At 65.2% G+C, this 53,241-nt stretch carries 61 protein-coding genes, 1 tRNA gene and 1 pseudogene; 33 read left to right on the top strand and 30 right to left on the bottom strand.

Annotated features, from left to right (window positions below):
* Positions 1 to 71 precede the first annotated feature (71 nt).
* From IF803_RS32335 to IF803_RS32320, 4 genes are all read right to left on the bottom strand, one after another.
* Positions 72 to 554, bottom strand: a complete 483-nt coding sequence (locus IF803_RS32335) for a DUF992 domain-containing protein (protein WP_028336066.1) — start codon at positions 552 to 554, stop codon at positions 72 to 74.
* Between the two features lie 256 nt (positions 555 to 810).
* Entirely contained in the window at positions 811 to 1,332 is a 522-nt protein-coding gene (locus tag IF803_RS32330; protein WP_028340562.1) for a DUF992 domain-containing protein, read from the bottom strand.
* Positions 1,333 to 1,576: 244 nt separating this feature from the next.
* Positions 1,577 to 2,779, bottom strand: a complete 1,203-nt coding sequence (locus tag IF803_RS32325) for a pyridoxal phosphate-dependent aminotransferase (protein WP_411783489.1) — start codon at positions 2,777 to 2,779, stop codon at positions 1,577 to 1,579.
* A gap of 303 nt (positions 2,780 to 3,082) precedes the next feature.
* Positions 3,083 to 3,292 carry a hypothetical protein gene (locus tag IF803_RS32320; RefSeq protein ID WP_461194867.1) on the bottom strand — a complete coding sequence of 70 codons (210 nt, stop codon included), beginning with the start codon at positions 3,290 to 3,292 and terminating at the stop codon, positions 3,083 to 3,085.
* Between the two features lie 113 nt (positions 3,293 to 3,405).
* Here IF803_RS32320 and IF803_RS32315 point away from each other — a divergent pair, with 113 nt between their 5' ends.
* From IF803_RS32315 to IF803_RS32305, 3 genes are all read left to right on the top strand, one after another.
* Positions 3,406 to 4,059 (top strand): glutathione S-transferase family protein, encoded by a 654-nt coding sequence (locus IF803_RS32315; protein WP_028336064.1) that lies wholly within the window; start codon positions 3,406 to 3,408, stop codon positions 4,057 to 4,059.
* Positions 4,060 to 4,238: 179 nt separating this feature from the next.
* Positions 4,239 to 4,415 (top strand): hypothetical protein, encoded by a 177-nt coding sequence (locus IF803_RS32310; RefSeq protein WP_168859259.1) that lies wholly within the window; start codon positions 4,239 to 4,241, stop codon positions 4,413 to 4,415.
* A gap of 61 nt (positions 4,416 to 4,476) precedes the next feature.
* Positions 4,477 to 4,632, top strand: a complete 156-nt coding sequence (locus IF803_RS32305) for a hypothetical protein (RefSeq protein ID WP_162832398.1) — start codon at positions 4,477 to 4,479, stop codon at positions 4,630 to 4,632.
* A gap of 23 nt (positions 4,633 to 4,655) precedes the next feature.
* On the opposite strand, the gene IF803_RS32300 is transcribed toward IF803_RS32305, so the two are convergent.
* On the bottom strand, positions 4,656 to 5,009 hold the full coding sequence (locus IF803_RS32300; protein ID WP_028336063.1) for a DMT family protein: 354 nt from the start codon (positions 5,007 to 5,009) through the stop codon (positions 4,656 to 4,658).
* Between the two features lie 212 nt (positions 5,010 to 5,221).
* On the opposite strand from IF803_RS32300, the gene IF803_RS32295 reads away from it, so the two are divergent.
* The 3 genes from IF803_RS32295 to IF803_RS32285 all read left to right on the top strand — a co-directional run bounded on the left by IF803_RS32295 (position 5,222) and on the right by IF803_RS32285 (position 7,814).
* Entirely contained in the window at positions 5,222 to 6,037 is an 816-nt protein-coding gene (locus tag IF803_RS32295) for a PAS domain-containing protein (RefSeq protein ID WP_461194865.1), read from the top strand.
* A gap of 103 nt (positions 6,038 to 6,140) precedes the next feature.
* The gene (locus IF803_RS32290; RefSeq protein WP_026193354.1) at positions 6,141 to 6,602 is read left to right on the top strand and encodes a GNAT family N-acetyltransferase; all 462 of its coding nucleotides are present in this window, start codon (positions 6,141 to 6,143) and stop codon (positions 6,600 to 6,602) included.
* 270 nt (positions 6,603 to 6,872) lie between these two features.
* On the top strand, positions 6,873 to 7,814 hold the full coding sequence (locus tag IF803_RS32285; protein ID WP_461194864.1) for an aldo/keto reductase: 942 nt from the start codon (positions 6,873 to 6,875) through the stop codon (positions 7,812 to 7,814).
* A 166-nt stretch (positions 7,815 to 7,980) separates the two neighbouring features.
* On the opposite strand, the gene IF803_RS32280 is transcribed toward IF803_RS32285, so the two are convergent.
* Both IF803_RS32280 and IF803_RS32275 read right to left on the bottom strand, forming a co-directional pair.
* On the bottom strand, positions 7,981 to 9,210 hold the full coding sequence (locus IF803_RS32280) for a DUF1501 domain-containing protein (RefSeq protein WP_461194863.1): 1,230 nt from the start codon (positions 9,208 to 9,210) through the stop codon (positions 7,981 to 7,983).
* Positions 9,207 to 10,784: a DUF1800 domain-containing protein gene (locus IF803_RS32275; protein WP_461194861.1), complete on the bottom strand. Its 1,578-nt coding sequence runs from the start codon at positions 10,782 to 10,784 to the stop codon at positions 9,207 to 9,209. Before IF803_RS32275 ends, IF803_RS32280 begins: the two co-directional genes overlap by 4 nt.
* A 351-nt stretch (positions 10,785 to 11,135) precedes the next feature.
* Here IF803_RS32275 and IF803_RS32270 point away from each other — a divergent pair, with 351 nt between their 5' ends.
* Entirely contained in the window at positions 11,136 to 11,810 is a 675-nt protein-coding gene (locus IF803_RS32270; RefSeq protein ID WP_461194860.1) for an HAD family hydrolase, read from the top strand.
* 156 nt (positions 11,811 to 11,966) lie between these two features.
* Here IF803_RS32270 and IF803_RS32265 read toward each other — a convergent pair whose 3' ends face one another.
* A complete protein-coding gene (locus IF803_RS32265; protein ID WP_461194868.1) occupies positions 11,967 to 12,962 on the bottom strand; it encodes a SphA family protein in 996 nt (331 codons plus the stop codon).
* 562 nt (positions 12,963 to 13,524) lie between these two features.
* Between IF803_RS32265 and IF803_RS32260 the strand changes: the two are divergent.
* Both IF803_RS32260 and IF803_RS32255 read left to right on the top strand, forming a co-directional pair.
* A pseudogene (locus IF803_RS32260) lies at positions 13,525 to 13,892 on the top strand (formylglycine-generating enzyme family protein); the annotation flags it as partial.
* Positions 13,889 to 15,604: an arylsulfatase gene (locus IF803_RS32255; RefSeq protein ID WP_461194859.1), complete on the top strand. Its 1,716-nt coding sequence runs from the start codon at positions 13,889 to 13,891 to the stop codon at positions 15,602 to 15,604. The pseudogene IF803_RS32260 and the gene IF803_RS32255, both read left to right, overlap by 4 nt.
* Positions 15,605 to 15,672: 68 nt before the next feature.
* Here IF803_RS32255 and IF803_RS32250 read toward each other — a convergent pair whose 3' ends face one another.
* Positions 15,673 to 16,302 (bottom strand): TetR/AcrR family transcriptional regulator, encoded by a 630-nt coding sequence (locus IF803_RS32250; RefSeq protein ID WP_461194858.1) that lies wholly within the window; start codon positions 16,300 to 16,302, stop codon positions 15,673 to 15,675.
* Positions 16,303 to 16,395: 93 nt separating this feature from the next.
* On the opposite strand from IF803_RS32250, the gene IF803_RS32245 reads away from it, so the two are divergent.
* Entirely contained in the window at positions 16,396 to 17,187 is a 792-nt protein-coding gene (locus IF803_RS32245; protein WP_461194856.1) for a crotonase/enoyl-CoA hydratase family protein, read from the top strand.
* Positions 17,188 to 17,328: 141 nt separating this feature from the next.
* Here IF803_RS32245 and IF803_RS32240 read toward each other — a convergent pair whose 3' ends face one another.
* On the bottom strand, positions 17,329 to 18,036 hold the full coding sequence (locus IF803_RS32240) for a glutathione binding-like protein (protein ID WP_461194855.1): 708 nt from the start codon (positions 18,034 to 18,036) through the stop codon (positions 17,329 to 17,331).
* On the opposite strand from IF803_RS32240, the gene IF803_RS32235 reads away from it, so the two are divergent.
* Genes IF803_RS32235 through IF803_RS32225 form a run of 3 tightly spaced genes read left to right on the top strand, consistent with a single transcriptional unit; the run spans position 18,035 to position 20,021 of the window.
* A complete protein-coding gene (locus IF803_RS32235) occupies positions 18,035 to 18,214 on the top strand; it encodes a hypothetical protein (protein WP_304497175.1) in 180 nt (59 codons plus the stop codon). The two genes, IF803_RS32240 and IF803_RS32235, sit on opposite strands and share 2 nt — an antisense overlap.
* Positions 18,215 to 18,261: 47 nt before the next feature.
* Entirely contained in the window at positions 18,262 to 19,377 is a 1,116-nt protein-coding gene (locus tag IF803_RS32230; RefSeq protein WP_461194854.1) for an MBL fold metallo-hydrolase, read from the top strand.
* Positions 19,374 to 20,021 (top strand): SCO family protein, encoded by a 648-nt coding sequence (locus IF803_RS32225; RefSeq protein ID WP_461194853.1) that lies wholly within the window; start codon positions 19,374 to 19,376, stop codon positions 20,019 to 20,021. The genes IF803_RS32230 and IF803_RS32225 overlap by 4 nt, the downstream gene beginning before the upstream one ends.
* Before the next feature lie 82 nt (positions 20,022 to 20,103).
* On the opposite strand, the gene IF803_RS32220 is transcribed toward IF803_RS32225, so the two are convergent.
* Positions 20,104 to 20,337 carry a hypothetical protein gene (locus IF803_RS32220; protein ID WP_304497178.1) on the bottom strand — a complete coding sequence of 78 codons (234 nt, stop codon included), beginning with the start codon at positions 20,335 to 20,337 and terminating at the stop codon, positions 20,104 to 20,106.
* A gap of 145 nt (positions 20,338 to 20,482) precedes the next feature.
* Between IF803_RS32220 and IF803_RS32215 the strand changes: the two genes are divergently transcribed.
* From IF803_RS32215 to IF803_RS32190, 6 genes are all read left to right on the top strand, one after another.
* A complete protein-coding gene (locus IF803_RS32215; RefSeq protein WP_018273588.1) occupies positions 20,483 to 21,385 on the top strand; it encodes a LysR substrate-binding domain-containing protein in 903 nt (300 codons plus the stop codon).
* The gene (locus IF803_RS32210) at positions 21,378 to 22,598 is read left to right on the top strand and encodes an NAD(P)-binding domain-containing protein (protein ID WP_461194852.1); all 1,221 of its coding nucleotides are present in this window, start codon (positions 21,378 to 21,380) and stop codon (positions 22,596 to 22,598) included. The genes IF803_RS32215 and IF803_RS32210 overlap by 8 nt, the downstream gene beginning before the upstream one ends.
* 314 nt (positions 22,599 to 22,912) lie before the next feature.
* Positions 22,913 to 23,149 (top strand): hypothetical protein, encoded by a 237-nt coding sequence (locus IF803_RS32205; RefSeq protein ID WP_461194851.1) that lies wholly within the window; start codon positions 22,913 to 22,915, stop codon positions 23,147 to 23,149.
* Positions 23,146 to 23,352: a hypothetical protein gene (locus IF803_RS32200; RefSeq protein ID WP_461194849.1), complete on the top strand. Its 207-nt coding sequence runs from the start codon at positions 23,146 to 23,148 to the stop codon at positions 23,350 to 23,352. Before IF803_RS32205 ends, IF803_RS32200 begins: the two co-directional genes overlap by 4 nt.
* Positions 23,353 to 23,465: 113 nt before the next feature.
* Positions 23,466 to 26,378 carry an excinuclease ABC subunit UvrB gene (gene uvrB / locus IF803_RS32195; protein ID WP_461194848.1) on the top strand — a complete coding sequence of 971 codons (2,913 nt, stop codon included), beginning with the start codon at positions 23,466 to 23,468 and terminating at the stop codon, positions 26,376 to 26,378.
* 3 nt (positions 26,379 to 26,381) lie between these two features.
* Positions 26,382 to 26,798 (top strand): pyridoxamine 5'-phosphate oxidase family protein, encoded by a 417-nt coding sequence (locus IF803_RS32190; protein ID WP_461194847.1) that lies wholly within the window; start codon positions 26,382 to 26,384, stop codon positions 26,796 to 26,798.
* Between the two features lie 24 nt (positions 26,799 to 26,822).
* On the opposite strand, the gene IF803_RS32185 is transcribed toward IF803_RS32190, so the two are convergent.
* The 4 genes from IF803_RS32185 to IF803_RS32170 form a co-directional block, all read right to left on the bottom strand.
* On the bottom strand, positions 26,823 to 27,323 hold the full coding sequence (locus IF803_RS32185; RefSeq protein WP_028340584.1) for a GNAT family N-acetyltransferase: 501 nt from the start codon (positions 27,321 to 27,323) through the stop codon (positions 26,823 to 26,825).
* Positions 27,324 to 27,812: 489 nt separating this feature from the next.
* Positions 27,813 to 28,007 carry a hypothetical protein gene (locus tag IF803_RS32180; RefSeq protein WP_038387371.1) on the bottom strand — a complete coding sequence of 65 codons (195 nt, stop codon included), beginning with the start codon at positions 28,005 to 28,007 and terminating at the stop codon, positions 27,813 to 27,815.
* A gap of 82 nt (positions 28,008 to 28,089) precedes the next feature.
* Entirely contained in the window at positions 28,090 to 28,329 is a 240-nt protein-coding gene (locus IF803_RS32175; RefSeq protein WP_028340585.1) for a hypothetical protein, read from the bottom strand.
* A gap of 416 nt (positions 28,330 to 28,745) precedes the next feature.
* The gene (locus IF803_RS32170; protein WP_461194846.1) at positions 28,746 to 29,864 is read right to left on the bottom strand and encodes an alpha/beta fold hydrolase; all 1,119 of its coding nucleotides are present in this window, start codon (positions 29,862 to 29,864) and stop codon (positions 28,746 to 28,748) included.
* 305 nt (positions 29,865 to 30,169) lie between these two features.
* On the opposite strand from IF803_RS32170, the gene IF803_RS32165 reads away from it, so the two are divergent.
* From IF803_RS32165 to IF803_RS32155, 3 genes are all read left to right on the top strand, one after another.
* Positions 30,170 to 30,640 carry a nuclear transport factor 2 family protein gene (locus IF803_RS32165; RefSeq protein ID WP_461194845.1) on the top strand — a complete coding sequence of 157 codons (471 nt, stop codon included), beginning with the start codon at positions 30,170 to 30,172 and terminating at the stop codon, positions 30,638 to 30,640.
* Between the two features lie 60 nt (positions 30,641 to 30,700).
* Positions 30,701 to 30,961, top strand: a complete 261-nt coding sequence (locus tag IF803_RS32160; RefSeq protein ID WP_016841374.1) for a hypothetical protein — start codon at positions 30,701 to 30,703, stop codon at positions 30,959 to 30,961.
* 295 nt (positions 30,962 to 31,256) lie between these two features.
* Entirely contained in the window at positions 31,257 to 31,691 is a 435-nt protein-coding gene (locus tag IF803_RS32155) for a nuclear transport factor 2 family protein (RefSeq protein WP_026193357.1), read from the top strand.
* Between the two features lie 13 nt (positions 31,692 to 31,704).
* On the opposite strand, the gene IF803_RS32150 is transcribed toward IF803_RS32155, so the two are convergent.
* Positions 31,705 to 31,929 (bottom strand): hypothetical protein, encoded by a 225-nt coding sequence (locus tag IF803_RS32150; protein ID WP_461194844.1) that lies wholly within the window; start codon positions 31,927 to 31,929, stop codon positions 31,705 to 31,707.
* Here IF803_RS32150 and IF803_RS32145 point away from each other — a divergent pair.
* From IF803_RS32145 to IF803_RS32135, 3 genes are all read left to right on the top strand, one after another.
* Positions 31,919 to 32,860 (top strand): hypothetical protein, encoded by a 942-nt coding sequence (locus tag IF803_RS32145; RefSeq protein WP_461194842.1) that lies wholly within the window; start codon positions 31,919 to 31,921, stop codon positions 32,858 to 32,860. The two genes, IF803_RS32150 and IF803_RS32145, sit on opposite strands and share 11 nt — an antisense overlap.
* A 155-nt stretch (positions 32,861 to 33,015) precedes the next feature.
* Positions 33,016 to 33,438: a hypothetical protein gene (locus IF803_RS32140; RefSeq protein WP_016841371.1), complete on the top strand. Its 423-nt coding sequence runs from the start codon at positions 33,016 to 33,018 to the stop codon at positions 33,436 to 33,438.
* A gap of 230 nt (positions 33,439 to 33,668) precedes the next feature.
* On the top strand, positions 33,669 to 33,809 hold the full coding sequence (locus tag IF803_RS32135) for a hypothetical protein (RefSeq protein ID WP_162832442.1): 141 nt from the start codon (positions 33,669 to 33,671) through the stop codon (positions 33,807 to 33,809).
* A gap of 161 nt (positions 33,810 to 33,970) precedes the next feature.
* On the opposite strand, the gene IF803_RS32130 is transcribed toward IF803_RS32135, so the two are convergent.
* The 3 genes from IF803_RS32130 to IF803_RS32120 all read right to left on the bottom strand — a co-directional run bounded on the left by IF803_RS32130 (position 33,971) and on the right by IF803_RS32120 (position 35,236).
* On the bottom strand, positions 33,971 to 34,114 hold the full coding sequence (locus IF803_RS32130) for a hypothetical protein (RefSeq protein WP_016841369.1): 144 nt from the start codon (positions 34,112 to 34,114) through the stop codon (positions 33,971 to 33,973).
* 172 nt (positions 34,115 to 34,286) lie between these two features.
* Positions 34,287 to 34,769 (bottom strand): MaoC family dehydratase, encoded by a 483-nt coding sequence (locus IF803_RS32125; protein ID WP_461194840.1) that lies wholly within the window; start codon positions 34,767 to 34,769, stop codon positions 34,287 to 34,289.
* 8 nt (positions 34,770 to 34,777) lie between these two features.
* On the bottom strand, positions 34,778 to 35,236 hold the full coding sequence (locus tag IF803_RS32120) for a MaoC family dehydratase (protein WP_411782709.1): 459 nt from the start codon (positions 35,234 to 35,236) through the stop codon (positions 34,778 to 34,780).
* A gap of 321 nt (positions 35,237 to 35,557) precedes the next feature.
* Here IF803_RS32120 and IF803_RS32115 point away from each other — a divergent pair, with 321 nt between their 5' ends.
* Together IF803_RS32115 and IF803_RS32110 are read left to right on the top strand one after the other, a co-directional pair.
* Complete coding sequence (locus IF803_RS32115) at positions 35,558 to 35,854, top strand: DUF4282 domain-containing protein (RefSeq protein WP_028340592.1); 297 nt, start codon at positions 35,558 to 35,560, stop codon at positions 35,852 to 35,854.
* A gap of 152 nt (positions 35,855 to 36,006) precedes the next feature.
* Entirely contained in the window at positions 36,007 to 36,153 is a 147-nt protein-coding gene (locus IF803_RS32110) for a hypothetical protein (protein ID WP_461194838.1), read from the top strand.
* A gap of 163 nt (positions 36,154 to 36,316) precedes the next feature.
* On the opposite strand, the gene IF803_RS32105 is transcribed toward IF803_RS32110, so the two are convergent.
* Positions 36,317 to 36,997, bottom strand: coding sequence for a ParA family protein (locus tag IF803_RS32105; RefSeq protein WP_028336032.1), 681 nt, complete (start codon positions 36,995 to 36,997; stop codon positions 36,317 to 36,319).
* Between the two features lie 34 nt (positions 36,998 to 37,031).
* Between IF803_RS32105 and IF803_RS32100 the strand changes: the two genes are divergently transcribed.
* The gene (locus IF803_RS32100; protein WP_256521274.1) at positions 37,032 to 37,166 is read left to right on the top strand and encodes a hypothetical protein; all 135 of its coding nucleotides are present in this window, start codon (positions 37,032 to 37,034) and stop codon (positions 37,164 to 37,166) included.
* Positions 37,167 to 37,179: 13 nt separating this feature from the next.
* Here IF803_RS32100 and IF803_RS32095 read toward each other — a convergent pair whose 3' ends face one another.
* The 5 genes from IF803_RS32095 to IF803_RS32075 all read right to left on the bottom strand — a co-directional run bounded on the left by IF803_RS32095 (position 37,180) and on the right by IF803_RS32075 (position 39,579).
* Positions 37,180 to 37,512 (bottom strand): hypothetical protein, encoded by a 333-nt coding sequence (locus tag IF803_RS32095; protein WP_461194836.1) that lies wholly within the window; start codon positions 37,510 to 37,512, stop codon positions 37,180 to 37,182.
* 208 nt (positions 37,513 to 37,720) lie between these two features.
* Positions 37,721 to 38,041, bottom strand: a complete 321-nt coding sequence (locus tag IF803_RS32090; RefSeq protein ID WP_461194835.1) for a hypothetical protein — start codon at positions 38,039 to 38,041, stop codon at positions 37,721 to 37,723.
* Between the two features lie 165 nt (positions 38,042 to 38,206).
* Positions 38,207 to 38,283 (bottom strand) — tRNA-His (locus IF803_RS32085).
* A 190-nt stretch (positions 38,284 to 38,473) separates the two neighbouring features.
* Positions 38,474 to 38,908, bottom strand: a complete 435-nt coding sequence (locus tag IF803_RS32080; protein ID WP_461194834.1) for a phasin — start codon at positions 38,906 to 38,908, stop codon at positions 38,474 to 38,476.
* Between the two features lie 272 nt (positions 38,909 to 39,180).
* Positions 39,181 to 39,579: a phasin family protein gene (locus IF803_RS32075; protein WP_038387364.1), complete on the bottom strand. Its 399-nt coding sequence runs from the start codon at positions 39,577 to 39,579 to the stop codon at positions 39,181 to 39,183.
* Positions 39,580 to 39,934: 355 nt separating this feature from the next.
* On the opposite strand from IF803_RS32075, the gene IF803_RS32070 reads away from it, so the two are divergent.
* Both IF803_RS32070 and IF803_RS32065 read left to right on the top strand, forming a co-directional pair.
* Positions 39,935 to 43,675 (top strand): histidine kinase dimerization/phospho-acceptor domain-containing protein, encoded by a 3,741-nt coding sequence (locus IF803_RS32070; RefSeq protein WP_461194832.1) that lies wholly within the window; start codon positions 39,935 to 39,937, stop codon positions 43,673 to 43,675.
* 683 nt (positions 43,676 to 44,358) lie between these two features.
* Complete coding sequence (locus IF803_RS32065) at positions 44,359 to 45,186, top strand: metallophosphoesterase family protein (protein WP_461194831.1); 828 nt, start codon at positions 44,359 to 44,361, stop codon at positions 45,184 to 45,186.
* On the opposite strand, the gene IF803_RS32060 is transcribed toward IF803_RS32065, so the two are convergent.
* Together IF803_RS32060 and IF803_RS32055 are read right to left on the bottom strand one after the other, a co-directional pair.
* A complete protein-coding gene (locus IF803_RS32060; RefSeq protein ID WP_016842321.1) occupies positions 45,125 to 45,610 on the bottom strand; it encodes a Crp/Fnr family transcriptional regulator in 486 nt (161 codons plus the stop codon). The two genes, IF803_RS32065 and IF803_RS32060, sit on opposite strands and share 62 nt — an antisense overlap.
* A 130-nt stretch (positions 45,611 to 45,740) precedes the next feature.
* Positions 45,741 to 46,535, bottom strand: coding sequence for an alpha/beta fold hydrolase (locus IF803_RS32055; protein WP_461194830.1), 795 nt, complete (start codon positions 46,533 to 46,535; stop codon positions 45,741 to 45,743).
* A gap of 156 nt (positions 46,536 to 46,691) precedes the next feature.
* Between IF803_RS32055 and IF803_RS32050 the strand changes: the two genes are divergently transcribed.
* From IF803_RS32050 to IF803_RS32040, 3 genes are all read left to right on the top strand, one after another.
* Positions 46,692 to 47,345 carry a GntR family transcriptional regulator gene (locus IF803_RS32050; protein WP_080667160.1) on the top strand — a complete coding sequence of 218 codons (654 nt, stop codon included), beginning with the start codon at positions 46,692 to 46,694 and terminating at the stop codon, positions 47,343 to 47,345.
* The gene (locus IF803_RS32045) at positions 47,342 to 48,871 is read left to right on the top strand and encodes an aldehyde dehydrogenase (RefSeq protein ID WP_461194829.1); all 1,530 of its coding nucleotides are present in this window, start codon (positions 47,342 to 47,344) and stop codon (positions 48,869 to 48,871) included. The genes IF803_RS32050 and IF803_RS32045 overlap by 4 nt, the downstream gene beginning before the upstream one ends.
* Positions 48,872 to 48,949: 78 nt before the next feature.
* Positions 48,950 to 50,317 (top strand): MFS transporter, encoded by a 1,368-nt coding sequence (locus tag IF803_RS32040; protein ID WP_461194827.1) that lies wholly within the window; start codon positions 48,950 to 48,952, stop codon positions 50,315 to 50,317.
* Positions 50,318 to 50,380: 63 nt separating this feature from the next.
* Here IF803_RS32040 and IF803_RS32035 read toward each other — a convergent pair whose 3' ends face one another.
* The 3 genes from IF803_RS32035 to IF803_RS32025 form a co-directional block, all read right to left on the bottom strand.
* Positions 50,381 to 51,364, bottom strand: a complete 984-nt coding sequence (locus tag IF803_RS32035) for a carbon-nitrogen hydrolase family protein (RefSeq protein WP_461194826.1) — start codon at positions 51,362 to 51,364, stop codon at positions 50,381 to 50,383.
* Positions 51,365 to 51,377: 13 nt separating this feature from the next.
* Entirely contained in the window at positions 51,378 to 51,905 is a 528-nt protein-coding gene (locus IF803_RS32030) for a tautomerase family protein (RefSeq protein WP_137478992.1), read from the bottom strand.
* 102 nt (positions 51,906 to 52,007) lie between these two features.
* On the bottom strand, positions 52,008 to 53,015 hold the full coding sequence (locus IF803_RS32025) for a GlxA family transcriptional regulator (protein ID WP_461194824.1): 1,008 nt from the start codon (positions 53,013 to 53,015) through the stop codon (positions 52,008 to 52,010).
* Between the last annotated feature and the right edge of the window lie 226 nt (positions 53,016 to 53,241).

The raw sequence follows: 53,241 nt of genomic DNA, 5'->3' as shown, positions 1-53,241 counted from the left end.
AGCCAGCATGGTGAATCAGAAACACACTGATTTGGGAATCCCAAATCGATTCAACCTAAACCCATCCCGCTTTAGCGGCCCGGACGCAGCTCCAGGCTCTCGAGGCCGGCGGCGATGTTGATGCCGACCTGGCCCTGCACGCTGAGCGGCTGCAGGGCGATCGTGTTGTCGGAGCCGCCGACCAGCACGTTGCCGCCGACGCCGACACCGAGCGTCGCGCTGCCCTGCGCGCCGGCATAGTTGCCGGAGAGCGCACCCGGCCCGAGCCGCTCCACCGGTGCGTAGACGCCCCAGGCCAGCGCCGATTCCTGGGTGATGCCGAGATCGATGCCGACCTTCTGGATGGTCGCGATGTAGCGATCCTCAGGCAGACCATTGGCGCGCAGCACGCAACCGAGATGGGTCACGGAACCGACGATGAAGCCGACGCTCGCGCCACCGCGGCATTCCAAGACGCCGACCTGCACGCGCTGGATCGGCTGTTGGGCGCTGGCGCCGACGATTGCGGTCAGCGTGGCAATGGCAGCACCGGCGAGGAGAGTGAAGCGACGCATGGCGGAGTCTCCAGCTGAGAGGCATGACGCGAGCAGAGAACAGAACGGCGCCGTGTCTGCGGCGCCGTCCGCATCCTATGCCACAACACCGTATGTCCAGCCAGAATTTGCGGTGCCCGGTCACCGATTGTCAGGAGATGTTGCGACGCTGCTATGTTCCTCCCGGCCTGCCGATGTGGTCGAGCAACGGACAGCAAACAACAGACAACAAAAAAGAGGCCCGCTTTCGCGGGCCTCTTGATGAGACACCAACAACTTAGTGGTGGTGATGATGACGGTGGTGACGGTGATGCCGGCGCGGACCGTTGTAGCGGACCGGCTCGAGATCGATGCCGGCGATGCCGGCCGCAACGTTGAGGCCGGTCTGGCCCTGCACGCTGACCGGCTGCAGCGCATAGGCGTTGTTCGGGCCGCCGAACAGGAAGTTACCGCCGGCACCGAGGCCGACCGAGGCGTTGACGCCGACGCCGCCGTAGCTGCCGGCCAGCGCACCGCGCGGGAGCTGCGTGGTCGGCGCGCTCACGGCCCAGGCGAGCTGGGTCGTCGCGGTGACGCCGAGGTCGACGCCGATCCGCTTCACGGTCGCAACATAGGGCTCGGGCCGACGGCCGCCGCTCTGGAACACGCATTCGAGGCGCGCGACAGAGCCGACAACGAAGCCGACATTCTCGCCGCCCTGGCATTGCAGGACCCCGGCTTGAACCTGAGGCGCCGCGTTGGCGGTGGCGAACGGCGCCAGCAACGCAAGCGCTGCAAGGGTGAGGGTCGAAAGTCGCATTGAACTGTCTCCGCAAGGTGAACTGAATTTGCGCGGCGGACAGGAAGGAAAGCTCGTGTCCAAAACAAGGCAGTGCGCAAAGACGCCGTAAAAACTTCCCGCGTGTGGCATCGATGTTCGCACACACGCGCGTGAGGTGAGCAGGATGTGATTTGACTCGTCGAATCTACCGGCGCGCGATTCAGCACACAAACAAAAACGCTCCCGCACCAGGTGCGGGAGCGTTTTTCAAGTTCGGATCGACCTACCGCAGATTACCGCAGAAGCGCTGGATGCGCTTGCAGGCATCCTCGAGATCGGAGGTCTTGGTGGCGTAGGAGATGCGGAACGCGGGGCCGAGCCCGAATGCCGATCCCTGCACCACGGCGACACCTTCGCTCTCGAGCAATTCGGTGACGAACACCTCGTCGTTGTCGATCAGCTTGCCGGACGGCGCCTTCTTGCCGATCGTGCCGGCGCAGGACGGATAGACGTAGAATGCGCCTTCCGGCCGCGGGCACTCGATGCCGCTCGCCTGGTTGAGCATCGACACCACGAGGTCGCGACGCTCCTTGAACACCTTGTTGTTCGCGGCGATGAAGTCCTGCGGACCGTTGAGCGCCTCGACCGAAGCCCACTGCGCGATCGACGACGGGTTCGAGGTCGACTGCGACTGGATCGTCGCCATCGCCTTGATCAGCTGCGCCGGGCCGCCGGCATAGCCGATGCGCCAGCCGGTCATGCAGTAGGCCTTCGACACGCCGTTCACGGTCAGCGTGCGATCGTACAGGCTCGGCTCGACCTGCGCCGCCGTGGTGAAGACGAAGTCGTCATAGACGAGGTGCTCGTACATGTCGTCGGTCATCACCCAGACATGCGGATGCTTGACCAGCACGTCGGTGATCGCCTTGAGCTCGCTCTTCGTATAGGCCGAGCCGGTCGGGTTCGAGGGCGAGCACAGGATCACCCATTTGGTCTTCGGCGTGATGGCCTTCTCGAGATCTTCCGGACGCAGCTTGAAGCCGGTCGAGGCCGGGCAAACCACCGGCACCGACTCGCCGCCGGCGAGCGCCACCATCTCGGGATAGCTGACCCAGTACGGCGCCGGGATGATCACCTCATCGCCCGGATTGATGGTCGCCATCAGCGCGTTGTAGAGCACCTGCTTGCCGCCGGTGCCGACGATGACCTGGTTCGGCTTGTAGGTCAGGCCGTTCTCGCGCGCGAACTTGTTGATGATGGCTTCCTTGAGCTCCGGAATGCCGCCGACATCGGTGTACTTGGTCTTGCCGGCCTCGATCGCGTGGATCGCCGCCAGCTTGATGTTGGCGGGCGTATCGAAGTCAGGCTCGCCGGCGCCGAGGCCGATGACGTTGCGGCCCGCGGCTTTCAGCGCGCGTGCTTTGTCCGTGACCGCGATCGTCGCGGACGGCTTCACACGGTCGAGCGCAGCGGACAGGAAGGCCATTATCATCTCCTGGCAAACGTCGTGAGCCGTTGGGCCACGACTTGATTTGAATGGGATCGCGGCACCCTAGGCCTGTCGCCGCTGCACCGCAAGAAGCTTGGCGGTAAAGCACGAAAACTTTCGCGCATGGCTCGCCGCGCGCGCAATTTTCCGCAAGTTCCGGCGCCGGATGACTCATATCCGGCAAGGCCGGTGACCATAGCTCCGGCCTTGCCGGCAGGGCCTTCGGCGGCATGCGCCGGCACGGATTGCTCCGAGGACAATGCCGCGCGGCACCTGCCCGACAGCGCTAGCGGCGGGCCGTCAACGCAGACCGGCGCGTCGTGCCGCCAAGGATGCCGCGTTAAGGTTTGTGGGTTGCAGCGCGCCGGTCATGGTCGCGACCTTGGTATCGACCTTGCCATCGACCGGCACCGTGCAGAGCGTCGCGCAGGCGTGATCCGAGTTGTTCTGCCGTGTTGATGGAATCGTTCTGCACGCGTGCAGTGCGGTAGACGTTTCGACTTTTTCCACACTGCAGGGCTTGCGACGCACCCCCGTCGGCATCATTGTTTAGCGGCGTTGCGGTGTGACAGGCCGCGCAATTCGAGCGTACCGTCTCCCTGACCCGAGTGAACACCGACGCAATGTACAAGCTCTATTCGATGCAGCGCTCCGGCAACAGCTACAAGGTCCGGCTGGCGCTTGCCGTGCTGAACACGCCGTACGAGGCGATCGAGATCGACATCCTGCGCGGCGAGAGCCGCACCCCGGAATTCCTGGCCAAGAATCCGAGCGGCCAGGTGCCGTTGCTCGAGGTCGCCGAAGGCCGCCACCTCGCCGAGTCCAATGCCATCCTCTGGTACGTCGCGATCGGCACACCGCTGGCGCCGGAGTCGCGGATCGAGCGCGCCGAGGCGCTGCAGTGGATGTTCTTCGAGCAGCACGCGCTGGAGCCGAACATCGGCGCCGCCTATTTCTGGCTGTCGCTGGTCAAGGGCGGACGCGACCTGCAGACGCACGCGCTGGAGGACTGGATGGAGCGCGGCTACGCGGCGCTGCAGGTGATGGAGAATCACCTCAAGGAACACACCTATTTCGCCGCCGGACAGCTCACCGTCGCCGACATCGCCCTCTACGGCTACACCCACGTCGCCGACCGCTGCGACTTCGACCTGGCGACCTTTCCGTCGATCCGCGCCTGGCTCAAGCGGGTCGAGCAGACCCCCGGATTCGTCTCGATGGACTGGCAGCCTGGTACCGAGGCCGAGCCTGAACCCCGCCTCGCGGCCGGCGTCTGAACGGCTGGGTGTGAATCCAGGGAATAACGGGGAAACTGCCTAAATAGCGGGCAGAACCCGCGCTACCGCCGTATTTTAGCCATTTTTGGACGGCGCCGCCGCCGCAATGTTGCCGGTGACAACCGGCAGATTCGCGCGGATGTCGCGAGTGATTCGCTCGCGGCCGAGGGATTTAGACCATGAAACGGTGGTCCGGCACGGCAGGCTTCGATGGCCGCCCTGCCCCGGTGGCATCATCCCGGCTGACGAACGCGATCGCCGCGTCGCTCGCGCTTGGCGCGCTGACGCTGTGCCTGGTCGTCGCCGTGACCGTGCTGTCGAGCAACATCACCATGGCAACGGCGATCCCGGCGTAATCAAGCGATTTCCGGTTGGCACCTGATCCGCGGCAAGGCGCGGGAGAGACAGCGGCGCGACATGATGAAGACCCCCGTCGGACTTGTGACCGTGACGCTGTCGGCGGCGATCCTGCTGGCGGCATCGCTCCTGATCGTGACCGGCACGCAAGGCGAAGACCACGCACGCCCCGCGCATGTCACGACGCCCGCCGCCAAGCCGGCCCCGCACCACTAGCGCCGTCTCGAACGCAAAATGCGCTAGCCCCATTTGTGGAAGATCAGAAACGCGCCGGCGGCGATGAAGGCAAATCCGAGCGCGTGATTCCAGCCCAGCGGCTCCTTCAGGTACAACACCGAGAAGGCGGCGAACACGACCAGCGTGATCACCTCTTGCATGGTCTTGAGCTGCGCCGCCGAGTAGACCGCGCTGCCCCAGCGATTGGCCGGCACCGCCAGCCAGTATTCGAAGAAGGCGATGCCCCAGCTCACCAGGATGACGATGGGGAGCGAATGATCCTTGAACTTGAGATGGCCGTACCAGGCGAAGGTCATGAAGACGTTCGAGGCGAACAGCATCAGGATCGGCAGCAGCGAAGGCGAAATGGCGGGCATCGATTGTCCTCTTGCAAGCAAAGCACGCGGTAACCCGCAGGCACGGAACCGGGTTCCGCGCCGATCTGCATATCATTTGATTTGAAAGCAGCGAAAGCTGGTTCGGCCCTCGCAACGCCCGCTTAACGGTCGTCACGGAAATGCCGGCGCCGTTGCGGCCCTGTCGTCAAACTGCGGCTTTATCGTTCGTTTGACAGACAGCGAGAACGCGCATGCGGTTCGACTGGCGTGCCATTTCAGGTCCGGCCCTGACGGCGATCACGGCATCCGCCGCCTTCCTGATCGATCGCCTCGTTGTCGCCGTCCCCAATCCCGCGCCGCTGTTCGTCTGCATCGTGGCGCTTGCGAGCTCGATCAGCGGCATCACCTCCGGGCTGATCTCCGCCGCGATCGCGGTGGCCGCCTCGGCGCTGTTCTTCCTCGATCATCGCGCGCTGCCCGGTTACGACACCGCCGACGTCGTGCGGATGCTGATGCTGGCGGCGACCGCGGCCGGCACCGCCGTGATCACCGGAATGCTGCGGCAGAAATGGATCGACGCCTTTGCCGCGGACCAGCAGCATCACGCGACCTCGGAGCGGCTCGCCGCCGCGCTCGATCAGGTCGACATCGGCATCGTGCTGCTCGACGCCGACACCCGCGCCGAATTCATCAACCGTGCCTTCCGCGACTATTTCGCGCTGTCCGATGCGCAGGCCGACAGCAAGCCGCCCTTCGTCGCGCTGATGTATCACGGCCGCGACACCGGCGCCTATGAACTGCCGGAAGACGAGCTGAGCGCGTTCATCGCCGAGCGCATCGCGATGATGCGCGCCGGCGACTCCACGCCGATCAATCTCAACCTCGCCGACGGCCAGGTGCTGCGCTTCAGCTGCACCGCGCTGCCGGACGGCGGCCGCATGCTGAGCTACACGCCGGTCACCGACCTGGTGCGGCACACCGACGATCCCGCCAAGGCCGACGAATACCGGGCGCAACGCGCCGGCCGCGAGCGCCATCTGGCGCGGCTGCTGCGTGCCGCCGAGTGAGGCGCGGCCTCGTCCGCAATTGATCCTGCGAGATAGCGACGGTAGAACCTTGCGAGCGGTGCGGAGGCATCGCCCGCAACCGCAGGATCATCCAGGGATGTCCATGGCCGACGACGTCACCATCCGCTTCGTCACGCGCGACGACTACGCCCAGTGGCTTCCTCTGTGGGACGGCTACAATGCCTTCTATGAGCGATCCGGGCCGACCGCCCTCGCGCCCGAGATCACCGCGATGACGTGGGAGCGTTTCTTCGATGCCTATGAGCCGGTGCATGCACTGGTCGCCGACGCCGGCGGCAGATTGCTCGGGCTGACGCATTATCTGTTTCACCGCTCGACCACGGCGATCGCGCCGACCTGCTATCTGCAGGATCTCTTCACCAGCGAAGCCGCGCGCGGCAAGGGCGTTGGCCGCGCGTTGATCAACGGTGTCTACACGCAGGCCAGGCTCGTGGGTTCGCCGCGCGTCTACTGGCAGACGCATGAAACCAACCACACCGCGATGCAGCTTTATGACAAGGTCGCGGACAAGCCCGGCTTTGTCATCTATCGCAAGATTGTCTGAGCCCGCATCCGCGCCTGTGGATTGAACAGAGGTGTCACCAGCACGTTACAAAGCCCGGCTAGGCTTCCGCTCGCGCAGATCAGGCCCCCCGTCTCAGATCTTCGCCGAGCGGTCCCCGTCAGTCGCCGCGTCTGACCGGGACCGCTTTTTTTGCGACATCTCATTTTGCGACATCACCATGCGTGATCGGCGGTAGGACGGCACCTTGCCGGACCCTGGCGTGCTTGTCACAATGCGCGGCACCCCTCGCCTATCCCACAGGATTGTCTCATGGAAATTCGTAATCTCGGCGGCTCCGGGCTGCGCGTGTCCGCGGTCGGCCTCGGCTGCAACAATTTCGGCCAGCGCACCGACCTCGAAACCTCGCGCAAGGTGATCCACAAGGCGATCGATCTCGGCATCACGCTGTTCGACACCGCCGACATCTATGCCGGCATGGGCGGCTCGGAGACCGTGCTCGGCACCGTGCTGGGCGACCGCCGCAAGGACATCGTGCTCGCCACCAAATTCTCCAAGCCGATGGCGACCGACGGCACCAAACAGGGCGCCTCGCGGCGCTACATCATGTCGGCGGTCGAAGCGAGCCTTACCCGCCTGAAGACCGACTATATCGATCTCTACCAGCAGCACGACTACGATCCGCTCACCCCGATCGACGAGACGCTGCGCGCGCTCGACGATCTCGTCCGCCAGGGCAAGGTGCGCTACATCGGCAACTCCAACTTCCCGGCCTGGCGGATCGCCGAAGCCGAGTACGTCGCGCGCCAGATGAACGTGAACCGCTTCGTGTCCTGCCAGGACGAATACAGCCTCCTGGTGCGCGACATCGAAAAGGACCTGCTGCCGGCGGCGCAGCAATACAATCTCGGCCTGCTGCCCTTCTTCCCGCTCGCCAGCGGCCTGTTGACCGGCAAGTACCAGCGCGGCGCCGCTGCACCCGCCGATACCCGCTTCGCCAAGGCGCCGGCCCTGAAGGATCGCTACGTCACGCCGCGCAACGAGGACATCGTCGAGAAGCTGCAGGCGTTTGCCAGGGAGCGCGGCCACACCATGCTCGAGCTCGCCTTCTCCTGGCTCGCCGCCCGCCCGCAAGTCGCAAGCGTCATCGCCGGCGCGACGCGACCCGAGCAGATCGAGCAGAACGTCAAGGCGATCAGCTGGAAGCTGAGCGTGGAGGAGATGACGGAGATTGATGGGATCACGAAGGGGTAGACACTGCGGTCGTGTAACCACAGCGTCGTCCCGGCGCAGGCCGGGACCCATTACCACTAATGCGCGTGGTTATGGCGTGCTGTGGCTCCACCGTTTTCCAGCAATCGAGTTCGGTGGTAATGGGTCCCGGCCTTCGCCGGGACGACGTTGTGGTTGGAGCTAGCGCTTATGCTACCAGCCCCTTCATCGGCTTTACCGGGGCGCTGTCCGGAAATACGGCATCAGCCAGCACGCGTTCGCCAAGGCCGAACTGGTCGTGCAGCACGCCCTTGATCACGGCGCGCAGGTCGGTGGTCGGGGCGAGGTCGCGGGCCTGGTAGAGATTGGCGGGCTTGAGGCCCGGCCAGTCGGTGATCATGCGGCCGCCATTCACGACGCCGCCGGCGAGCAGCGCGATGGTGCCGGTGCCGTGGTCGGTGCCCTCGGTGCCGTTGATGCGCGCGGTGCGGCCGAACTCGGTCGCGACCACGATCACGGTGTCGCGCCAGCGCGCGCCGAGCCCGCTCTGGAATTCCGCCAGCGAGCCGTCGAGGCCGCCGAGCAGCTGCGCGAGGCGGCCGACCGGCCCGCCTTCATTGGCATGGGTATCCCAGCCGTCGAAGGCGAGCGCGCCGATCCGCGGGCCGTCATCGGCCGCCATCAATTTCGCGGCGCCGCGCGCCACGAGGCGCATCGCCGCCACGCCGCCCGCCCCGGGCTTCGGCTTCATTTCGTCGCCCTGCGCCTGCTTCTCGAGCTGTAAGCCTTGCGTCAGCGCGCTTGCCAGCGCCGGATCGCGATGCTGATAGAGATCGAGCAGCCGCATCGCGGTGTCGTCAGCGGCTTGCGGCAGAGCGGTCGGGGCCCAGCCGACGGTCGGCGCCGCGCCGCGCAGCACCAGCGGCGTGGTCGGGCCGACCGCGAGCGCGCTCGTCACCCGCTCGCCTTTCGGCAGCGCCTCCAGCGCGCGGTTCAGCCAGCCGGACTGCACGCGGCCCGGACCGGGGAAGCCGCTCTCCAGCACGTCCTGGCCATCGAAATGCGAGCGATCGCGATAGGAGGTCGCCACTGCATGAACGACCGCGGCCTGCTTGGCGCGATACATCCGCGAAAATTCCGGCATCGCCGGATGCAGGCCGAAGAACGGATCGAGCATCACCGCCGCGTTCGGGCCATCGGGGCGCAGCGCGATCGCGCCATGCAGGCCGGCATAATCAGGGTCGCCAACCGGGGCGACCGTGGCGAGGCCGTCGAGCGCGCCGCGCAGGATGATGGTGACGAAGCGCGGATCTCGGCCATCGGCCGCGCGCGCGAATTTCGGCAAATACGCCCAGGCCGCAAACGAGGCGCCGCCGAGCAGCAGCGCGCGCCGCGACGTCGCCTGCAGCATCAGGCTCTCGGAGCATTCCATCGTCATCTCCTCTGGAACTCGGGCGACATCAACAGCAGCGCCAGCGCCTGCTGCCGCGATTCCGCACGCTCGATGGTGCGCCGCGTCTCGGGCGAGGCTGCATCGGCGGCAATGAGCTCGAGCAGGTCGCGCGGGTCGAAGCGGTCGGCGAGCTGGGAGGCGACTTGCGCCGAAATGTCGAGCCTGAGCTTGACGCCTTCAGGTGCCGCCCAGGCCGCGGCGGTGTCCGGAAATCCGTTCGGCCCGGCCGGCGACCACAAGGGCTGGCCGAGCACGTTGAGGCCATTGAGATAGCGGCCCGGATCTTCGGGATTGCGCGCCAGCAGGCGGCCGGATGCGACCAGGAATTCGTAAGGCGAACGCATCTTCGTCAGCGGCGCCTGCCAGGCCTCGTTAGACTGCACTAGCGTGGTGGCCAGCGCCCCGAGATCGCCGTCTGTTTTCGTGAACGTATCCTTTAGCCTCGCCACCAGCGCCGGCGGCGGATCGTCGGCGACGAAGTGGCGCGCGAATTTGGTCGCGATGAATTTTGCGGTCGAGGGATGTCGCGCGATGTCCGACAGCACCGCCTCACCCTGCGCGACGCCGGCCTGCGCGTAGGTCTTGCCGAGCACCTGCTGCGGTCCGGGCTGGTGCGCATTGGCATTGAACACGAAGCTGCCGGGCGTGCCGAGCTGGCCACGGCGGCCGGCAAAGGTCCAGCCGGTGATGATTCGCGCCAGCGCCGTCACGTCGTCCTGGGTGTAGCCGCCGCCGACGCCGAGCGTATGCAGCTCCATGATCTCGCGCGCGAGGTTCTCGTTCAGGCCGCGATTGCGGTTGATGCCGGCGCGCGACTCCGGGCCGAGCGATTGCTGGTTGTCGAGAAAGAACAGCATCGCCGGATGCTGCTCGACGGCCTTCAGCATGTCGCCGAAGCGGCCGAGCACATGGGGACGGATCGCCTCGCGCTCGAACGAGCCGGCCCACATCCGCGCCAGCGCGCCCTTGTTGGCGGAGATGCAGAAGTGGTTCGACCAGAACACCACGAGCCGCTCGACGAAGCCGCAATCGGCGACCACGCCGCGTTGCAGCCGCGCCAGCGCCTCGGCGCGGAACGTCTTCTGGATGATGTTGAGCGGTTGCGCCGGCGGCTTGGGGGGACCGGCCTGCGGCTGCATCGTCGGAGGCTGCATCGGAGCCGACGGCGTCATCGCCGCATTGGCGTTGTCAGGCGCCTGCATCGCCGAATCCTTCCCGGCGATCTCCTTGGCGGCGGAGGGCAGCGACAGGTTGCGCCGCGGCTGTGGCTTGGCGTCCGGTCCTTGCGGCGGCGTTTCGCTCGCGCCTTGCTGCGCGGCCTTCGCGGCGTTGCGCGCCTGCTGAATCTCGAACTGATAGTCGAACACCTGTTTGCCGAGTTCGGGTGTCGAGAGCAAGCCTGGCACTTCGAGCAGCGCGCCGTTCGGACGCGCCAGTTCCGCCAGCACGAAACCGCGCGGATCGGAGGCCGCGTTGATGAAGTCGCCGGACGCCCCGCCGCGGGCGCCGAATCCAAACCGGTTGAGGGCAACCAGCGCGGCTTGCGAATCACGGGCCATCAGAATTTCCTTGACGAATTCCCGGGCGATTTCCTTGACGATTTCCTTGGCCGCCTATCCCGGCTATATCTGTCGCACGGCATCATAGCGCGGTCCGGGATGAACCCGAGATTAATTCGCGCATTAAATCGCGGTTAGAATGGACCTCTCGTCAAACGATCGTTCCCAACCAGGATCTCCGCGCCGGCTTTCCTGCACGGCATGCGGCAGCGAATTTTCCTGCTCGCTCACGGGCGCGTGCTGGTGCTCCGATGAGCGTTTTCGCCTGCCGATGCCGACCGACGGCGGCGACTGCCTGTGCCCCGCATGCTTGCGCAAGCTCGCGGAACAGCAAGCAGCGGTGAGCGCCACGTGAACGCACGCTGGACCGTCGACGCCGTCCTGCTCGACATGGACGGCACGCTACTCGACACCGAGAAGGTCTATTTCGAAAGCCTGGTCGCGGCGCTGAATGCATGCGGCTACACCGACGACGCCGTCGCGCTGTGCCACTCCATGGTCGGCCTTCCCGGCCCGGCCTGCGAAGCGATGCTGCGCGATCACTACGGCGCGGCGTTTCCGCTGGAGGCGGTCAACCTCGCCTTCCTCGACCATCGCGATCGGATGATGCGGTCTGGCCTGCCGCTCAAATCAGGCACGCTCGATCTGCTCGACGCCATCGCCGCCGCGGAACGCCCGATGGCGATCGTCACCTCGTCGTCGCGCCGTTCGGCCGAACGCAACCTCACCCTCGCCGGCATCCGCGCGCGCTTCGACACGTTGCTGACGCTTGACGATGTCGCGCAGGGCAAGCCGGATCCGGAGCTCTATCTCAGGGCAGCCGCGCGGCTCGGCGTGACGCCGGCGTCCTGCATCGCGGTGGAGGATTCCAACCACGGCGTCGCTGCCGCCCACGCCGCCGGCGCGATCACGCTGATGGTGCCGGACATGGCGCCGCCGACCGAAGCGACGCGTGCAAAATGCACAGCCGTACTGCCGGACCTCAACGCGGTGCTGGCGTTGTTGCGCGAGCACGGCGCGCTCTGATCGTCATTGCGAGCGTCAGCGACGCAATCCATCGTCCCGCATATGCCCGGACATGTTGTCCGCACGCTCGCGGAGCGTCCATTGGCTGATTGCGTTGCTACCGCCGCGCCAGATTGATCCTTCAGCGCGGCGCCGGTGGCAGCATCATGCGCGCTGCTATTTCGTGATTCTGGGCCGCGTGGATGTCGGCGGCGTTGGCGCCGCGGGCTGAAGATTGAACGTCAGCCAGACGTTCCAGCCTGCCGGCCGATTTTCATTGGCGAATTCGCCGTAGCCCTTCAGGTTCAGATATCCCTGCATGTCTCCGACCGGGAAAATGTAGCCGACCTGCGGGCCGACGCCCGCCACGCGCGACCGGAAGCAGCCGACACGATCACCCGAGCCGCCGTCACAGCCGAGTTGCTGATAGAGGTAACCGACGAGACCGACCTGCCACTGCTTGGTCAGGAATTGCGACGCGCCCCAGTCGAGGTGCATGTCGACGCCGCTTTGATATTGGGTGGAGGGGTTGACGAAGTTGTAGGTGAATCCCAGCACCGTCGAAAATTCATGCCCGGTCTTTGGATCGAAATAGGTGTAGCCGCCGCCCGCGTCGATTGCCCAGTGCCCAAGCCCCAGATTCGCAAGGCGGCCCGACTGGTAGGCGCCGACCGGGAGGTCGGCGGTAACGTACGTCATGTAATTGTTGACACCTGCGTTCCAGCGTAGCGCGAACTGCGGGATCAGGTCGCCGAATGCAATGAGCGAGCTGTCGATGCTGTCAAACCGGGAGAAGGGGAACGTGGCGCCGCCCGGTCCCGTCAATGTCCCAACGAGCGATCCCGCCAGCGACGTGGAGTTGGAGCCGTAGGTCGCCAGCAGGCTGGCAGAGGCCTGACCGCCCAGCACGGGCGTTGCAAAAGTATAAGTCCCGGCCACAAGGCCAAGATTCACATTCGCATTGACGTTCGCATTCACGGTGGCCGTCAGATTCGCGGGAAAGCGACCAAGCGTGATTTCGCGCGACCGCGCCACGTCGCCGCCGGCGGAAACAGAGGTGTGATAATAAACCGAGGTCACCGACCAGCCCGGCGCCTGCTGAGGAACAGCCGCGAGGCTGCCAAAAAATCCGGGTAACCAAAAGCTGATGCCGTTTTCGTCGGCGCGAGCCATTTGGGTAGACAGCACCAGCAGAGCGGCAAGCGCCCCAACACTCAAATGCCACTGCGAAAAAAATCTGCGTCCCAAACCCGGTCCAAGGTACCCCATCGCCGATCCCCCGACTCTCGCGATCCCACCGCCGCTCCGGCGGGGTAGAAACCCGGAAAGAATAAGCCGACGCCGCCGTTGGTCCATGCGGAATCGGCATATCTGCGTTCGGCCGGCGCTTTATTGAAAGGCTGTGTTCATGACGCCACAGCCTTGGCACTTTTTGCATAGTCGTCAGGGGCTCTCGACAAGGAAGAGGCGACCTGGCTCGATTGATCTAGATCAACATGAGAACGATGCGGCGCTGGAAGCATCTTGTCTTGTCTCGTTCGCAGATGCTGCGTCGTCGGTCTCGCACTTCAGATACTCGATCGTCTTTTGACTGACCAAAGCGTTAAACCCTCCCGAAGCAACCGGCGAGCTGGAAAGCTGCCGAGAGGTTCTTGCTCCGGCGACGCTCGTAACTTTGAAACTCGTTCACTGCGAGTAGCTCATGCACGACGTTGGCGTTGCGGCAGGCGTACCCGATCTGGCGGCTGATGGCTTCGAACGCACCTCGCGCGCCACCGCATTCCCGGTCAATGGCTACGGCCCGCGTGAATCGGCAGCGTCTGGGAATGGACGAGCGATTGGCATTCACCAGAAGCACGACGCAGACGCCCCGAAAGCCTGCTGCATCCCGCAAGATCCTCGCGGCCGGTCCGAGATCGGGAGCTACGACTCTCGTCAACCGAACCTCAGGATTCCGCGCAAGGTGCTTAAGGCGGCTCGCATCTTTGCTCCCCTAGCCATTGCCGCCGCTATCGTCCGGCCACGCGTCATGCCGAGCCGATCGACACCTCAGCAAGCCATGTCGGCTTCAGGTGCATCACCAGGAAGAGGATCACGTCATGAGTAAAGACACGATTCCAGAAAAGCCTGAGATGAGTACAGAGCCGATCAGTGCAGGATTGAAACGTCGCGATCTCTTGTTGAGCGGTAGTTCGCTCGTCGCCGCTTCAGCACTCTCTGCCGTCGGGGCGACAAGCTTCGCGCAGGCGCAGCAACCGACGCCGGCCCCGGTGCCCGCGCCGGCCGGACAGCGGCCCAATATCGTCGTCATCATGGGGGACGATATCGGCATCTGGAATATCGGTGCTTACCATCGTGGCATGATGGCCGGCCGGACGCCGAATCTCGACAAGATCGCCGCAGAAGGCATGCTGTTTACCGATTATTACGCCGAAGCGAGTTGCACCGCAGGCCGCGCCAACTTCATCACCGGCGAGCTGCCGATCCGCACCGGCATGACAACGGTCGGTCAGGCCGGCGCCCCCACAGGCTTGCCGGCGGAGGCCGTGACCATTGCCACCGCGCTCAAAGGCATGGGCTATGCCACCGGCCAATTCGGCAAGAACCACCTTGGCGACAAGAACGAGTTTCTGCCGACAGTGCACGGCTTCGACGAGTTCTTCGGCTATTTGTATCATCTCGACGCGATGGAAGACCCGGCCCACCCCGCTTATCCGCAGGAGCTGCTAAACACGGTCGGTCCACGCAACATGATCCATTCGTGGGCAACCAATGTGGACGATGCCACCGTGGATCCGCGCTGGGGCAAGGTCGGCAAGCAAAGAATTGAGGACGCCGGAACGCTCTATCCCAAGCGGATGGAAACTGTGGACGATGAAATTCGAGACTTTGCGTTGAGTTTCGTTGAAAAGGCCAAAGCCGACAACAAGCCGTTCTTCTTGTGGCTGAATCCAACTCGCATGCACATCGTCACGCACTTGTCGCCAAAATATCAGGCAATGCGCAACTCCAAGAACGGTTGGTCGATTCATGAAGCCGGCATGGCACAGCTTGACGACGATGTCGGCGTCGTAATGCAAAAGCTTAAGGACATGCGCGTGGATGACAACACCATCGTCATCTTCACCACCGATAACGGCACCGAGGTCTTCACTTGGCCGGATGGCGGACAGACGCCTTTCGCGCAGAGCAAAGGTACTGTCATGGAAGGCGGCTTCCGCGCGCCCGCGATGATCCGCTGGCCGGGCAAAGTACCGGCCGGCAAGATCGAGAACGGCATCATTTCCGGGCTGGACTGGTTCCCGACCTTGCTGGCCGCTGCCGGCAACCCGAACATTGTCGAAGAACTGAAGAAGGGGAAGCACATCGGGGACCGTACCTACAAGTGCCATCTGGACGGTTATAATCAGATGGACATGATTACCGGCAAGGGGCCGTCGAACCGGCACGAAATCTGGTACTTCGGTGAGAGCGAGCTCGGGGCTGTGCGCATCGACGACTACAAGTATCGTTTCATCGACCAGCCCGGGGGCTGGCTGGGCGAAAAAAGCAAGGTTGACGTGCCCTACCTGACCAACCTTCGCCTGGATCCGTTCGAGCGAACGGGCTGGCCCGATAGCGGGACCAAATACGGCGCGCAACAATACTTCGACTGGTTCAAATATGAGTTCTGGCGCTTCGTGTTCGTTCAGCAGGAGGTCGAGAAGCTGGCCATGACCGCAATCGAGTTTCCGCCGATGCAGAAGGGCGCGAGCTTCAACCTCGATTCCGTGAAGGCGAAAATCGAGGCCGCCAGGACGGCAATGGCAAAGTGAGATTCATAATCGTGTTGGGCGGCGTCCATGCCGCCCAACGCCGTCTCCTCCGGCCTTTCGTCGCCTTTTCAGGGCGTAACGGACGGGCCTCCATGAGTATACCGCTCTAACCCCGTTTGCGCGCCGGCCAGCGCCGTCTCGATCAGCGTGCGCGCGGCCTCGCCGGCGGTTTCCATATAGCTCGCGTCACGGTGCAACTGCACCACGGCGAATGATCCGTCCAGCAGCAGCAGGATCTGCCGCGCCAGCTTGAGCGGATCGGCGATCCCCTCGTCCGCGAAGCTCGTGCGCAGCCAGTCCTCGAACTTCTTCTTGTGCGCGGCGCCGATCCGGATCGCGGGATGCCCGGGCATGTTGGCGAGCTCGGCGGAGGTGCGCAGGAAGCCGCAGCCTTTCCACTTCGGATGCCGCGCCGAGCGCGCAAGGTTCTTGAAGATCGCCTCGACCTTCACGGCCAGGCCGCCCTCGGCCTCCGCGAACCACTTTCGGAACAGCGCGAGATTGGGCTGGTCGCGCGCGGCGAGATAGGCGGCGACCAGGTCGTCCTTGCTCTTGAAGTGATAATACAGCGTGCGCTTGGTGAGGCCGGCCTTGGCCGCAACCTCGTCGACGCTGACGCGGCGGATGCCTTCATTGTAGAACAGCGCGCTCGCCGCCTGGACGATGCGCTCGCGGGTGGGCTCGGAGGGTCTGGGCATCGCGCGTATGTATACTAACCAGTGAATATACACAAATTCCGGCCAGCTCTACATTCGGCGCTGACACGAAACAGCCATGCCGGAGAGCGCACCATGCCCGAACCCATCCTGCTCGAGATCACCGCCGGGATCGCCCTGATCACGCTGAACCGTCCCGAGCAGCTCAACGCACTGAACTACGCGCTGATCGATCAGCTGATGGCAGCACTCGACCGCATCGAGGGCGACGCCGACGTGCGCGCCGTGATCCTGACCGGCGCCGGCGAGCGCGCCTTCTCGGCCGGCGCCGACATCCACGAATTCTCTGGGAGCGTCAAACAGGGAGCCGCCGTTGCGGTGCGCGACTTCGTCCGACGGGGACAAGCCATGACCGCGCGGCTCGAGGCGTTCAAGAAGCCCGTGATCGCCGCGGTCAACGGGCTCGCCTTCGGCGGCGGCTGCGAGATCACTGAAGCAGTACATCTTGCGATCGCCAGCGACCGCGCGCTATTTGCAAAACCCGAGATCAAGCTGGGCATGCCCCCGACCTTCGGCGGCACGCAGCGGCTGCCGCGGCTGGCGGGGCGCAAGCGCGGGCTCGAACTGTTATTGGCCGGCGATCCTTTCTCGCCCGAGCATGCGCGCGAGATCGGGCTGGTCAATCAGATCGTGCCGCACGATCAATTGCTGACCGCCGCGCGCGAGCTCGCCGGCCGCATCACCCGGCATTCGCCCGGCGCCGTCGCCGGCACCATCACCGCGGTGACGCGCGGGCTCAACATGCCGATTGCCGAGGGCCTTTTGGTCGAGAGCGAGCAGTTCGCCGCGCTGGTGCCGAGCCGTGATCTCGCCGAGGGGCTTGCTGCGTGGAAGGAACGGCGGCCGGCGAAGTATGTGGGGGCGTGAAGGCCCACCTCACAGCCGTCATTCCGGGGCGATGCGCAGCATCGAACCCGGAATCTCGAGATTCCCCGGTGCGCAATTGCGCACCTGCGGTCTGGTGCTTACGCACCATCCCGGAATGACGAATTTGCTGAGACCTGTGCCCTACCGCACCACCGCCGCGGTCTGCCCGAACAAGAGCTCGCGCTCTTCCTCGGTGCGGATCGCGGGCTGGCCGAAATTCGGATTGACCTCCTTCGCCTTGGCATAGGCGCGCTCGGTCGCGGGGCGCTTGCCGATCGTCTCCAGCCAGCGCTTCAGATGCGGGAAATCGTCGATCTCCTGGCCCTGGTTCTTGTAGGGCACGACCCAGGGGTAGCTCGCCATGTCGGCGATCGAATAGTCGCCGGCGATGAATTCGCGGTCGGCAAGCCGCTTGTTGAGCACGCCGTAGAGCCGGTTGGTCTCGTTGACGTAGCGGTCGATCGCGTAAGGCAGCTTCTCGACGGCGTAGTTGCGGAAGTGATGGTTCTGCCCGGCCATCGGCCCAAGCCCGCCCATCTGCCAGAACGTCCACTGGATCACGTCATAGCGGCCATGAATATCGGCCGGCAGGAATTGTCCGGTCTTCTCGGCGAGATAAAGCAGGATCGCGCCGGACTCGAACAGCTGTAGCGGCTTGCCGCCGCCCTTTGGCGCGTGATCGAGAATTGCGGGGATGCGGTTGTTCGGCGCGATCTGCAAGAAGTCCGGCTTGAACTGATCGCCTTTGCCGATGTTCACCGGGAAAATCCTGTACTCCAATCCGGTCTCCTCAAGGAACATCGTTATCTTGTGACCGTTCGGCGTGGACCAGTAGTGGAGATCGATCATGGGCGTGATCCTGCATTGCCAGGGACTGCCGATGTCGTGCATCGGCGAGAAAGATGCGAATGCATGGAGTTGGGCGCATAACCGCACCCAAGTCAATGGTGGGCGCATTGCACCGCGCGCGAATGTGATCTGCGGCCAGCGCAACTGCCCGATTGAGCCGCGTCCCGATTGCTCCTAGGCTCAACGTGTTTGGTATTGAAAAGTTTTCAAAACACGGGGATTGTGATGACACGGGATGTGGCACGACGTGATTTCCTGAAAGGTTCGGCGGCGGTCGCCGGCGCTGCAGCCGCGGGCGCCTTCTCCTGCGTCGAGATCGCCAGCGCCGCGCCGATCGAGGTGCCGACCGTCGACAAGCTCTCGATCCGCGTGCTGGTCGATTCCAGCTTCGATTTGTTCTTCAAGCCGAAGCAGGCCGGCGGCGTCACCATCGCGTCGCCGCCGCGCTCCGCCGACTACCAGAAGTCGCTGCACAATGAATGGGGCCTGTCGCTGTGGCTGGAGTCGGAGGTCAAGGGCGCGCAGCGCACGCTGATGCTCGACTACGGCTACACGCCGGAGGTGCTGCTCAACAACATGGCGCTGGTCGGCGTCGATCCGTCGAAACTCGACGCGCTGATCGTGAGCCACGGCCATTACGACCATTTCGGCGGCCTCAACGGCTTCCTCGACAAATTCCGCGATAAACTGCCGGCCGACGTGAAGCTCTATGCCGGCGGCGAGGACAATTTCTGCCACCGCGTCAGCGCGACGCCGACCAAGGGCCAGTTCAACGATTTCGGCACGCTCGACCGCCGCCAGCTCGCGGCGCAGCGCGTCACCACGGTGCTGTGCGAGACCCCGACCGTGATCGCGGGCCATGCCTTCACCACCGGCAAGATCACCCGCCGCAGCATCGAGCGCGTGCTGCCGCAGACCTGGGTCGAGTTCGGCATCAAGGACGGGCTCGGCTGCAACGCCAGCCACTATCTGCCGGCCGAGATGGAGGGCAAGATCGTGCCCGACGAGCACATCCACGAGCACGCCACCTGCTTCAACGTGCGGGACTTCGGCCTCGTCGTGATCTCGTCCTGCGGCCATGTCGGCATCGTCAATTCGGTGAAGCAGGCGCAGGAGGTCTCGGGCATCCAGAAGGTGCACGCGATCGTCGGCGGCTTCCATCTCGGGCCCGCGCCGAAGGACTACCTCACCGAGGTCGTCGCCGAGATCAAGAAGCTCGACCCCGACGTGCTGATCCCGATGCATTGCTCCGGGCTCAACTTCGTGCAGGAGGCGACTGCGCAGATGGGCGACAAGGTGCTGGTCACGACCACCGGCAGCCGCCTCTCCTTCGGCATATGATCACGCCGATCCTGCGCGGCATTGCATTCGCTGGCGCGGGCCTGGCATGCGCCGGCGCCGGCCTGTGGCTGACGCTGGCACCGGTGCTGGCGGGCGATGCGCCGCCGCAATCGGGGCGCTCGGCCGCCGAGATCATGGACATCCTGATGTGGAACAGGGAGCCGGTCGGCGGCCCGTTCGCGCTGACCGATCAGGCCGGTCATGAACGCACCGACAAGGAGTTCCGCGGCAGGCTGATGCTGATCTATTTCGGCTTCACCACCTGCCCCGACGTCTGCCCAACCGATCTGCAGGCGATCGGGCTTGTGCTCGACAAGCTCGGCCGCGACGGCGATCAGGTGCAGCCGATCTTCATCACCATCGATCCCGCGCGCGACACCGCCGCCCATCTCGCAGAGTATGTGCCGATGTTTCACCCGCGCCTGATCGGACTGACCGGCAACCCTGATGCGATCCGCAAGGTCGCCGATGCCTACAAGGTCTATTTCGCGCGGGTGCCGCTGAAGGACGGCGCCGACTACACCGTCGATCACACCGCCTACATCTATTTGATGGACCGCGACGGCAATTATCTCGGCTTCTTCCCGCCGGGGACGTCAGCCGACCGGATGGTCGAGATCATCCGGCCGAGACTCGAACAGTGACGGTAGAGATTGGCAATTCTAGCCGCTCGATCGGTCCACCTCTCCCCTTGTGGGAGAGGTGCGATGATCACCGCGCTCAGGTTCACTGTATCCGCCCGTGCGCGCGCAAAAAGCTCGCGCCGCTTTCCGTCACCGTCACCCGCATGCCCTCGACCGAAGGTCGGCGCGCGACATAGCCGCGGTCGACGGCGTCCTCCCAGATCGTCAATCGCGGGCATGAGCTGCGCCAGACCTCGAGCACCTCGGCATAGGGCCGCGGCTCGCGCGCGACCCACTCGACAAGATCGAGCACCAGGGCATCGGTGGTCTCGCTCATTGAACGTCTCCCGTCGTTGCGCGATCGCACCGGGTGCTGCGATCGGGAGGGACCCATGCAATGTCTCCGCCGGTATTTCTGCGCCGCTTGGCCTCTTCCGGCAAACTGAGTTATCTTGCCCATGCATCAGTTTTCCTGAGGGTTCATGCGGCGGCTGCTCTTTCTCAACGGCATCAAGGCGTTCGAAGCCGCGGCGCGGACCGGCAGCTTCGCGGCGGCGGGCAGCGAGCTCAACGTCTCGGCCGCCGCGATCAGCCGGATGGTCCATCTGCTCGAGGAGCGGCTCGGCGTTGCGCTGTTCGAGCGCAAGGCCAACCGCCTCGTCACCACGCCGGCGGGCCGCGCCTATCAAGGCGGGCTGACGCCAATCTTCGACGCGCTGGCGAGCCTCACCGCGCAGGTCACGGCATCCGCGAGCGCGCGGGTGCTGACCGTCGGCGTCGGACCGACCTTTGCGCTGAAATGGATGATCCCGCACCTTGCCGAGTTCCGCAAAGCGGAGCCCGATATCGAGGTGCGGATCACGACCGGCGGCATGGCGGTGCCGTTCGCCGACGACTGGAGCTGCGGCATCCAGCTCGGCGACGGCCAGTGGCCGGGCCTCGTCGCCGAGCCGCTGTTCGCCGCCGATCTGATGCCGGTGTGCACGGCGCGGCTCGCCAATACCTTGAAGCGCCCCGCCGACCTCAAGGGCCCGAGCCTGATCCGCGTCGCCCATTCGCCCGACGACTGGCCGTCCTGGCTGAAGGCGGCGGGCGTGCCGCGCCTGACCGCGCGCGGGCCGGAATTCCAGTTCTACGGCCAGGCGCTGCAGGCAGCTAGCGACGGGCTCGGCATCGCGATGGGCATCCGGCCCTATATCGACGACGATCTCGCCGCCGGCCGGCTGGTGGCGCCGTTTGCGCTCAGCGTGCCCAAGGGCATGCGCTGGTATCTGGTCTATCGCGGCTTCCACGCCGAGCAGCGCGATTTCGCCGCGTTCCGGCGCTGGATCATCCGCGCCGCGGCGGAGCCCGCCGCCCGCCGCAAGGGAACACGCAGTGCCTGACGAGACCATCGATACGCTGGTGATCGGCGGCGGCCAGGCCGGGCTCACCATGAGCCACCGGCTGAAGCAGCGCGGCATCGCTCATCTGGTGCTGGAGCGAGGTCGCATCGCCGAGCGCTGGCGCAGCGAACGCTGGGACGGATTGATGTTCCAGTTTCCGAACTGGTCGGTGCGGCTACCGGATTTCGCGTTTCCGCACAACGATCCCGACGGCTTCGCGGACACCGCCGCCATCATCGCCTTCATCGAGGACTACGCCGCGTTCATCGCGCCGCCGATCCGCTGCGGCGTCGCGGTCACCAAACTGCGCCGCGACGCCGGCGGCTTCCTCGCCGAATTTGCCGGCGGCAGCATCGCCGCCCGCAACGTCGTCATTGCCACCGGCCCCTATCAACGGCCGCTGCGGCCCGACCTGCTGCGCGATCACCCCGGCCTGTTTCATGTCGATGCCGCCGGCTACAGGAATCCCGCGCAATTGCCTGACGGCGCGGTGCTGGTGGTCGGTGCCGGCGCCTCGGGTGCGCAGATCGCCGAAGAGCTGATGCACGCCGGCCGCGCCGTCTTCCTCTCGGTCGGACGTCACAACCGCCTGCCGCGCCGCTATCGCGGCCGCGACCTGATCTGGTGGCTGGCCGAGATGGGCATCGACCGGACGCCGGTCGAGCAGCGCGGCCCGTCGCGGCTGCTGCCGGTGATCTCCGGCGCCCATGGCGGCCACACCGTCGATTTCCGCCGCTTCGCCGCCGGCGGCGTGATCTTGCTTGGCCGTGTGACGGCGGCGCGCGACGGCCTGCTTGAGATCGCGCCCGATCTCGCCGCCAACATCGCCAATGGCGACGCCTATTACGCGACCTTCCTCGGGATCGTCGACGACTTCGTCGCGGCGCGCGGCCTCGATCATCCCGAAGATCCCTTGGCGCGCCTCCGTTTGCCCGATCCGCCGTGCCTTACCGCGCCGCTCGATGCGATCGACCTGCGCGCCGCGCGGATCAGGAGCGTGATCTGGGCCACCGGCTATGGCCTCGATCTGAACTGGATCGACATACCGGTGCTGGATGCCGACGGGGCGCCGCGACACCGCCATGGCGTCTCCGACGTGCCCGGCCTCTATTTCCTCGGCTTGCAATGGTTGTCGAAGATGAAATCCTCGTTCCTGTCAGGCGTCGGCGACGATGCCGCGGTGCTCGCCGACCACATCGCCGGCCGCGGTTAGATCCAACGACATCGGAGGTGCGCTCCCTCGCCCCGTTCTTACGGGGAGAGGGTTGGGGTGAGGGGCTGCTTCCGCGCAGACCGTCGCAGTTGGGCTCGCGGGGACTCCCCCTCACCCGGAACGCATCTGGCGATGCGTTCCGACCTCTCCCCGCACGCGGGGCGAGGTGAAGCGGAGCTCGCTGCTCGAAGCAAAGTCGACTTTTTCTCCCGGTTCCTTTGCCGTTCGGAAATAAACCGCGCGACTTGTGATCTGGTTCACATAGGGCACCGCGCGCTCGTGCTTCCTATGAGAAGGGCATTTCGAGGTCGCACATGATTTACAGCGGTTTTGAGATCAAGTCGTTCGAAGTGGGGAAGGGGCAATGGCACGCCAGGGTTCAACGGGTCGATCAAAGGCCGGTCGTCATCGATGGCATGCTGTTTCCGATGCTCGACATCGGCTTTGCGTGGTCCGATCCGGATGCGGCGATCGCCGACGCGAAGCGGGCTATCGACCGGTTCCCGCAACGCCATGGCATGACAATGCCGGCGGCCGAAGCGTCGGCGTGACCGGCAACGTCGTGGTTGCCGCCGTCCCGCAATGCGAGCCGGATCTGGTCTGGCCGGCGCAGGTCCGCACCAGCTGCCCGGAATGCGCCGCTCCGCTCTCGCTGCTGCGCGTGATCCCCGGCCGCGCCGCCGAATACTGGACCATGCGCTGCGACGGCTGCGGCGGGATCCATCTCGACATCGTCGACCTGCCGCGGGCCTGAACTCCGCGACCGCGCCGCCTGCTGACACCCTGCTGTCAGCAGCCTTGCCGAGACGCAAGTCCGGCCGTCGTTTACCCTTTTCTCGCTGCCGGACTCGTCCCATATTCGGGGGCATGGCGAAGACACCGAACACCCCGAAAAAGCCCGGCAAAACCCCCAAATCCAAAGCACACCGGCCCGAGGTCCTCCCGATCGGGCCCGCGCTTGCCGAATTGCTCAATCCGGCGATCAACCGCGGCGATGCCGGCATGGGTTCGGGTACCGGCCTGCAGCCGCCGCCGGACAATTCCTGGGACCGCCGCGCCGGCGGCGAGGCCGCCGCGCATCGCGCGCGGGCGTCGACGCGCGAGACCAGCGAGGACGTCGCGAAGCGCGATACTTCGGGCCTCGGCGAGGCCCCGCAGGCCAATTACGGCACTTCGGCCACCATCCCGACCCTCGATCCGGAACTGGCGCGGCAGCTCGGCCTGCCGACCGCCGAGGACGACGAGGAGGCCCTGGCGCGGCCGCCGCGTAGCAAGATGGAGGCGCTCGGCGTCAAGGCGACCGCCGACGCGCTGGAGAACCTGATCCGCGACGGCCGCCCGGAATTCCGCAAGGACGACGGCTCGATGCGGGTGTGGACTCCGCACCGGCCGCCGCGCCCGGAGAAATCCGAAGGCGGCGTGCGCTTCGAGATCAAGTCCGACTACCAGCCGAAGGGCGACCAGCCGACCGCGATCGCCGAGCTGGTCGAGGGCATCGACCGCGACGACCGCACCCAGGTGCTGCTTGGCGTCACCGGCTCGGGCAAGACCTACACCATGGCCAAGGTGATCGAGGCGACGCAGCGCCCGGCGTTGATCCTGGCGCCGAACAAGACGCTGGCCGCCCAGCTCTATGGCGAGTTCAAGAACTTCTTCCCCGACAACGCGGTCGAGTATTTCGTCAGCTATTACGACTACTACCAGCCGGAAGCCTACGTCCCGCGCACCGACACCTATATCGAGAAGGATTCCTCGATCAACGAGCAAATCGATCGCATGCGCCACTCGGCGACGCGCGCGCTGCTCGAGCGCGACGACGTCATCATCGTCGCTTCCGTGTCCTGCATCTACGGTATCGGCTCGGTCGAGACCTACACCGCGATGACCTTCGCCTTGAAGAAGGGCGAGCGCATCGACCAGCGGCAATTGATCGCCGACCTCGTCGCGCTGCAATACAAGCGCACCCAGGCCGAGTTCACCCGCGGCACCTTCCGCGTCCGCGGCGACGTCATCGACATCTTCCCGGCGCACTATGAGGACCGCGCCTGGCGCGTGAACCTGTTCGGCGACACCATCGAGACCATCGAGGAGTTCGATCCGCTCACCGGCCACAAGCAGGACGAGCTCGAATTCATCAAGATGTACGCCAACTCGCATTATGTGACGCCACGCCCGACGCTGGTGCAGGCGATCAAGTCGATCAAGTCGGAGCTGAAGCAGCGGCTCGACCAGCTCAACGACCAGGGCCGCCTGCTGGAAGCGCAGCGGCTCGAGCAGCGCACCACCTTCGACCTCGAGATGATGGAGGCGACCGGAAGCTGCGCCGGCATCGAGAACTATTCGCGCTATCTCACCGGGCGCCGCCCCGGCGAGCCGCCGCCGACGCTGTTCGAATATGTGCCCGACAACGCGCTGGTGTTCGCCGACGAGAGCCACGTCACCGTGCCGCAGATCGGCGGCATGTTCCGCGGCGACTTCCGCCGCAAGGCGACGCTCGCCGAATACGGCTTCCGCCTGCCCTCCTGCATGGACAACCGCCCGCTCCGCTTCGAGGAATGGGACATGATGCGGCCGCAGACGGTGGCAGTGTCGGCGACGCCGAGCGGCTGGGAGCTCAACGAATCCGGCGGCGTGTTCGTCGAGCAGGTGATCCGCCCTACCGGGCTGATCGATCCGCCCGTGGACATCCGCCCTGCCCGCACCCAGGTCGACGACCTCGTCGGCGAGGTGCGTGCCACCGCGGCGGCCGGCTATCGCTCGCTGATCACGGTGCTCACCAAGCGCATGGCGGAGGACCTCACGGAATATCTGCATGAGCAGGGCATCCGCGTCCGCTACATGCACTCGGATATCGACACGATCGAGCGCATCGAGATCATCCGCGACCTCAGACTCGGCGCGTTCGACGCGCTGGTCGGCATCAACCTGTTGCGCGAGGGCCTTGACATTCCCGAATGCGCGCTGGTCGCGATCCTCGACGCCGACAAGGAAGGCTTTCTGCGCAGCGAGACCTCACTGATCCAGACCATCGGCCGCGCCGCGCGCAACGTCGACGGCAAGGTGATCCTCTATGCCGACAGCATGACCGGCTCGATGGAGCGCGCAATGGCCGAGACCACGCGGCGCCGCGAGAAGCAGGTCGAGTACAACGAGGCCAACGGCATCACGCCGGAGAGCGTGAAGAAGTCGATCGGCGACATCCTCAACTCGGTCTACGAGCGCGACCACGTGCTGGTCGAGATCGGCGACGGCGGCATGGCGGACGACGTGATCTCGATCGGGCATAATTTCGAGGCCGTGCTGAGCGATCTCGAAACACGGATGCGCGAGGCCGCGGCCGATCTGAACTTCGAGGAAGCCGCCCGCCTGCGCGACGAGGTCAAGCGGCTGCGCGCCACCGAGATGGCCGTGGTCGACGATCCCACCGCCAAGCAGCGCAACGTGCAGAAGCAGGCCGGCGCCTATGCCGGCACCCGAAAATACGGCGATGCCGCCAACCTGCCGGTCAGCGCGCTGAAGAACAAGTCGGCGCAGACCTCGCTCAAGGCGAGCCGCGGCGGCAAGTCCGGCTCACGGGTGCACAAGCCCGATCTCGACGAGATGCACGGCCCGGAATCGCTACCCTTCCGCCCCAGCGGCGCGCTGCCGGCCAAGCCATTCGGCACCACGAGCCGCATCATCCAGCCGACCGACTCGCGGCAGTCGGGGCCGGAGTTCGGCCCGTCGCCGCGGTCGAGTGGCGGCGCGCCGGGCAAGCGGGGCGGGTGGAAGAAAAGGTAGGCCATGACGCGCGCCGAACTGCTCGCCTTCCTGCGGATGCATCGGCTCGCCGTGGTCAGCACCGTGCACGACGGCGCGCCGCAGGCAGCCGTCGTCGGCATCGCCGTCAGCGACAATCTTGAGATCATCTTCGACACGCTGACCACCTCGCGCAAATACCAGAACCTCCGCGCCGATCCGCGCGCGGCGCTGGTGATCGGTTGGGACGCCGAGCAGACCGCACAGGTCGAGGGCGTCGCAGACTTCCCGAGCGGCGCGGAGCTCATCGCCTGCAAGCAGGTGTACTTCGCGACGTGGCCCGACGGGCCGGAGCGCGAGACCTGGCCGAACATCGGCTATGTGCGGATACGGCCGAACTGGGCGCGGTTCAGCGATTTTGGCGCGGTGCCGGCGCGGATTGAGGAAATGACGCTGCCATAGACAGCTTCATCAGCCTCGCCTCGATCACGCCACGTCGAACGCCGGATGGTAGCTCACATCCCCCTTGCGCGCCTTGCCCTTCAACACCAACCGCTGAAAGTATCGGCTCGGCTTGCCGCCATAGATCAGCCGGCGATCATCGAGGAAGCCGAAGCGGTGGTAGTACGCGGGATCGCCGAGCACGACGCAGCCATCGGCCCCTTGCTCCGCAAGCCGGATGAGCCCCTCGCATATCAGAGCTTTGCCGATTCCGCGCCCTTGCAGGTCGGGTGCTACCGAGACCGGGCCAAGGCCATGCCAGCGTCCCGCTACGCCATCGATCCGGACCGGCGAGAACGCGACGTGCCCGGCGATGCTGCCGTCCTCGGAGACAGCCACCAGCGAGAGCGTCAGCGCGCCGGCTGCGCGCAGCGCCTCGACGATGCGGGCTTCGGTGCCGCTGCTGTGCGGCGCTGTCGCGAAGGCGGCCGCTGTGATGCGGCTGATCGCGGCGGCGTCTTCGGGGCGTTCGTCCCTAATCTGCATGCCCGCAGATAAAGGCTACCCAAGAGGATGCGCAAGTGGCGGCATCTCGCCGCGCGGGTGCTCGGGGCCCGTGCCACATATTCGGTGTCGTCCCTGCGAAAGCAGGGACCCATAACCACAGACGATCATCGTGAAAGACGGTGGAGCGATGAGCCCCGTTCACGATATCCGCCGCGGGGTATGGGTCCCTGCTTTCGCAGGGACAACGTCCGGAAGGCGCCGCGGCCTCTCGGTTCATGCACGGACGTCTCCGGAATACTGGATCACCCGCATGCGCGCACGCGCGGGTGATGACTCGGCGCTGTTTGACATCTTGAATCGAGAACCATCCTCACCGTCGTCCTGGCGAAAGCCAGGACCTATTACCACCGGCTTTGGTTGTCGGAAGGATCGTGGCCCCAGTGTCGCGCAACAATTCGCATTTGGGGTAATGGGTCCTGGCTTTCGCCAGGACGACGTCAAGGGATGTGGCTCCGCTTCGCCCCGACCCTAACCCGATCGCTTGTTGCTGGTGTTCTGGATCAGATTGCCGTGCGCGGCCTGCTCGCGGATGTTGTGCTTCTCGTCGTCGCGATGGCCCTTGGTGGTGTCGATGGGAACGCTGGGGGTGCTGCCGGGGCCCTTGTGGCTCTTGTTGTCGTCCGGAACGGGCTGGATGGTCTTTGTCTTTGGTTTCGTCATCATCGTCTCCGTTACGCATGGAGACAACGCAGCCGGTGCGGACGGCGTTCCCGGAACGAGACTTCACGTTCCAGGAGATGTGGCTTCACAGCTTCTCCTGCTGCGACGGCTGCGCCTGTTGCTGCTGGCGCTGCCGTGCCTGCTCCTTGGCGTGATGGCGGCCGTAGAGGCAACCGGCGGCGGCGCCAAGCATGCCGTGATGGCCGGCATAATGACCGGCGACGCCGCCGACGATCGCGCCCTTGATGCAACCCTTGGCGTCGGCAGGCGACGCCGCGGCGAGCGCGCTGACGGCAATGACGGACGCGAGAACAATCGATTTCATGATGCGGCTCCAATGCAATGCTGCCGCATCAACGGCGAAGCGGCACCGCCGGTTCCGAGAAGAAGAAGCGGTTCACCATCGACCTCGCCGCCGGCAAGGCGGCGCCGATTAGCTGTTATCGAACGCACCGCGACAGCGAGCCGGCGCGATCTCACCGGCCGGCCCCGGAGGAGCTCAAGGCCTCATGGCCGGCGTCGGCGCCGGCTCACCGTCGCGCGGTGCGCGCTCGCATGATCTATTTGGAGACAACCAGGGCGGCGACGGCAAGCGGCATGGTGCTTCTCATACGGAACTCCTGATCGCGGATGCGTCGCCCACGCCGAACCAACCGGGCGCGCGCCGGGAGGTTTCATTAACTCGCGGATAGGCGCCGCCGCGCCCGCTTCACGTCCGCAGGACGCGATCAGTGCCGCCGATCAGTTCAATGTCTTGCCGCCGCCGGTGACGCCGTCGAGGAACAAACCGGTTTCGCGGTTGAGAAACTCGACATCCGCCGGGAAGAAACCGCCGGCCGAGGCATGGCCGGTCACGGTGCCCGGGCTGATCGTCTTGATGGTCACGCCTCCGATGTTCTGGCCCATCTGGTTCGGCTCGAATTCGGGATTGAGCAGGTCCTTGGTGCCGGTGAGGATCAGCGTCTTCGCCTTGATCGAAGCCAGCGCCTTCGCAGTGTCGCCGCCGAACCCGGCCGTGGTGCCGACATCGTGCCGGTCATAGGCCCAGCTCTGGTAGATCCAGTCGTTGGCGTCGAACAGCTTCCACAGCGCGGTCTCCTGCTCGGCCATCCAGGGCAGCACGTCGGGGCCGGACTTGAACTGCGCCGCATACATGTCAGGCGCGCGCGCCGCGAGCAGCGCGACGATATCGCGGAACAGTTTGAGCCCCTTTTCCGGCGGCGCCTCGTAATTGCCGTCCTTCCACGCCGGATCGTTCATGATCGCCTTGCGCGAGGCCTCCATCACCGCGACCGACCAGGCCGGCGTCTTCGCAAGCGGCACCATCGCAACCAGCGCGTCCATGAAGTCCGGATGGCTGACGCCCCATTGCAGCGCCTGCATGCCGCCCATCGAGGGGCCGACCACGGCGACGACATGGTCGATGCCGAGCTTCTCCTTCATCAGCCGGTACTGCGATTCCACCATGTCGCGGATCGCGAATTTCGGGAACTGCATCCGCGGCTGCACCTTCGAATTGCTCGGCGACGTGGTCAGCCCGTTGCCGATCGCATCGGTGCAGACGATGAAGTACTTGTCGGGGTCGAGCGCCTTGCCGGGGCCGATCATGAAATCGAGCCGGTGATGATTGCCCGAGATCGCGGTCACCATCAGGATGGCGTTCGACTTCTTCGCGTTCAGCGTGCCGTGGGTGACGTAGGAGATCGAGAAATCCTTGATCGCCTCGCCGCTCTCGAGCTTGAGGTCGCCTTCATTGTAGAGCTGGTGGGCAGGCTGCTGCGGCGTGTGTGCGAAGGCGGGCGGGATCGCCGGGCATGCCAGCAGCGACAGGATCGCGGCGAAGTGGGTGATGCGCTTCATTGGTCTCTCCCCATCGGGGCGGCTTTGTTTCGGCCGCCTTCCGCCGCGAAGCATACGGGCCAGCCGCGCCGCGGCAAGGCCGCGGGTGCGAAGATTTAAGTGGCGCGGGCGCGGAATAAACCGTGGCCCGCACCGCGGCGGCCGCCGTCCTCGCAACGCGCGAACCGGCGCGCCGCATGCATTTTTGTGCCACAATGCACGCACTGGTTGCCGAACCTAATCGCGTCTCGCGCGTCAAACATGTTGTTGATTGTGGAATGCTCCGGTTCACAATACCGGGCCAGAGCGAGTCGGCGGAGTCGATCATGGGCGAGGATTTGAACCGGCAGCGCGTCTTGAACTTCCTCGACGTCTACTATGCCGGCGGCATCGAGGGCGCGCTCGATCGCTGCAGCGACGACGTCGCGTTTCTCGCCAACGCCCCGATCGACATTCTTCCGCATATGGGCCAGCACCGCGGCAAGGCGGCGCTGCGCCAGATGTGGACCACGATCCACGAGCGCTATTCCGACATGCGCTACGAGGCGCCGATCGTGGTGACCCAGGGCGACAAGGTCGCCGCGCAGCTGCGCGTGTTCTTCCGCAAGCGCAACAACGCCCGCGTGGTGCAGTTCGACGTCGCGGTGTTCTATACGCTGCGCGACGGCAAGATCACCGAGATCCGCGAGATCATCGACACCTTCGACCTCGTCCAGCAGGTGCTGGAACGCGACGTCGCGGCGGCGCTGACCGGTCATGACCACATCGTGCCCGCAAATTCGCAACGCCAGCGTTGAACCTCGACGGCCCGGCGCTGACCTATGACTGGGCTTGTTGCGGTCGGGGCTGAAATCACCATGAAAGTCGCATTGCTCGCTGTGCTTGGCTTGGCGCTGGGCGCCCTTGGCGGCGCCGCCTTCGGCATCGGAGCCGGGCTTAGCTGGATCGGATTGGCCAGAACCTCGGGTATCGATAGCGGAACGCTGGTGTTTTTCACCTTCATGCCGCTCGGCGCCGCGATCGGCGGCATCGGCGGCGCGCTGCTGTTCGCGGTGGTGGCGATCCGCGACGCCGAGATCGTGATCGAGCGGCAGCCGGTGCGGCGGCGCGACCGCTGAAATGCGGTCACCGGAGCGTTTTCGAGCGAAGCGGATGCCGGTTCGCGTCAAGAAAACGCGTCAGAACCAGAATCTGGACCCCATTCCGATCCTGTCGGAACGGGATTCCAGAGGCCGGCGGTCATATTCCGGTAAAATTCCGCGCAATTGTGCATTGCAAAAAAGTCATTTGCGTTTTTGCCGTTCCGCACTATTTCAGGCCGCAATAGCGATGTGCAGCAACCTGGCAAGGCGTCGGCGCTGATCCCCTGCCATTCGTTTGCGTTTGAAAATCCAGTTTCAGGACAAGGCCAAAATGACAGAGCATAGTCTCTGGCGTTTTTCGCGCGCATTGCATCGCGCGATCAACGAACGCCAGCTTGCAGATATCGAGCCGCTGCTCGACGACGAGGTCGAATGGTCCATCTACGGGCCGATCGACCTGTTTTCCTTTTTCGGCGCGCGCCGCGGCAAGGCGGCGGTGCTCGAGGTGATCAGGCAGATCGGCGAGAACCTCAGGGTTCACCGCTTCGACCGGGAACAGATCATGCTCGGCGTGGATTCCGCAGCTTCGATGCTGCGCTATTCGCTGACGGCACTCGACTCCAACAAGCCGATCTCGCTCCGGATCGCGCATTTCGCGCAGTTCAGGGCCGGCAAGCTCACGAGCTTCCGCGTGCTGGTCGACAGTTTCGACCTGGTCGAGCAGACCGTCGGCTACCCGATCCATCTGCCGCGCATCGCGGTCTGACGGCTTTTCGGTTTCACGCCTTCGTCATGTCCGGGGCCCTTGCCCCGGCAGCGGCGGCCTGTTTTGCCAGCCCCGAACGGCCGCGCTCGGGACGCGCCGCGCGAACCCGCAGCGCGTTTGTCCCGGACATGACGATCACGCGTTGATCACTTGCTTTCAGAGCGCCGATGCCACAATTTTGCGCCACGGCAAACGCATGCTGCGGCTCTGGAATTTGCGGGCTGGGAATGACCTTCACATTACGATTTGGCTGGGCAAGGCTGCCGGTGCTGGCGGCCGGCTTCAGCCTGGCGATGGCGCTGTCGGCCGCCGCGCAAACCCCGCCATGGCAGATCGCTCCCGCCGCCCAGGATACCGCAGCCGATAACGCCGAGGCTGCGGCCGACGAGGAGCCGCCGGCGGCCAATGCCAATGACGCCGACATCCTGAAGGACATCGACGAGAGCAAGCTCGACTGGAGCCAGCTCGACACCGACTCCACCAGCCTGCCGACGCTGGCGCCAAAGCGTGCGGCGAGGCCCGCCAGCGTCGCCGGCAACGATCCATCCTGGTCGACCAACAACAACGCGAACGGCTCGTCGGCGGTGTCGGTCAAGCAGTCGATCTCGCCATTCCTCGACACCCGCATCGGCGCCGACATGACGGTCGCGAGGCAAGGCACGATGACGACGTCGGAGCAATTGTCGGAGCGGCTCGCCAATGGCGGCAGCCTGCCGCAGTCCGGCGGCTCGGCCTGGGCCGCGATCTCGACCGGCGGCGTGGCCTCGATCTGGGACAAGACCTCGGTCGAAGCGCGGGTCGATCCCTCCGCCGACCAGAGCAAGGTCGGCACCTCCCTGAGCAAGTCGGTGCCGCTGTCGGAGCAATATTCGCTGACGCTGCAGAACGGCTACAACCTCATCCAGCAGGGCGTGGTCCCGGCGCCCGGCATCATCAGCCACCCGTCGCGCAGCTACGACACCGATCAGTCGGCGAGCCTGTCCGTTAACGACACCGGCACCAGCATTACGGCAGGCCAGACCCTGTCGACCTCCGACGACAGATGGCTGCGCCGGATCGGCGCCGAGCAGAAGCTGTTCGATGGGGTCACCGTCTCCGGCTCGGTCGGCGAGACCTCCCAGGGCGCGACCAACAAGAGCATCAGCGCCGGCTACAAGCGCTCATGGTGAACGGTCTGTTAGCTCTATCGCGCTAAATGATCAGGCATTGCCGCAACTTGGCCCAGATGCGGTCAAATTCGGCGGCACTGATAGGTCCGTAACTTCATCAATTCGTCGTGCGGGGGACAAGCCGCGCTTCGCTATTGCGAATAAGGGGAAAGCCGATGAACGCCACCAACCGTACCGAGGAAGCCGAAGTCGAAACGACGTCCGAGGTCGACACCAACCTCGCTGCGGTCTCGGAAGTCGAAGCCGGCATCCGCGACTTCGTGCGCAACGATATCGCCTATCTGCGCCGGCCGGTGGCGAGCCCGGAGACCGCGCCGACCGATACCAACACCGATGCCACCGTCAGCAACGTCAACTCGCTGATCCAGCGCGTCGCCGGCACCTCGCTCGCCGAGATCGAGAAGCTGATCGGCGAGCTCGAGAGCCTGCGCGACCTGCTGCATGCCGAGGGCCAGCGCGTCCAGCGCGAGATCTCCGGCTATGCCCAGCTCAGCCAGGCCGCGATGAAGTCGACGCGCATGATCGCCGACAACGTCTCGCAGTGGAAGCGCGCGGCCGACGGCCTGCGCAACAGCTGATCCGGATCCGCCTTTTAGGATTGGCAGCCGCCGCCTCCTGGACAGGGGGGCGGCGGCTTCGCTTTGCAGCCGCGATTCAGCGCAGAACGATTCGTTATTCAGCGCGGTGTAAACTCCGCGACGTCAATTTTTGCAGAAGCCGATTTGAAAATTCGGATGCCGAGTCCGCCTCCAATTCGGAATTCGCGTTCGGACCGCGCCTTGCCGGGCATCCGTTTGGAGACGAAGTCATGCAGAGCGTCCGGCCGGATAACGCCGCCGATCCGATTCCGCTGCGCCAGCCGCAGCAGGGCATCGGCACGATCATGATCCGCTTCATCGGCATATTGGTAGCCGCGACGGTCGTGATGGTGCTGATCTGGAATCGTTAAGGCATGATCCGGAAAAGTGTGAAGTGGTTTTCCGATAAGATCATGCCTAAACAGAAGCTTGATCAGGAGAAGTGTGACGCAGCCTGCCGACAGGTCACATTGAAAAGCGCAATTGCGCGCAACCTGCGCTCCCTCGAGCGCCGGCAGTTACAGACGGTCAATCAGCGATCGATGCTCGCGGTGGTCTCGAAGGAATAATTGCCGTCGGCAAAGCCCTTCACGACCATTCCGGTGGCCAGCATCACCACAACCGTTACCGTCGCGAAGATAATGCCGACGAGTTTCAGCGCGCTGCGATCTGCCATGGTATCCCCAGTCGTTCTTGCCAGATGTCCGTGCCCTCAAACCATAAGGCAGGGACAAAGGTTCAGAATGCGTTAGCAAAAAATGAGTTCCACGCAACGCACAACTGCGTCGGCGGCAGAAGTCATCCGCTAACCATGGCGTCCGGGCAACATCAGAGGCGTGCGGGCAACATCAGGAACCGGGATTCCGCCGCGGCACGAAAGCGGTGGCGAGGAACGAGAACACCACCTCATTGCGCTGATTGATGCCGATGTTGCGGGCCTGGAGGATGCCCCATTCGGGCCGCTTCTCGGACGTGCGCTTGGTCTCGACCTGGTTGGTGAAGCTGATGGTATCGCCTGCCAGCACCGGGCGGATCCAGCGCAGCTCGCGGAAGCCCGGCGAGGGCCCCCAGACCGCGACCTCCTCGCCGCGCGCGGCGGCTTCCGCGGCGAGCCGCTTACCGTCGGCGACGAGCAGCTTCATGCAGACGCTGGCGACATGCCAGCCCGATGCGGCGAGCCCGCCGAACAGCGACTTGCGCCCCTCCTCCTCGTCGAGATGGAAGCGCTGCGGATCGAACTGGGCGGCAAAGCGCTTGATGTCCTCGGCGGTGAAGGTGAAGGAGCCGAACTCGCGCCGTGCGCCGATCTCGATATCTTCAAAAAAGCGCATGACCTCTCCTATGCGCTCTCAGCGTCGCGGCGGCTGATCATGATCGGCGCCTCCATCTCGCACAGCATCTCGCCGCGCGCGTTGCGGATCGTGCTCTTGAAGGTGACGATGCCGGTCTCGGGACGGCTCTTCGAGACGCGCGCTTCGACGACATCGACATCCAGCGTCAAATCGTCGCCCGGACGCAGCGGCGCCACCCAGCGCATCTCGTTGACCCCGGGCGCACCGAGCGAGGCGGTGCGGCCGATGAAGCCGTCGAACAGCATCCGCATCATCAGCGAGCCGAGATGCCAGCCCGAGCCCGACAGGCCGCGGAGCATGGATTTCTTCGCCGCCTCCTCGTCGAGATGCATCGGCTGCGGGTCGAATTCGGCGGCAAAGGCGAGGATTTCCTCGCGTGAAACATGGCGCGGGCCGAACGTGCCGAAGCGGCCGGGCTTGAAGTCTTCGAAGGTCAGCGTGGTCATTGGGTGAGGATATGCCGGAGGGAAGCCCGATTGTGGCCGTTATTTGCAGCAATCACAACCGGCCCACTCGCATAGCTCGCCCCTGGACCGCCGGCGCCCGGTCCGGGGCTCGCCTTTGGCGAGACCGATTGGGCTTCTGCGGTATCGATTCCTCTGGTCGCGGAGGCGCTTTGGCGTCGTCCCAAACCATTGGCCCGGCGAATAGCCTCGTCCCGATGGACGCCTGCGGCGCAGGCTTCCGCGACGAAGTGATCGCGCCGGCGGTGACGCAGTAGGATGAACGAGACGCGAATCATATTTCGGCTGGCCGGGAGAACCATGATGTTCGATTTCCAGGATCTGTTTCAGTGGGACCGCTTCATCACGCCCACGATCATCAAGACGTTCTACTGGCTGGTGATCGCGGTCATCGTGCTGTTCGGGATCTCCGGCATCCTGTGGAGCCTCACCGCGATGGCGATCAGCCCGTTCGTCGGATTCATCCAGCTGCTCGCGTCGATCGCCAGCGTCTTCGTCGGCATCGTGTTCTCGCGCATCGCCGCCGAGTTCATCCTGATCGTATTCCGGATCAACGAGCATCTCGGCGCGATCCGCGACCGGGACGGAGCAATGCACTGAGGCGAACGGCACCCAGCCGAACGCGGCCCGCCGCCCATTCCGTGGTTAATCCGAAGTAGCACCCGCGCGCAAATGCCCGCGAAATTCCGACCGGGATCTTAAATCCGCTCGCGTATCAGCCTCTGCATTGCCAAGACCAGCGCGGGGGCGTCGTGATTTCGAGGAATGGCTTTGTTGCCGTGAGGCCGGGTGCCGAGCCGGGCTTTACGACCGAGGATATTTTATGGGCTGTCGGCATCTGGTCGGTGATCCTGACCCTGGTGCCGGTGATCGCGTTCTATCTGCTGATGGTGGCTTGAGGGCTGCCGCCTAATTTGTCATTCCGGGGCTCGCGAAGCGAGAATCCGGAATCTCGAGATTCCGGGTTCGATGCTGCGCATCGCCCCGGAATGACGTCCCATCAACCGACAAAAAACGCGCGGGTGCCGCGCGTTCTTTCCATTTCGAACGTAAGCGGCGTTGTTACGCCGCTTGCTTGTGCATCGTACCGGACGCCGACGCCGTGCCGCGGATCGCCTTGATCGAGCGTTCGATCGCGGCCCACAGCCGATTGATCTCGGCGGCGGCGCGGCCTTCCGCATAATATTCGCGGGCGCCTTCGCCCTGGCCGAGCGCCATCAGAAGATCGGCGCGGTTGGTGATCTGGCCGCTCCACACCGGCGCGCGGAATTTAGCCAGCGCCTCGCGCGCGATCGCGACGATGCGGCTTTCGGCGCCGTCACGCTGCGCGGGCGCGCCGTTGATCACGACGGCATAAGGCTTGCGCATCGAGCGGCAGGTCTGGATGGTTTCCTGCACGGCGTTGACGTCGAACACGCCGGGCCGCGCCGGAATGATCACCATCGTGGCGTTCTTGATGGAGTCGTCGACCACGGCCGAGAGGTTCGGCGGCGTGTCGATGAACACCCACTCGATGCCGTCACGCTTGGCCTGGGCAATGATCCCGCTGACCGAGTTCACTGCCGTCTTGATCGCCGGCTCGTTGGTGCCGCGCAGCTTGTGCCAGAGAGTCAGCGAGCCCTGCGGATCGGCATCGATCAGCAGACAGGGCTTCGTTGCCTTGTGCACTTGCGCGGCGAGGTGAGCAGCCAGGGTACTTTTTCCCGAGCCCCCCTTACGCGAAGCGAAAACAATCACGTTCATACGTTGGCCTCCAGATTGACCCCAGGAGGCGAAAATGAATCAGCACGCTGATTCGCGAAAGAAAAAATTTCTTGCAATCCGCAAAGTGGCCAAGATTACCGGTGCGTTTTGCTTTTTGAGTCACACCGAACTTATGACGCAACCGCAAATGGAAGCGCTAAGCGTTTGATTTGACTCAGTGCCTAGCGTTTTCCGGCAGCTTTTGCGCGCTCGCGCTCGATCCACTTGCGCTCGATCCAGCCGAGCAATTGCGCGGTCGGTTTCTGCAGGAACGGAACGTCCTGCGCGAACAAAAGGAGTCCGAGCGGCAGCATCCAGAGTCCGAGCACCGGCAGGAAGCTGAAGATGCCGCCGATGATCAGGAGGATCGCGAGCGGAATCCGCACATAGCGCGACGACGGCTTGCGCAGCCACGCGACGAAGCGCGCCGGCTTTTCCGGGAGCTTGGCTTCAAACCAGGCGAAGTGCCGATCGATCTCTTGCTTGTAGTATTCGCTCACGCGTCCCCACTCCATCCGTTCCACGAGCGGAACAGATTTGGCAAACCACACAAGTCCCACAGATGATGCTGCGTGACAGCGTCACAAGGCGTCAGTCTGTCGCGCATCGCAGCCTTGAAATCGCGGTCTGACGGTCTAGCGCGTATTTTCGCGCGAAGCGCACGATTGCGCGACGACACGCGTCAAGCTGGCGACTCCTCGCCTGCGCGCGATGCGGGCCAGATCAGTGGGCCGGCTTCTTCGCCTTGTGCGATTTGGAGACCTTCCGCTTGGCAGGCCGCCGCTCCACGCGCTCGCTTGCCTCGGGCCCTGCGCGGAAGAACAACCGGCAGGCCGGTGACAGCTGCGCCTTGTTCCTGATCATGCAGGCCGTGATGCGATCGACGTCGGGAATCTCGGGGCTGCAAAGCCGGAACGCATCCGGCGTACAGGCCTGCTGCTGGTCGGGCGTGTAGGCCTCACTCCGGCCCGGCACCAGCAGCGCCGCCAGGGCGATGCCTGATATCAACGCAAACGAAAAACTCCTTGAACCGGCGGTCCCCATGCATCCCCCCAAAGGTGTCACCAAGGCGTCGTTAAGGCGTCGTTTCGGGGAGTTTGGGTGACGGGACAGAGAAGTGCAAGCGGACGCGATGACACGCCGGGCGATAAGGGCGAGCGACCTTGCGATGGTCTGATCTTGCGATGTCGCGCTGAGTGATCTTGCGGATGGTACAGTTGGGTGGGCTCGAACCACCGACCTCCTGTTCCACAGACAGGCGCTCTAACCAACTGAGCTACAACTGCATCCTGACGCGCGGCCCGCTCGAGCGGGGCGGCGATTTCGGGCGGAAACTAGGTGCAACGCCGCGCTTTGGCAAGGCCGTAACGCGCCGATTTCCGCTGTTATGTCGGGCCGCTCGACGGGCCCTTGGCCAGCAAAAAGGCCCGGACCGCTTCGGCCCGGGCCTTTCGCTGGTCTCCTAGATGGCAGCGATCAGGCGGCCGGCTTGTAGAACCTCGAGGCGCTGGCCTTGATCGGCTCGGCGGTCTCGCTGGCGACCTTCTGGCCGAGCTCGGCCAGTTCCTTGGCCTGCGCGGTGTAGGTCTCGAACTGCTTGCGGGCGTGCGACGTCCACAGCTCGACCGCTTCGGTCGGCGACTTCACGCTGAACAGCTCCTGGGCGAAGTCGAGCGAGGAGGTGGTGTTGGCCTTGAAGAATTCGATCAGCTTGGCCGAATACTCGCTGGCGCCCTTGCTCACCGAGGTGAACACGGCCTCGACCGTCGAGTTGTGGGTCTCGGCAGCGTCCTTGAACTTGGCGTAGCTGTCGCGGGCCTGCAGAACGCCCTTCTCGGCGAACGCACGCATCTGCTCGGGAACTTCAAACGGAATGATCGAGGCGGAAAACGGATCGGACGGGTTGGTCATACGTGTAATCCTTCGCAACGGGTGAGTAGATGTGACCATTGCGGACGTCCCGGAGCCCATCAGGCCGGGAGCGCTGAAATGGATCACGCTGCCTTGATTCACGGGAGTGCCCTTCGTCGGGCGCGCCTAATAAACACCCATATCATGTCAATTTTGTGCAACGCAACGTAAGATCGCGTGCGACGCCATATTTTTTATGTGGCGGAATATAAGGTTACCGCGGCCGACCGAGGCTGAACGCGCCAGGGTCGGCCGCGGCCAATGCTTCTCGATCAGTTCTTCGGCTTGACCGCGTCCATCGCGGCGCGGCTGACGGCCTGGCCCATTTCGCTGGCCTGCTCGGCGAGCGAGCGCATCTGGCCCTGCACATATTCGCTGTGCAGCCGCATGACGTCGCTGAGGTCCTTGGCCTTGAGCAGCGCCTCGGCGTAGTCCAGCGACGACTGCACGTTCTTTTCGGCATAGGACAGCGCCTTGGCCGAAAGGTCCTTGGCGCCGGCGCGCATCGTGGCGTTGCTCTCCTCAATCTTGCCGGCGGTGTCCTTGGCGTTGGTCACGAATTGCTCGAACGCCTTGCGCGCCTGATCGAAGCTCGCCTCCGCCATCGACCGCATGTCCTTGGGAATCTCGAACTTGGGGATCTCGAAATGGTCACGCCCGTTGTCGCTCATGGTCGCTCTCCCTCGCTTGCTGATCGGCCCGTCGCTTGGCCCTGCGGGCCCAGGGCAAGATAGACGGCAGAATATATCGTGGCACTGCAATCGCCGGTGTGACGCGGCGCCGCCTGGTTCCGCATCGCGCGGCTCGCAGCGACCTCTCTTTGCCCGACAACGCCGAACGGCTGTGGATCGTTCAGCCAAGTTAACGTTATCCCGGCTTTGGCGGGGGCAGTTTCGCTTGCGGACATGGACCTGCCGCCCCCCAGTTGCGATACTAACCTTCTGTTAAGGCTGTCGTCCTGCGGCTGCCGAGCCTTCGGCTGAGCTTAAGGAAGAAAGCCAAACCCATGCGGTCAAATCTTGCGTGATGAGTGACGCGGAATTCCAGATCCAGGCGCTCGGCGATGTCAGGCTGGCGAATCATGCGACGGGCGCCCTGCCGGCATGGCTGTGGGCGGCCGACGGCGCACGGATTCTCTGGGCCAATCCGATCGGCGCGCAGGTATTCGGTGCCGCCAACGGCGCCGAGCTGGCAAAGCGCAGCTTCGGCCCGGCCGAGCCGCACCGCCGCCAGATCGCGCGGCTCGGCCACGGCCTGAACGCCAATGGCGCGGTCCGGCTGGAGCGGCTGCGCGGCTTTGGCGCGGCGCCCGGCATGCTCGCGACCTGCGGCTGCACCCGGATCGACCTGCCGGACGGCAGCCACGGCATCCTGATGACCGCGCTCAATGCGACCGGCCGCGGCATGCCGCTCGCGGAACGCCTGCTGCGGCTGGTGCAGGGTTTGCCGCGTCCAGCCGCCGCCTTCACCAGCGACGGACTACTGGTCGCAACCAATGAGGCGGCGCGTGCGCTGCCCGGCCCGCACGATCTCACCGAAGCCGGTCTCGATGCCGCGCGCGGCGAGGCGCTGGCGCAGGGCCGCGCGGCGGCGAGCGTTGCGATCGGCCGCGTCGTGCTGCAGCGGATCGGCCACGGCGCCGATCGCGCGCTGGTCGCGTTGATCAAGCCGGCGCCGCATCTCGCCGCAAAGCCGGCGGCGCCGATCGTGCCTGAGCCGGTTGCGCCAGAGACGCCGGCGCCGGAAGCACAGGCGCCCACAGCACCAGCACAGCAAGAAGCCGCAGCGGCGGAGCCGCTACCCGCACCGGCCGCTGTCGAGCAAGCCGTTGCGCATGACCAGGCGCCCGCGCCAGCCAGCGCAGCACCAGCTAGTTTCACGCTGTTCGATGCGCTCGATCCGCAGCTGGAAGAACGTGTCGCGATCGCGCCGATCGTCGGTGCCGCTGAATCCGAGCCCGCGGACACAGCTCCATCGGCAGGACAAGAGGCGCCCGCAGACTCAACACCCGTCGAGACCGCCGTATTTGACACCACGCCCGACGAAACTCCCGCCATCGAGGAGTCGCTGTCGGAAGCGCTGATCGAGGCGCCCGCTGAGACGCAGGTCGAACAGCTTGTGCCGGGGCCCGCGCCTGATCTCGAAGCGACCGCAAACGCGCCGGAAACATCAGCGCCGCCGGCCGACCCCGTCCTCTCGCCTTATGCGATCGCGGATGCGCCCGCGCCGCCACCTGCCGCCGAGCCCGAGCCCGCGACATTGGCGCCGGTGCCACCGCCATCCTGGCTCGACGAGCCATTGCCGGTGCGGCGGCATCCGCTGCGCTTCATGTGGCAGATGGACCACGAGGCCCGCTTCTCGCTCGGCTCGGATGAATTCACCCGCCTGATCGGCCTGCACACCGCGGCGGGCTTCGGCCGGCTGTGGAGCGATATCGCCGAGAGTTTCGGCCTCGATCCCGAGGGCCGCGTGATGCAGGCGTTCGCCAGCCACGACACCTGGAGCGGCATCACGCTGCACTGGCCGGTCGACGGCGGCGGCCGGCTGCCGGTCGAACTGTCCGGCCTGCCGGTATTCGATCGCGCCAGGAATTTCGCCGGTTACCGCGGCTTTGGTGTGTGTCGCGACCTCGACGGGCTTGCGCGACTCGCCGCATTGCGCCGCTATGAGTTCTTCAGCGGCACGGTCGCGCCGCGGTCGCTGTCGGCCGATGTCGCGCCGGCGCCGCGCACTGCCGCGCCGCCCGGGCCCGCCGCGCCGCCGGACAATCCTCCGCCGCACGCCGAGCCGCCGCCCGACACGACCGCAGCAGCACCACCCGAGGAATTGACCGAGCCGACAGCCGCAGAGACTTCACACCGAGCCGATCCGGATCACGCCGTGGAAACGCACGAGGAAACGCACGAAGTGCGTCACGACCCGCCACCGAATGTGGTGCCGTTCCGTCCCGCCGGCGACACCCGGCCGCCGTCGCTGACGCCGGTCGAGAACAACGCCTTCAACGAGCTCGCCCGTCAATTGTCGGCGCGGCTCGAGAATGAGGCCGGCATTACCGCCACGACGAACGACGGCGTGCCGGCCGAGCCGCTCGCCGAAGCGGCGCCCGCAAGCGAACCGCCGCAGCAAGCAGAGACGGCGCCACAGGAGACGCCCGCGCAGTTGGAGCCGCCGGCGGAAACGCCAAAGGCCAGCTGGCTCGCTGCGGCGGAGCCGGCGCCGCGCGCCGACTCCCGGCGCGACCGTGCGCTGCTCGATCTGTTGCCGGTCGGCGTCCTGATCTACCGGCTCGACCGCCTGCTCTATGCCAACCACGCCTTCCTCTCACGCATGGGCCATGGCAGCCTGCACGCGCTGGAAGCCGCCGGTGGCCTCGACGCGCTCTATGTCGAGCCCGGCGTTTCGCAGGCGAGCAGCACGTCGGGCACCGGCACGCCGGTGACGATCTCCGCGAACCAGAGCACCGAGCACGGCGCGCAGTCGGTGTCCGCGGAGGCGCGGCTGCACACCATCACCTGGGACGACGATTCCGCGCTGGCGCTGATCTTCTCGCGCACGCTGGACGAGGATGCCGCGATCGCCGCCGCGCTCTCCGAACCGGAGCCGGAGCCGGCGGCTACCGCGGAGCCGCTGCTTGCGCCGGCTGAGCCGCAGGCCGGCCAGGCCGACGCCGAAGAGCTCGGCGCGATCCTCGACACCGCGGCCGAAGGCATCATCATGTTCGATGCCGAGGGCAACATCCATTCCTGCAACCGCAGCGCCGAGGCGCTGTTCGGCTATGACGGCGACGAGTTCGTCACCCGCAAGCTCGCCGACCTGTTCGCTCCGGAAAGCCAGCACGGCATCTTCGATTATCTCACCAGCCTGAAATCCGCCGGCGTCGCCAGCCTGCTCGACCATGGCCGCGAGACGCTCGGGCGCGTCCGCCAGGGCGGCATCATCCCGCTGTCGGTGACGATGGGCCGCACCCGCGCCGACGGGCCGAACTTCTTCGCCGTGTTCCGCGATCTGTCGCAGACCAGGAAGAGCGAGGGCGAATTGCGCGAGGCGCGGCGGCTCGCCGAACGCGCCGCCAACGCCAAGTCCGACATGCTGGCGCGGATCAGCCACGAGCTGCGCACGCCGCTCAACGCCATCATCGGCTTCGCCGAGGTGATGATCGGCGAGCGCTTCGGCGCGCTCGGCAACGAGCGCTATGTCGAATACATGAAGGACATCCGCGCCTCCGGCGAGCGGGTGATCGCGATCGTCAACGATTTGCTCGACCTCTCGCGGATCGAGACCGGCAAGCTCGACCTCGCCTTCGCCAGCCAGAATCTCAACGAGATGGTGGAGAGCTGCGTCGCTGTGATGCAGCCGCAGGCCAACCGCGAGCGCATCATCATCCGCACCTCGCTCGCCCACACGCTGCCGCCTGTGGTCGCCGACGCCCGCGCGCTGCGCCAGATCACGCTGAACCTGATCGGCAATTCGATCCATCTCGCCAATGCCGGCGGCCAGGTGATCGTCTCGACCGCGCTGTCGGATTTCGGCGAGGTGATGCTGCGCGTGCGCGACACCGGGCAGAGCCTCAACGACAACGAGGTCGCCGCGGCGCTCGAGCCGTTCCGCGCCCCGACGCCATCAGATCAGGCCGGCTCCGGCGGCGTCAGCCTGTCGTTGACCAAGGCGCTGGTCGAAGCCAATCGCGCCAAATTCCAGATCAGGACCGGCGGCCGCACCGGCACGCTGATCGAGGTGACCTTCGTCCACGCCACGGCAAGGGCGTGAGCGGCGGCGCGAGCATGCAGCGCGTGTGCTGTCTCGCGCTCCCGTAAGGGACGCACCGGCGGAAGGGCTCCCTCCCCCCTTGCGGGCAGGGCAATCGCATATGACCCTTCGGCGGCTGCGGAGGTAACTCGGCCTCGTGGTTCGAGACGCGCCGCAAGCGGCGCTCCTCACCATGAGGGTCTACGATTTTGCCGCAAAACAAGATCCTCATCCTGAGGAGCCCGCCGAAGGTGGGCGTCTCGAAGGACGGCCGCGAGGACGCTGCCCGACAGATTTCTTTCCATATGCGATAGCCCTGCTTGCGGGGGAGGGTTGGGGAGAGGGGTACCATACGAGGTGCTCTCTCCATTTGCAGAACGGCGCGGCCGACACTGTGAGACCGACACTCATCGCAAGAATCTCGCCCGGGGCCACCCCTCTCCCCACCCTCTCCCGCAAGGGGAGAGGGAGCCTGACAGGCGTGCTCACCTCACTTGCCTGAGCGGCGCACAACCGCGCAAAATTCAAGTCGCTTCGAAATTCGCGCTCCACCGCCGCGCCAGCAGGACCAACTACTCGCCGGGCACTGCGAACATCTGTCGCGTCGGACCCGCGCAGCGCGGCATAGATCTTGCTGCGATTTGGCTTGTTTGAATTCATTGCCATGCGACCCCGCCCGTTTTCCGGGCATTCGGATTTCACCGATGCGCTGTCTTGTCGTCGCCGATCTGCATTACTCGTTGCCGCAGTTCGACTGGCTGCTGGCGGCGGCACCGCAATTCGATCTCGTGATCTTCGCCGGCGATGCGCTCAATCTCGGCTCGGCGGTCGATTTCCGCGCCCAGATCGTCGTCGTCACGAAATACCTGTCACGGCTCGCCGATCTTACGCGGGTGATCTTCTGCTCGGGCAATCACGACCTCGACGAGCGCAACCCGGAGGGTGAGAAGATCGCGCGCTGGGTCGCGGGCATCAGGGAGTTCGGCGTCGCCTGCGACGGCGACAATCTGGCCATCGGCGACACGCTGTTCACGGTGTGCCCGTGGTGGGACGGCCCGCTGGTCAAGGCGCGGATCGACGAGCAGCTTCGCGCCGCAGCCGCGGTGCCGCACAAGCGCTGGGTCTGGGTCCATCACGCCCCGCCGGCGGATTCGCCGACCAGCTGGGGCGGCAAGCGCTTCTTCGGCGACGCCGAGCTGCTCGGCTGGATCGGGCGCCACCATCCGGCGCTGGTGATCTCGGGCCATGTGCATCAGTCGCCGTTCATCCAGAGCGGCTCGTGGTTCGACCGGATCGGAGCGACCTGGGTGTTCAACACCGGCCTGCAGCCCGGTCGGCCCCCGGTCTACATCGTGCTCGATCTCGCGCAGGACAAGGCGTTCTGGCTCGCCGCCGGCGATGCGCAGATGATCGATCTCAAGGCGCCGCTGTCGCGGCCGGCAGCGCCGCTGCGCGATGCGCCGGACTGGCTCATATCCTTGGATCGGATTGCCGATCCGAGCCTGGCGCGACCTGCATCGGCGGCAGGTTGATCATGCTCTGCAGCACCTCGCCGACCATCGCCAGATGGGTGCCGTGATCGGCATATTGGTGCATCAGATCGGCGAGATAGGTCGTGGCGACATGAAGCCGTTGCGCCAGCAGCTGCGCGATCAGCAGCGCCACCGCCGGCTGCTGGCGCAGGAACGACGCCGCGTCGTCGAACTCGTACAGCACGCAATCGGACGCCGTGCGCACCTTGGCGCTGTGCGCCCGGTCGAGCAGCACACTCATCTCGCCGAACACCGCGCCGGGCTCGTCGATGACCGCCACCAGGCTGTCGCCCTTGACGACTTCCACCTTGCCCTCGAGCAGCACGAACAGGTGCCCGGTCTTGCCGCCCTCCTCGATGAAATCCGTGCCGGCCGGCAAGCTGCGCCTGCGACCGCCGGTGCAGTGATCAAGGATCGCTCGCATGTTTCATCTCCGTCTCCGGTCAGACTAGGCAGAGATGCTGTCGCGTCAAACGGCATTAGCTGGGCGTTCTGCCCAAATTGTCGGCACGCCACCGCGTGACCCGCGGCGCGATCCAGCCGTATGCACTGCCTCAGGCGGGGGCGTTATGCTTGACCGCCAGGAAATCGCCGATCGTATCGAGGAACAGTTTTGGCGATTGCAGTTGCGGGACATGCGCACACCCCGGAACGACCCTGAGCTTCGCTCTCGGCAAACCGCCTGCCAATTCGTATGACATCGGCGGCGGCGTTGCCTCGTCATATTCGCCGACCACGACGAGCGTCGGTATGGTCACGCTGCGTAGTTCGGCACGAAGATCGAGGCTCGCCAGCGCATCGCAGGCCGCGCAGAACACGTTGAGATCGGTGCGCAGGAATGCATCGCGGCGATCCTGCATCAGCGCGGGATGCTGCGCCTGGAAATCCGGTGCGAACAGCCGGCGCATTGCAATGTCGGTGATCGCGGCGAGCCCCTTCTCGCGTGAAACCCTGGCCATGTTGCGAAACGCCTCGCGGCCCGGCTCGGAGAACGCCGCGCCGCTGTCGGCGAGGATCAGCCGGCTCGCGATCGCCGGGTGGCGGATCGCCATCTGCAGCGCGACGAATCCGCCATAACCATTGCCGAGCACGATGGCCGGCGTGCCATCAGCCGCATCATGCACCGCATCCGCCATCCGGTCGGCAATCGCGGCAAGGCCACCCTCAACCGCGCTCGACCGACCGAAACCCGGCAGTTCCGGCACGATGGTCCGAAACGACCGGGCAAGCTCCGGCACGATCGCATCGAAGCTCGCGCGATCCGACAGCAGCGAGTGAAACAGGACCAACGGCGGCCCCTCGCCCGACTGGGCTGCGTTGACTGTGCGGTTGGCCAAAAGCCTGTCCATCGTCGCTCTCTTTCAAATCGCGCCCGAAATTCGCGCATTTGGGCTCCGAAGCGCCCCTGCGGACGATTGATAAATCAAATCACCCGGATTTCAAGGATTTTAGCTTGACGTGATATTTCACAAAATGCATTTTAATGGGAAGGAGACCCCAATTAGATGATCCTTCTCCGCGAAAATATCTACGAAAACCTGCGATCTGATATTTTATCATGTCAGTTTGCTCCCGGTGATGAAATACGAGAGCAGGATCTGGCCGAGCGTTACGCCGTCAGCCGCCAGCCGGTCCGGGACGCCCTGCTGCGGCTCGAGCGCGAGCACCTCGTGACGGTGCAGCCCCGCCAGGGTTACCGGGTCAATCCGATCTCGCTGTCCGACGCGCGCGATCTGCTGCGCTTCCGCCTTGCGCTCGAGCCGGCCTGCGTCGCCGAAGCAATCGAGAGCGCGCCCGACAGCATCCTGAAATCACTCGATGAATTCCGCCGCTTCTCCGGCAGCCATGAGGACTTCATCACCTACAATCGCGGCTTCCACTCGGCGCTGGCGCACGCATCGGGCAACCGCCGCATGGCGACCACGCTCTGCGACCTGATCGGCCAGGCCGACCGGCTGGTGCGCGTCAGCGTCTCCAATCTGAAGGGCCACGACCCGGCGAAGCTCGTGGCCGAGCATGTCGCATTGATCGACGCCATGCAGCAGCGCGAGGCACGCACCGCGGCCCGCATCATCAAGGCTCACATCGCGGCGACCGAAAAGCGCGTGCTGCCGGCACTCAAGCGCAACGCCGTCATCGTCGAAGAGAGGTCATCATGAACATTCCGTCGAAGCCCGCGACGATCGACGTCGAGATCCACGGCAACTTCATCGACGGACGCGAGGTCGAGGCCGGAGACGGCGAGATGCTCGACGTGCGCAATCCCGCGACCGGCGACGTCATCGCCCGGATTCCGAATTCGACCGCCGCGGATATCGACCGTGCGATGAAGAGCGCACGCGCTGCATTCGAAGGCAAGGCGTGGGGCAGGATGGACACGAGGGCGCGCGCCCGGCTCGTCAACAGGCTCGCCGACGCGTTCGAGGCCAATCTTGACACGCTGTACCGGCTGGAGACGTTGAACAACGGCCGTCCCGTCAACGAAACCCGCGCGCAGCTGTCGCGCCTGCCGGATTTCTTCCGCTACTTCGCCGGACTCGCACTGTCGCGCCGTGATTCCGTCATTCCGGTCGAAGGCGCGTATCTGAACTACACCCTGCGCACGCCGATCGGAATCGTCGCCAACTGCACGCCCTTCAATCACCCGCTCATGATCCTGTGCAAGTCGCTTGCCGTCGTACTGGCGACCGGGTGCGTCACCGTGGTCAAGCCATCGGAATACACGCCGCTGACGACCCTGAAGCTCGCCCAGATCTTCAGCGAGGCCGGACTGCCTCCCGGCGTCTTCAACATCGTGCTTGGCCTCGGCCAGAGCGCCGGCAAGATGCTCGCCGAGCATGGCGACATCAACAAGCTTGTGCTGACCGGCGGGACCGAAGCCGGCCGCATCGCGGGCAGCGCCGCGGCGAAGGTGTTCGCGCACCAGACCATGGAGCTCGGCGGCAAGACGCCGGTGATGATATTCGACGATTTCGACGTCGACCGCGCCGTCAACTATGCCGCGTTCGGCGCCTTCATCGGCGCCGGCCAAACCTGCGTTTGCGCGTCGCGCCATATCGTGCAGGCCTCGATCTACGACGAGTTCGTCGAAAAGCTGCAGGCCAAGACCCGCACCATCCGCATTGGCGACCCCTTCGATCCGAACACACAGCTTGGGCCGGTGATCTCGGCACGCCAGCGCGACCGCGTTCTCAGCTATGCGCGCTACGGTCATGAAGACGGCGCGCGGCTGCTCACCGGCGGCGTGGCTGCAAAGGTCGCAGGCCACGACAACGGCTATTTCGTCGAACCGACCGTGTTCGCCGACGTCAAATCCGACATGCGGATCTTCCAGGAGGAGGTGTTCGGTCCCTTCACCTCGGTGACCCCCTTCAAGGACGAGGCCGACGCGCTCCGGCTCGCCAACGACTCGCCCTTTGGCCTCGCCGCCGCCATTCGCACCCGCGACGTCGCGCGCGCCCATCGCGTCGCCGCCGCGGTCAAGGCCGGGATCGTCTGGATCAACGATCACCACCGGCTCGATCCGGCTTCGCCCTGGGGCGGCGTCGACGATTCCGGCATCGGCCGGGAATGCGGCACCGAGAGCTTCGACGATCATTTCAACACCAAGAGCGTAATGGTCGCGACCCACGAACAGCCGTTCGATTGGTACCGCGACACGGCCAGCCAGCGCCGCTTGAATTAGCCGCAGTCAAGCAAAGCGGCAAACCGCCCACAGATGGCGGGCCGCATCACCGAGGAAACAGTCAAGGGGAGAGCGCATATGTCGACATCGGTCAATGCCGGGAGCCGCCTCGATCGGCTACCGATCGGACCATTCCATCGCCGGATCATGATCCTGATCGGGATCGGAATGTTCTTCGACGGTTTCGACATCTATATCGCCGGCACTGTGCTCGGCGTGACGCTGAAAACCGGGTTCTCGACGCTCGCCCAAAACGCCGCGTTCATCTCCGCAACCTTCGTCGGCATGATGCTCGGATCGTTCGGCACCGGCTTCCTCGGCGACCGTTACGGACGACGTTTCACCTACCAGTTCAATTTGCTGCTGTTCGGTATCGCGTCCCTGGCGGCGGCGTTTGCGCCAAACATGGCCTTTCTGATTGCCTGCCGTTTCGTGATGGGCGTCGGTCTCGGCGCCGAAAATGTCGTCGGCTATTCGACGATGACCGAGTTCGTGCCGGCCCGGAGCCGCGGCAAGTGGCTCGGCTTCACCGCCGTCTGCGTCGTGACCGGCCTGCCCATCGCGCTGCTGGTCGCATCGGTCGTCGTCCCGCAATTCGGCTGGCGCGCGATGTTCGTGCTGGGCGGCGTCGGCGCCTTGATCGTCTGGTACCTGCGCAAGTCGCTGCCGGAGTCGCCGCGCTGGCTGGAGGCGGTGGGACGCACCGCCGAGGCCGAGGCGCTGATGCAGGCGATCGAGAAGGAAGCTTCCCAGGGGCAGCCCTTGCCGGCGCCCGCGGCTGCAACGCCGGCACCGGTTTCGCCCGATCTCGCCACGCTGTTCACAGCGCCGCTGCTGTCCCGCATGATCGTCGGCGCGGTATGCCTGATTACCATCAATACGTTGCTCTACGGCTTCGTGACCTGGCTGCCGGTGTTCTTCATCAAGCAGGGCCTCTCCGTCGCGACCTCGTTCGGCTACTCGCTGTTGATGGCGCTTGGCGCGCCGATCGGCTCGGCGATCGGCGCCCTGACCGCGGACCGCTGGGGCCGCAAGCCCACGATCATCGGCGCGTCGCTGATCTCGATCATGCTCGGCGTCATCTATCCGATGATCTCAGATCCGTTGCTGCTGCCGGCCGTCGGCTTCGCACTGACCGTGCCGATCTATGTCCTGGTCGCGCTGTTGTTCGGCATCTATATTCCCGAACTGTTCCCGACCGAGGTACGGCTGCGGGCATCCGGCATAGTCAACACACTCGGTCGAGGTGCCACCATCGTGACACCATTCCTGGTCGTGATGCTGTTCGAAGCGCGCGGCGTCGCCGGCGTGATGGCCCTGATGATCGGACTGCTCATCGTGCAGATCATCACCGTATGGGCGCTCGGTATCGAGCCGCGGCACCGCAGCCTCGAGGAGCTCAAGGGCGAGGACTCACCATCCGCAATCCCGCAGGAAGCTTCGTGACACGCAGCGAGCTTTCTTCGCTACAAGCAGCTTTGACGGCGCGGGATACCCGCGCCGTTCGCGTCACTCCCACATCTCCGGCGTGACACGCCCGGCGAAGCCGCAGTCGATGACCCGCTCCTGTGGATTGCGATCGACGATCAACCGCAGCAGGTCGGGGCGCGAATAATGACCGCCGATATCGCACAGCGCCTTGGCGGCGAGCACGGCCTCCCGCGATCCGTCCGCGATCAGGATGGTCTCGCCCTGCGCCGGACCTGCGATGACCTCGCCGCGCGGATCGATGATGACGCTGTCACCGCTGTACTCGATCGTCGAGAGCTCGCGGTAGCGTTCCGGTGTCGCTTCGTGCGAGCGCATGCCGCCGACGGCGATGACGTAGCAGGCCGCCTGCGAGGCGAACGCTCGCGACAACAACAACTGCCGCGGCCAGAGCGGCGTCGGCGACGGCGGTGCCACCGCAGGCTCCCGCCCCGGCCACGCCGCGACGTGGATCTGCGTCCCCTGCGCCGCCAGCGCATAGCCGGGCAGCATGGTGTTGTGCTCCCAGCAATTGAGGCCGCTGATCCGGCCATAGGGCCGCTCATGCACGCGCAGCCCCGCCGCGTCGCCGTCGGCCCACACCGAGCGCTCGTTGAAGGTGGGCTTCAGCTTGCGATAGCGGCCGAGCAGCCGTCCTTCGCGGCCGATGAACAGCAGTGTGCAGTAGACCGTGCCCTTGGTCACGGCATCACGTTCGGCGACGCCGATCACGACATCCAGTCCGGCGGCCTCGGCGGCGGCGCAGAGCCGATCGGTCGCGGGCGAGGGAATCTCGACCGCGTTGTCGAGATATTCGGCCATCGCGCGAAACGTGCTCGGCCCGGTCGGCGCGTGACAGAAGAAAGGATAGCCGGGCAGCCAGGTCTCGCCGAAGGCGGCGATCGTCGCTCCCATGGCGCCGGCCTCGCCGATCAGGCGGCAGGCCTTCTCCACCGAGGCGTCGCGATCGAATGGCACAGCGGCGGCCTGGACCGCCGCGAGCCTGAAATGCGTGTCAGATGTCATGGCTGCGCCCGCGTCAGTCGACGCCCTTGCGGGCCGCGTCGAGCGCGCCCGCAAGCAACTCCAGCGCCTTGACGCGCCGCCGTCGCGCCAGACGCGCCTCGCCGACCTTGCGCTCGTGCTCGCCGGCGATGAAGGCCTGGATGTCCGGCAGCGGACGAATGACACCACGGCTGCCCCACTGGCCGTCGGGGATCTCGGTCGGAAACACCCAGACCTGCGGTGCCACATCCTCGAACGAACCGCCGGCGGCGCGTACCACCGCATCGGTCACGTCCTTCACCAGCGCCGCGCGCGAGGCTTCGGTGTACTGGCCTTCCGGCACGGTCGGGACAATCCGGTAACGCGGCGATGGCGATGGCTGGCCCGCGACATAAACGGCGGCCGGCCGATGCAGGAAGACAACGGTGACGCCTTGCGCGACCTTGTTTGCCGGATCGAACCCCTCGTGACCGATCAGGATATCACCGAGCTCCTTGATGAGCCGCGCTTCCGCTTCCGGCTTCAGGGCTCCTTCGGGAATTGTCACGTCGATCATCGGCATTGAGAGACCTCCTGTTGTTGACAGCACGAGGTCTATGCGCGGCGTGCTCCAGGCGGCAGTGGCAGTATCGCCATTTTGGGGGCAAATTCGGACACGGCGTTCTCAGCTCGCGGCGGCCCTGCGCACGAACCGACGCTGGTATTCGCGTGGCGAGAGCCCGGTTTCGCGCTTGAACAGCCGGCGGAAGGTCGACAGATCGCCGTAGCCGACGCGCGCGCTGACCGCGTCGAGCTTCAGCCGCGTGGTTTCGATCAGGCGCTTGGCCACATCGACACGCAACGCTTGCAGATATTGCAGGGGTGCCTCGCCGACCGCCAGCTTGAAGCGGCGGTTCAGGGTGCGCTCGCTGACCGAAAGGTCGCGGGCCAACCTGGCCAGACTGAAGCCCTGTTGCAGCGACTTCTCCATCATGCTCTGCGCCCGCGCCACCAGCGCGTCGGAGTGCTGCGTGTCACGCGCGCGGCTGGCATAGGGTGCCTGCGAGACGCGATTGCTGTCGATCAGCATCAGCTTGCCGGTCTCAGCGGCCACGTCGGCGCCGGCGAATTTCTCGACCAGCCGAAGCGCGAGATTGAGCGAGGTGGTCACCGCGCCCGAGCAGACAATGCGGTTCTGCTCGGTGAGGATCTCGGCGACGCGCAGATCCACCGCCGGATAGCGCATCGCGAATGTCCGCCCCTTGGCCCAATGGGTGGTGGCAACCCTGCCGTCGAGCAGGCCGGCCTCGGCGAGGATGAAGCTGCCGGTGCAATAGGAGGCGAGCAAAGTGCCGCGCTCATGCTGACGCCGCAGCGCCGCGAGCAGCGGCTCGACGGTATCGAGCCGCGCAAAGAACCTTTCGATATCGCCGACGAACGGTCCCGGGATCACCACCGCGTCTGCCGAAGACCGCGCGCCGATCGGTCCGTCGACGCCGACGATCTGGCCGGACGCCGTCTGGACCGGCCGGCCACTCAAGGACTCGACGCGCCACCGCAGCTGGGACGGCTTGCCGTTGTGACGCTGGGGCCGCCGCGCCGTCACCGAATTGGCGGCGGTGAACACGTCGACAATCCCCGCCACACCCGAAGCGAGGATGCCGTCATAGACCCAGATCCGGATGAGTGGCATGGCGTGTCCGATCTTGCACAATATGGTGCAATTCTGCCATTGCATGGGCGACCGGACAAGCCGGCGCTGTCGGCGCGCCGAATGTGACGCGCTGCGTGACTGCCGGACGGGCAACTCGGCACAAACCTGTCAACTCGGACAAACCATGTCGCAAGAATGCGGGCGTATGACTCACAAACCGTGCCGCACACTCACTGTCGTCCCGGCCTAGTGCGCTATTGCGCAC

It is taken from the genome of Bradyrhizobium sp. UFLA06-06 (assembly GCF_054820065.1).
Note: the sequence above shows the minus strand (reverse complement) of the source record. Positions and strands in the feature narration are given on the sequence as shown.

Excerpts from the sequence above, each read along its gene's own strand:
- IF803_RS32335 (WP_028336066.1), bottom strand. The coding sequence starts at position 554 with ATGCGTCGCTTCACTCTCCTCGCCGGTGCTGCCATTGCCACGCTGACC.
- IF803_RS32330 (WP_028340562.1), bottom strand. The coding sequence starts at position 1,332 with ATGCGACTTTCGACCCTCACCCTTGCAGCGCTTGCGTTGCTGGCGCCG.
- IF803_RS32325 (WP_411783489.1), bottom strand. The coding sequence starts at position 2,779 with ATGGCCTTCCTGTCCGCTGCGCTCGACCGTGTGAAGCCGTCCGCGACG.
- IF803_RS32315 (WP_028336064.1), top strand. The coding sequence starts at position 3,406 with ATGTACAAGCTCTATTCGATGCAGCGCTCCGGCAACAGCTACAAGGTC.
- IF803_RS32310 (WP_168859259.1), top strand. The coding sequence starts at position 4,239 with ATGAAACGGTGGTCCGGCACGGCAGGCTTCGATGGCCGCCCTGCCCCG.
- IF803_RS32305 (WP_162832398.1), top strand. The coding sequence starts at position 4,477 with ATGATGAAGACCCCCGTCGGACTTGTGACCGTGACGCTGTCGGCGGCG.
- IF803_RS32300 (WP_028336063.1), bottom strand. The coding sequence starts at position 5,009 with ATGCCCGCCATTTCGCCTTCGCTGCTGCCGATCCTGATGCTGTTCGCC.
- IF803_RS32295 (WP_461194865.1), top strand. The coding sequence starts at position 5,222 with ATGCGGTTCGACTGGCGTGCCATTTCAGGTCCGGCCCTGACGGCGATC.
- IF803_RS32290 (WP_026193354.1), top strand. The coding sequence starts at position 6,141 with ATGGCCGACGACGTCACCATCCGCTTCGTCACGCGCGACGACTACGCC.
- IF803_RS32285 (WP_461194864.1), top strand. The coding sequence starts at position 6,873 with ATGGAAATTCGTAATCTCGGCGGCTCCGGGCTGCGCGTGTCCGCGGTC.
- IF803_RS32280 (WP_461194863.1), bottom strand. The coding sequence starts at position 9,210 with ATGACGATGGAATGCTCCGAGAGCCTGATGCTGCAGGCGACGTCGCGG.
- IF803_RS32275 (WP_461194861.1), bottom strand. The coding sequence starts at position 10,784 with ATGGCCCGTGATTCGCAAGCCGCGCTGGTTGCCCTCAACCGGTTTGGA.
- IF803_RS32265 (WP_461194868.1), bottom strand. The coding sequence starts at position 12,962 with ATGGCTCGCGCCGACGAAAACGGCATCAGCTTTTGGTTACCCGGATTT.
- IF803_RS32255 (WP_461194859.1), top strand. The coding sequence starts at position 13,889 with ATGAGTAAAGACACGATTCCAGAAAAGCCTGAGATGAGTACAGAGCCG.
- IF803_RS32250 (WP_461194858.1), bottom strand. The coding sequence starts at position 16,302 with ATGCCCAGACCCTCCGAGCCCACCCGCGAGCGCATCGTCCAGGCGGCG.
- IF803_RS32245 (WP_461194856.1), top strand. The coding sequence starts at position 16,396 with ATGCCCGAACCCATCCTGCTCGAGATCACCGCCGGGATCGCCCTGATC.
- IF803_RS32235 (WP_304497175.1), top strand. The coding sequence starts at position 18,035 with ATGGGCGTGATCCTGCATTGCCAGGGACTGCCGATGTCGTGCATCGGC.
- IF803_RS32240 (WP_461194855.1), bottom strand. The coding sequence starts at position 18,036 with ATGATCGATCTCCACTACTGGTCCACGCCGAACGGTCACAAGATAACG.
- IF803_RS32230 (WP_461194854.1), top strand. The coding sequence starts at position 18,262 with ATGACACGGGATGTGGCACGACGTGATTTCCTGAAAGGTTCGGCGGCG.
- IF803_RS32225 (WP_461194853.1), top strand. The coding sequence starts at position 19,374 with ATGATCACGCCGATCCTGCGCGGCATTGCATTCGCTGGCGCGGGCCTG.
- IF803_RS32220 (WP_304497178.1), bottom strand. The coding sequence starts at position 20,337 with ATGAGCGAGACCACCGATGCCCTGGTGCTCGATCTTGTCGAGTGGGTC.
- IF803_RS32215 (WP_018273588.1), top strand. The coding sequence starts at position 20,483 with ATGCGGCGGCTGCTCTTTCTCAACGGCATCAAGGCGTTCGAAGCCGCG.
- IF803_RS32205 (WP_461194851.1), top strand. The coding sequence starts at position 22,913 with ATGATTTACAGCGGTTTTGAGATCAAGTCGTTCGAAGTGGGGAAGGGG.
- uvrB (WP_461194848.1), top strand. The coding sequence starts at position 23,466 with ATGGCGAAGACACCGAACACCCCGAAAAAGCCCGGCAAAACCCCCAAA.
- IF803_RS32190 (WP_461194847.1), top strand. The coding sequence starts at position 26,382 with ATGACGCGCGCCGAACTGCTCGCCTTCCTGCGGATGCATCGGCTCGCC.
- IF803_RS32185 (WP_028340584.1), bottom strand. The coding sequence starts at position 27,323 with ATGCAGATTAGGGACGAACGCCCCGAAGACGCCGCCGCGATCAGCCGC.
- IF803_RS32180 (WP_038387371.1), bottom strand. The coding sequence starts at position 28,007 with ATGATGACGAAACCAAAGACAAAGACCATCCAGCCCGTTCCGGACGAC.
- IF803_RS32175 (WP_028340585.1), bottom strand. The coding sequence starts at position 28,329 with ATGAAATCGATTGTTCTCGCGTCCGTCATTGCCGTCAGCGCGCTCGCC.
- IF803_RS32170 (WP_461194846.1), bottom strand. The coding sequence starts at position 29,864 with ATGAAGCGCATCACCCACTTCGCCGCGATCCTGTCGCTGCTGGCATGC.
- IF803_RS32165 (WP_461194845.1), top strand. The coding sequence starts at position 30,170 with ATGGGCGAGGATTTGAACCGGCAGCGCGTCTTGAACTTCCTCGACGTC.
- IF803_RS32160 (WP_016841374.1), top strand. The coding sequence starts at position 30,701 with ATGAAAGTCGCATTGCTCGCTGTGCTTGGCTTGGCGCTGGGCGCCCTT.
- IF803_RS32155 (WP_026193357.1), top strand. The coding sequence starts at position 31,257 with ATGACAGAGCATAGTCTCTGGCGTTTTTCGCGCGCATTGCATCGCGCG.
- IF803_RS32145 (WP_461194842.1), top strand. The coding sequence starts at position 31,919 with ATGACCTTCACATTACGATTTGGCTGGGCAAGGCTGCCGGTGCTGGCG.
- IF803_RS32140 (WP_016841371.1), top strand. The coding sequence starts at position 33,016 with ATGAACGCCACCAACCGTACCGAGGAAGCCGAAGTCGAAACGACGTCC.
- IF803_RS32135 (WP_162832442.1), top strand. The coding sequence starts at position 33,669 with ATGCAGAGCGTCCGGCCGGATAACGCCGCCGATCCGATTCCGCTGCGC.
- IF803_RS32130 (WP_016841369.1), bottom strand. The coding sequence starts at position 34,114 with ATGGCAGATCGCAGCGCGCTGAAACTCGTCGGCATTATCTTCGCGACG.
- IF803_RS32125 (WP_461194840.1), bottom strand. The coding sequence starts at position 34,769 with ATGCGCTTTTTTGAAGATATCGAGATCGGCGCACGGCGCGAGTTCGGC.
- IF803_RS32120 (WP_411782709.1), bottom strand. The coding sequence starts at position 35,236 with ATGACCACGCTGACCTTCGAAGACTTCAAGCCCGGCCGCTTCGGCACG.
- IF803_RS32115 (WP_028340592.1), top strand. The coding sequence starts at position 35,558 with ATGTTCGATTTCCAGGATCTGTTTCAGTGGGACCGCTTCATCACGCCC.
- IF803_RS32105 (WP_028336032.1), bottom strand. The coding sequence starts at position 36,997 with ATGAACGTGATTGTTTTCGCTTCGCGTAAGGGGGGCTCGGGAAAAAGT.
- IF803_RS32100 (WP_256521274.1), top strand. The coding sequence starts at position 37,032 with ATGAATCAGCACGCTGATTCGCGAAAGAAAAAATTTCTTGCAATCCGC.
- IF803_RS32095 (WP_461194836.1), bottom strand. The coding sequence starts at position 37,512 with ATGGAGTGGGGACGCGTGAGCGAATACTACAAGCAAGAGATCGATCGG.
- IF803_RS32090 (WP_461194835.1), bottom strand. The coding sequence starts at position 38,041 with ATGGGGACCGCCGGTTCAAGGAGTTTTTCGTTTGCGTTGATATCAGGC.
- IF803_RS32080 (WP_461194834.1), bottom strand. The coding sequence starts at position 38,908 with ATGACCAACCCGTCCGATCCGTTTTCCGCCTCGATCATTCCGTTTGAA.
- IF803_RS32075 (WP_038387364.1), bottom strand. The coding sequence starts at position 39,579 with ATGAGCGACAACGGGCGTGACCATTTCGAGATCCCCAAGTTCGAGATT.
- IF803_RS32070 (WP_461194832.1), top strand. The coding sequence starts at position 39,935 with ATGAGTGACGCGGAATTCCAGATCCAGGCGCTCGGCGATGTCAGGCTG.
- IF803_RS32065 (WP_461194831.1), top strand. The coding sequence starts at position 44,359 with ATGCGCTGTCTTGTCGTCGCCGATCTGCATTACTCGTTGCCGCAGTTC.
- IF803_RS32060 (WP_016842321.1), bottom strand. The coding sequence starts at position 45,610 with ATGCGAGCGATCCTTGATCACTGCACCGGCGGTCGCAGGCGCAGCTTG.
- IF803_RS32055 (WP_461194830.1), bottom strand. The coding sequence starts at position 46,535 with ATGGACAGGCTTTTGGCCAACCGCACAGTCAACGCAGCCCAGTCGGGC.
- IF803_RS32050 (WP_080667160.1), top strand. The coding sequence starts at position 46,692 with ATGATCCTTCTCCGCGAAAATATCTACGAAAACCTGCGATCTGATATT.
- IF803_RS32045 (WP_461194829.1), top strand. The coding sequence starts at position 47,342 with ATGAACATTCCGTCGAAGCCCGCGACGATCGACGTCGAGATCCACGGC.
- IF803_RS32040 (WP_461194827.1), top strand. The coding sequence starts at position 48,950 with ATGTCGACATCGGTCAATGCCGGGAGCCGCCTCGATCGGCTACCGATC.
- IF803_RS32035 (WP_461194826.1), bottom strand. The coding sequence starts at position 51,364 with ATGACATCTGACACGCATTTCAGGCTCGCGGCGGTCCAGGCCGCCGCT.
- IF803_RS32030 (WP_137478992.1), bottom strand. The coding sequence starts at position 51,905 with ATGCCGATGATCGACGTGACAATTCCCGAAGGAGCCCTGAAGCCGGAA.
- IF803_RS32025 (WP_461194824.1), bottom strand. The coding sequence starts at position 53,015 with ATGCCACTCATCCGGATCTGGGTCTATGACGGCATCCTCGCTTCGGGT.